At 71.5% G+C, this 55,175-nt stretch carries 57 protein-coding genes (2 of these 57 running past the window's edge); 27 read left to right on the plus strand and 30 right to left on the minus strand.

Translation table 11 applies throughout. The features are described 5' to 3' along the window. Positions 1-1,476, minus strand: partial view of an SDR family NAD(P)-dependent oxidoreductase gene (locus IT072_RS07820; protein WP_223360384.1) — the 5' portion only. Its footprint begins 42 nt before the window's first position; the window shows 1,476 of its 1,518 coding nt (coding positions 1-1,476); its start codon is at positions 1,474-1,476; its stop codon lies beyond the left edge, outside the window. Between the two features lie 82 nt (positions 1,477-1,558). Between IT072_RS07820 and IT072_RS07825 the strand changes: the two genes are divergently transcribed. Beyond that, positions 1,559-1,894 carry a hypothetical protein gene (locus tag IT072_RS07825; protein ID WP_223360385.1) on the plus strand — a complete coding sequence of 112 codons (336 nt, stop codon included), beginning with the start codon at positions 1,559-1,561 and terminating at the stop codon, positions 1,892-1,894. Positions 1,895-1,927: 33 nt separating this feature from the next. On the opposite strand, the gene IT072_RS07830 is transcribed toward IT072_RS07825, so the two are convergent. Genes IT072_RS07830 through IT072_RS07840 form a run of 3 tightly spaced genes read right to left on the minus strand, consistent with a single transcriptional unit; the run spans position 1,928 to position 3,551 of the window. Next, complete coding sequence (locus IT072_RS07830) at positions 1,928-2,209, minus strand: DUF6510 family protein (protein WP_223360386.1); 282 nt, start codon at positions 2,207-2,209, stop codon at positions 1,928-1,930. Further along, positions 2,206-2,961, minus strand: coding sequence for an FAD-binding oxidoreductase (locus tag IT072_RS07835; protein WP_223360387.1), 756 nt, complete (start codon positions 2,959-2,961; stop codon positions 2,206-2,208). Before IT072_RS07835 ends, IT072_RS07830 begins: the two co-directional genes overlap by 4 nt. Further along, a complete protein-coding gene (locus IT072_RS07840; RefSeq protein WP_223360388.1) occupies positions 2,958-3,551 on the minus strand; it encodes a sulfite oxidase-like oxidoreductase in 594 nt (197 codons plus the stop codon). Before IT072_RS07840 ends, IT072_RS07835 begins: the two co-directional genes overlap by 4 nt. Before the next feature lie 62 nt (positions 3,552-3,613). Between IT072_RS07840 and IT072_RS07845 the strand changes: the two genes are divergently transcribed. The 3 genes from IT072_RS07845 to IT072_RS07855 are packed head-to-tail and all read left to right on the plus strand — an operon-like array spanning position 3,614 to position 6,085. Next, positions 3,614-4,744, plus strand: a complete 1,131-nt coding sequence (locus IT072_RS07845; RefSeq protein ID WP_223360389.1) for a ThiF family adenylyltransferase — start codon at positions 3,614-3,616, stop codon at positions 4,742-4,744. 20 nt (positions 4,745-4,764) lie between these two features. Continuing rightward, on the plus strand, positions 4,765-5,847 hold the full coding sequence (gene moaA, locus IT072_RS07850) for a GTP 3',8-cyclase MoaA (protein ID WP_223360390.1): 1,083 nt from the start codon (positions 4,765-4,767) through the stop codon (positions 5,845-5,847). Next, on the plus strand, positions 5,840-6,085 hold the full coding sequence (locus tag IT072_RS07855; RefSeq protein ID WP_223360391.1) for a MoaD/ThiS family protein: 246 nt from the start codon (positions 5,840-5,842) through the stop codon (positions 6,083-6,085). Before moaA ends, IT072_RS07855 begins: the two co-directional genes overlap by 8 nt. A gap of 15 nt (positions 6,086-6,100) precedes the next feature. On the opposite strand, the gene IT072_RS07860 is transcribed toward IT072_RS07855, so the two are convergent. The 8 genes from IT072_RS07860 to IT072_RS07895 are packed head-to-tail and all read right to left on the minus strand — an operon-like array spanning position 6,101 to position 13,367. Further along, complete coding sequence (locus IT072_RS07860) at positions 6,101-7,126, minus strand: sulfate/molybdate ABC transporter ATP-binding protein (protein WP_223360392.1); 1,026 nt, start codon at positions 7,124-7,126, stop codon at positions 6,101-6,103. After that, positions 7,123-7,911 (minus strand): ABC transporter permease, encoded by a 789-nt coding sequence (locus tag IT072_RS07865; RefSeq protein ID WP_223360393.1) that lies wholly within the window; start codon positions 7,909-7,911, stop codon positions 7,123-7,125. The genes IT072_RS07860 and IT072_RS07865 overlap by 4 nt, the downstream gene beginning before the upstream one ends. Next, positions 7,908-8,714, minus strand: coding sequence for a molybdate ABC transporter substrate-binding protein (modA, locus tag IT072_RS07870; RefSeq protein ID WP_223360394.1), 807 nt, complete (start codon positions 8,712-8,714; stop codon positions 7,908-7,910). Before modA ends, IT072_RS07865 begins: the two co-directional genes overlap by 4 nt. After that, positions 8,711-9,115: a TOBE domain-containing protein gene (locus IT072_RS07875; protein WP_223360395.1), complete on the minus strand. Its 405-nt coding sequence runs from the start codon at positions 9,113-9,115 to the stop codon at positions 8,711-8,713. Before IT072_RS07875 ends, modA begins: the two co-directional genes overlap by 4 nt. A 40-nt stretch (positions 9,116-9,155) precedes the next feature. Beyond that, positions 9,156-9,578 (minus strand): molybdenum cofactor biosynthesis protein MoaE, encoded by a 423-nt coding sequence (locus tag IT072_RS07880; protein ID WP_223360396.1) that lies wholly within the window; start codon positions 9,576-9,578, stop codon positions 9,156-9,158. Continuing rightward, positions 9,575-10,600 carry a bifunctional molybdenum cofactor biosynthesis protein MoaC/MoaB gene (gene moaCB / locus IT072_RS07885; protein ID WP_223360397.1) on the minus strand — a complete coding sequence of 342 codons (1,026 nt, stop codon included), beginning with the start codon at positions 10,598-10,600 and terminating at the stop codon, positions 9,575-9,577. The genes IT072_RS07880 and moaCB overlap by 4 nt, the downstream gene beginning before the upstream one ends. Beyond that, positions 10,597-11,802, minus strand: coding sequence for a molybdopterin molybdotransferase MoeA (locus IT072_RS07890; RefSeq protein WP_223360398.1), 1,206 nt, complete (start codon positions 11,800-11,802; stop codon positions 10,597-10,599). The genes moaCB and IT072_RS07890 overlap by 4 nt, the downstream gene beginning before the upstream one ends. Positions 11,803-11,837: 35 nt before the next feature. Beyond that, positions 11,838-13,367: a molybdopterin-dependent oxidoreductase gene (locus IT072_RS07895; RefSeq protein ID WP_442786790.1), complete on the minus strand. Its 1,530-nt coding sequence runs from the start codon at positions 13,365-13,367 to the stop codon at positions 11,838-11,840. 73 nt (positions 13,368-13,440) lie between these two features. On the opposite strand from IT072_RS07895, the gene IT072_RS07900 reads away from it, so the two are divergent. The 3 genes from IT072_RS07900 to IT072_RS07910 all read left to right on the plus strand — a co-directional run bounded on the left by IT072_RS07900 (position 13,441) and on the right by IT072_RS07910 (position 17,693). Next, the gene (locus IT072_RS07900) at positions 13,441-16,011 is read left to right on the plus strand and encodes a DEAD/DEAH box helicase (RefSeq protein WP_223360399.1); all 2,571 of its coding nucleotides are present in this window, start codon (positions 13,441-13,443) and stop codon (positions 16,009-16,011) included. A 132-nt stretch (positions 16,012-16,143) separates the two neighbouring features. Further along, positions 16,144-17,358, plus strand: a complete 1,215-nt coding sequence (locus tag IT072_RS07905; RefSeq protein WP_223360400.1) for an inorganic phosphate transporter — start codon at positions 16,144-16,146, stop codon at positions 17,356-17,358. Then, on the plus strand, positions 17,355-17,693 hold the full coding sequence (locus IT072_RS07910) for a peptidase (protein WP_223360401.1): 339 nt from the start codon (positions 17,355-17,357) through the stop codon (positions 17,691-17,693). The genes IT072_RS07905 and IT072_RS07910 overlap by 4 nt, the downstream gene beginning before the upstream one ends. Before the next feature lie 76 nt (positions 17,694-17,769). On the opposite strand, the gene IT072_RS07915 is transcribed toward IT072_RS07910, so the two are convergent. Together IT072_RS07915 and IT072_RS07920 are read right to left on the minus strand one after the other, a co-directional pair. Beyond that, entirely contained in the window at positions 17,770-19,047 is a 1,278-nt protein-coding gene (locus tag IT072_RS07915) for a uracil-xanthine permease family protein (RefSeq protein WP_223360402.1), read from the minus strand. Between the two features lie 78 nt (positions 19,048-19,125). Beyond that, positions 19,126-19,314: a hypothetical protein gene (locus IT072_RS07920; RefSeq protein WP_223361038.1), complete on the minus strand. Its 189-nt coding sequence runs from the start codon at positions 19,312-19,314 to the stop codon at positions 19,126-19,128. Between IT072_RS07920 and IT072_RS07925 the strand changes: the two genes are divergently transcribed. The 5 genes from IT072_RS07925 to IT072_RS07945 all read left to right on the plus strand — a co-directional run bounded on the left by IT072_RS07925 (position 19,274) and on the right by IT072_RS07945 (position 24,870). Then, positions 19,274-20,629: an NCS2 family permease gene (locus IT072_RS07925; RefSeq protein WP_442786791.1), complete on the plus strand. Its 1,356-nt coding sequence runs from the start codon at positions 19,274-19,276 to the stop codon at positions 20,627-20,629. The two genes, IT072_RS07920 and IT072_RS07925, sit on opposite strands and share 41 nt — an antisense overlap. An 89-nt stretch (positions 20,630-20,718) precedes the next feature. Continuing rightward, the gene (locus tag IT072_RS07930) at positions 20,719-21,036 is read left to right on the plus strand and encodes a hypothetical protein (RefSeq protein WP_223360403.1); all 318 of its coding nucleotides are present in this window, start codon (positions 20,719-20,721) and stop codon (positions 21,034-21,036) included. Positions 21,037-21,071: 35 nt separating this feature from the next. Further along, positions 21,072-21,752, plus strand: coding sequence for a tRNA (guanosine(46)-N7)-methyltransferase TrmB (gene trmB / locus IT072_RS07935; protein ID WP_223360404.1), 681 nt, complete (start codon positions 21,072-21,074; stop codon positions 21,750-21,752). Between the two features lie 9 nt (positions 21,753-21,761). Beyond that, positions 21,762-23,162 (plus strand): aldehyde dehydrogenase family protein, encoded by a 1,401-nt coding sequence (locus IT072_RS07940; RefSeq protein WP_223360405.1) that lies wholly within the window; start codon positions 21,762-21,764, stop codon positions 23,160-23,162. A gap of 169 nt (positions 23,163-23,331) precedes the next feature. After that, positions 23,332-24,870, plus strand: a complete 1,539-nt coding sequence (locus IT072_RS07945; protein ID WP_223360922.1) for an aspartate ammonia-lyase — start codon at positions 23,332-23,334, stop codon at positions 24,868-24,870. A gap of 33 nt (positions 24,871-24,903) precedes the next feature. Here the strand turns inward: IT072_RS07945 and IT072_RS07950 are convergent, their stop codons facing one another. From IT072_RS07950 to IT072_RS07965, 4 genes are all read right to left on the minus strand, one after another. Continuing rightward, a complete protein-coding gene (locus tag IT072_RS07950; RefSeq protein WP_223360406.1) occupies positions 24,904-25,815 on the minus strand; it encodes an alpha/beta fold hydrolase in 912 nt (303 codons plus the stop codon). 44 nt (positions 25,816-25,859) lie between these two features. Beyond that, a complete protein-coding gene (locus tag IT072_RS07955; protein ID WP_223360407.1) occupies positions 25,860-26,735 on the minus strand; it encodes a fumarylacetoacetate hydrolase family protein in 876 nt (291 codons plus the stop codon). A gap of 96 nt (positions 26,736-26,831) precedes the next feature. Continuing rightward, the gene (locus IT072_RS07960) at positions 26,832-27,608 is read right to left on the minus strand and encodes a glycosyltransferase family 2 protein (RefSeq protein WP_223360408.1); all 777 of its coding nucleotides are present in this window, start codon (positions 27,606-27,608) and stop codon (positions 26,832-26,834) included. A gap of 40 nt (positions 27,609-27,648) precedes the next feature. Next, entirely contained in the window at positions 27,649-29,145 is a 1,497-nt protein-coding gene (locus IT072_RS07965) for an AlkA N-terminal domain-containing protein (protein ID WP_223360409.1), read from the minus strand. Positions 29,146-29,255: 110 nt separating this feature from the next. On the opposite strand from IT072_RS07965, the gene IT072_RS07970 reads away from it, so the two are divergent. Beyond that, positions 29,256-30,647 (plus strand): FAD-binding oxidoreductase, encoded by a 1,392-nt coding sequence (locus tag IT072_RS07970; RefSeq protein ID WP_223360410.1) that lies wholly within the window; start codon positions 29,256-29,258, stop codon positions 30,645-30,647. Here the strand turns inward: IT072_RS07970 and IT072_RS07975 are convergent. Then, positions 30,644-32,125, minus strand: a complete 1,482-nt coding sequence (locus IT072_RS07975; protein ID WP_223360411.1) for a carboxylesterase/lipase family protein — start codon at positions 32,123-32,125, stop codon at positions 30,644-30,646. The two genes, IT072_RS07970 and IT072_RS07975, sit on opposite strands and share 4 nt — an antisense overlap. Positions 32,126-32,393: 268 nt before the next feature. On the opposite strand from IT072_RS07975, the gene IT072_RS07980 reads away from it, so the two are divergent. Beyond that, positions 32,394-32,768, plus strand: a complete 375-nt coding sequence (locus tag IT072_RS07980) for an FKBP-type peptidyl-prolyl cis-trans isomerase (protein ID WP_223360412.1) — start codon at positions 32,394-32,396, stop codon at positions 32,766-32,768. A gap of 64 nt (positions 32,769-32,832) precedes the next feature. Here the strand turns inward: IT072_RS07980 and IT072_RS07985 are convergent, their stop codons facing one another. Further along, complete coding sequence (locus tag IT072_RS07985; protein ID WP_223360413.1) at positions 32,833-33,873, minus strand: NAD(P)-dependent alcohol dehydrogenase; 1,041 nt, start codon at positions 33,871-33,873, stop codon at positions 32,833-32,835. 177 nt (positions 33,874-34,050) lie between these two features. On the opposite strand from IT072_RS07985, the gene rpsO reads away from it, so the two are divergent. After that, the gene (gene rpsO, locus IT072_RS07990; protein ID WP_223360414.1) at positions 34,051-34,320 is read left to right on the plus strand and encodes a 30S ribosomal protein S15; all 270 of its coding nucleotides are present in this window, start codon (positions 34,051-34,053) and stop codon (positions 34,318-34,320) included. Between the two features lie 80 nt (positions 34,321-34,400). Here the strand turns inward: rpsO and IT072_RS07995 are convergent, their stop codons facing one another. Both IT072_RS07995 and IT072_RS08000 read right to left on the minus strand, forming a co-directional pair. After that, on the minus strand, positions 34,401-34,577 hold the full coding sequence (locus tag IT072_RS07995) for a multidrug transporter (RefSeq protein ID WP_223360415.1): 177 nt from the start codon (positions 34,575-34,577) through the stop codon (positions 34,401-34,403). Between the two features lie 79 nt (positions 34,578-34,656). Further along, entirely contained in the window at positions 34,657-35,853 is a 1,197-nt protein-coding gene (locus IT072_RS08000) for a low temperature requirement protein A (RefSeq protein ID WP_223360416.1), read from the minus strand. Positions 35,854-35,871: 18 nt separating this feature from the next. On the opposite strand from IT072_RS08000, the gene IT072_RS08005 reads away from it, so the two are divergent. Continuing rightward, positions 35,872-36,309: a VanZ family protein gene (locus tag IT072_RS08005; protein ID WP_223360417.1), complete on the plus strand. Its 438-nt coding sequence runs from the start codon at positions 35,872-35,874 to the stop codon at positions 36,307-36,309. A 76-nt stretch (positions 36,310-36,385) separates the two neighbouring features. Here the strand turns inward: IT072_RS08005 and IT072_RS08010 are convergent, their stop codons facing one another. Together IT072_RS08010 and exaC are read right to left on the minus strand one after the other, a co-directional pair. Then, positions 36,386-36,721, minus strand: coding sequence for a DUF779 domain-containing protein (locus tag IT072_RS08010; RefSeq protein WP_223360923.1), 336 nt, complete (start codon positions 36,719-36,721; stop codon positions 36,386-36,388). A gap of 59 nt (positions 36,722-36,780) precedes the next feature. Then, complete coding sequence (gene exaC, locus IT072_RS08015) at positions 36,781-38,364, minus strand: acetaldehyde dehydrogenase ExaC (RefSeq protein ID WP_223360418.1); 1,584 nt, start codon at positions 38,362-38,364, stop codon at positions 36,781-36,783. 181 nt (positions 38,365-38,545) lie between these two features. Between exaC and IT072_RS08025 the strand changes: the two genes are divergently transcribed. After that, a complete protein-coding gene (locus tag IT072_RS08025; protein WP_442786773.1) occupies positions 38,546-39,769 on the plus strand; it encodes an IS30 family transposase in 1,224 nt (407 codons plus the stop codon). A gap of 49 nt (positions 39,770-39,818) precedes the next feature. Here IT072_RS08025 and IT072_RS08030 read toward each other — a convergent pair whose 3' ends face one another. Beyond that, positions 39,819-41,033: a helix-turn-helix domain-containing protein gene (locus IT072_RS08030; RefSeq protein ID WP_223360419.1), complete on the minus strand. Its 1,215-nt coding sequence runs from the start codon at positions 41,031-41,033 to the stop codon at positions 39,819-39,821. 41 nt (positions 41,034-41,074) lie between these two features. Between IT072_RS08030 and IT072_RS08035 the strand changes: the two genes are divergently transcribed. Continuing rightward, a complete protein-coding gene (locus tag IT072_RS08035; RefSeq protein WP_223360924.1) occupies positions 41,075-41,833 on the plus strand; it encodes a fructosamine kinase family protein in 759 nt (252 codons plus the stop codon). Between the two features lie 293 nt (positions 41,834-42,126). Continuing rightward, positions 42,127-44,421: a polyribonucleotide nucleotidyltransferase gene (locus IT072_RS08040; protein WP_223360420.1), complete on the plus strand. Its 2,295-nt coding sequence runs from the start codon at positions 42,127-42,129 to the stop codon at positions 44,419-44,421. 153 nt (positions 44,422-44,574) lie between these two features. Here the strand turns inward: IT072_RS08040 and IT072_RS08045 are convergent, their stop codons facing one another. Next, positions 44,575-45,036, minus strand: coding sequence for an Lrp/AsnC family transcriptional regulator (locus IT072_RS08045; protein ID WP_223360421.1), 462 nt, complete (start codon positions 45,034-45,036; stop codon positions 44,575-44,577). 184 nt (positions 45,037-45,220) lie between these two features. Between IT072_RS08045 and pdhA the strand changes: the two genes are divergently transcribed. From pdhA to IT072_RS08060, 3 genes are read left to right on the plus strand one after another with little or no spacing between them, the layout of a single operon-like run. After that, positions 45,221-46,372, plus strand: coding sequence for a pyruvate dehydrogenase (acetyl-transferring) E1 component subunit alpha (gene pdhA / locus IT072_RS08050; protein WP_442786792.1), 1,152 nt, complete (start codon positions 45,221-45,223; stop codon positions 46,370-46,372). Next, positions 46,369-47,379, plus strand: coding sequence for an alpha-ketoacid dehydrogenase subunit beta (locus tag IT072_RS08055; RefSeq protein ID WP_223360422.1), 1,011 nt, complete (start codon positions 46,369-46,371; stop codon positions 47,377-47,379). The genes pdhA and IT072_RS08055 overlap by 4 nt, the downstream gene beginning before the upstream one ends. Beyond that, positions 47,379-48,731, plus strand: coding sequence for a dihydrolipoamide acetyltransferase family protein (locus IT072_RS08060; RefSeq protein WP_223360423.1), 1,353 nt, complete (start codon positions 47,379-47,381; stop codon positions 48,729-48,731). Before IT072_RS08055 ends, IT072_RS08060 begins: the two co-directional genes overlap by 1 nt. Before the next feature lie 11 nt (positions 48,732-48,742). Here the strand turns inward: IT072_RS08060 and dapD are convergent, their stop codons facing one another. Then, positions 48,743-49,732 (minus strand): 2,3,4,5-tetrahydropyridine-2,6-dicarboxylate N-succinyltransferase, encoded by a 990-nt coding sequence (gene dapD, locus IT072_RS08065; RefSeq protein WP_223360424.1) that lies wholly within the window; start codon positions 49,730-49,732, stop codon positions 48,743-48,745. A gap of 17 nt (positions 49,733-49,749) precedes the next feature. Between dapD and dapE the strand changes: the two genes are divergently transcribed. From dapE to IT072_RS08080, 3 genes are all read left to right on the plus strand, one after another. Next, positions 49,750-50,832 carry a succinyl-diaminopimelate desuccinylase gene (dapE, locus tag IT072_RS08070; protein WP_223360425.1) on the plus strand — a complete coding sequence of 361 codons (1,083 nt, stop codon included), beginning with the start codon at positions 49,750-49,752 and terminating at the stop codon, positions 50,830-50,832. Then, positions 50,801-52,048 carry a hypothetical protein gene (locus IT072_RS08075; protein WP_223360426.1) on the plus strand — a complete coding sequence of 416 codons (1,248 nt, stop codon included), beginning with the start codon at positions 50,801-50,803 and terminating at the stop codon, positions 52,046-52,048. The genes dapE and IT072_RS08075 overlap by 32 nt, the downstream gene beginning before the upstream one ends. Before the next feature lie 88 nt (positions 52,049-52,136). After that, complete coding sequence (locus IT072_RS08080; protein ID WP_021764147.1) at positions 52,137-52,310, plus strand: DUF3117 domain-containing protein; 174 nt, start codon at positions 52,137-52,139, stop codon at positions 52,308-52,310. A gap of 89 nt (positions 52,311-52,399) precedes the next feature. On the opposite strand, the gene IT072_RS08085 is transcribed toward IT072_RS08080, so the two are convergent. After that, positions 52,400-53,032: an O-methyltransferase gene (locus IT072_RS08085; RefSeq protein WP_223360427.1), complete on the minus strand. Its 633-nt coding sequence runs from the start codon at positions 53,030-53,032 to the stop codon at positions 52,400-52,402. Between the two features lie 76 nt (positions 53,033-53,108). On the opposite strand from IT072_RS08085, the gene IT072_RS08090 reads away from it, so the two are divergent. Then, complete coding sequence (locus IT072_RS08090) at positions 53,109-53,465, plus strand: twin-arginine translocase TatA/TatE family subunit (RefSeq protein ID WP_223360428.1); 357 nt, start codon at positions 53,109-53,111, stop codon at positions 53,463-53,465. Between the two features lie 5 nt (positions 53,466-53,470). Here IT072_RS08090 and IT072_RS08095 read toward each other — a convergent pair whose 3' ends face one another. Together IT072_RS08095 and IT072_RS08100 are read right to left on the minus strand one after the other, a co-directional pair. Next, positions 53,471-54,037 (minus strand): zeta toxin family protein, encoded by a 567-nt coding sequence (locus IT072_RS08095; protein WP_223360429.1) that lies wholly within the window; start codon positions 54,035-54,037, stop codon positions 53,471-53,473. Positions 54,038-54,040: 3 nt separating this feature from the next. Further along, a complete protein-coding gene (locus IT072_RS08100) occupies positions 54,041-54,403 on the minus strand; it encodes a ParD-like family protein (protein WP_223360430.1) in 363 nt (120 codons plus the stop codon). Between the two features lie 103 nt (positions 54,404-54,506). Here IT072_RS08100 and IT072_RS08105 point away from each other — a divergent pair, with 103 nt between their 5' ends. After that, positions 54,507-55,175, plus strand: the 5' end (the start) of a protein-coding gene (locus IT072_RS08105) for an MFS transporter (RefSeq protein WP_223360431.1). It continues 693 nt past the right edge of the window; only the first 669 of its 1,362 coding nucleotides appear in the window; it begins with the start codon at positions 54,507-54,509; its stop codon lies beyond the right edge, outside the window.

The raw sequence follows: 55,175 nt of genomic DNA on the forward strand, positions 1-55,175 counted from the left end.
GACATCTTCGCCGGCTTCGCCGCGGACGATCGGGTCGTACACGCGCGCGGCGCCGTCGACCAGGTCGAGCGGGGCGTGGAAACCCTCCTCGGCGAGCCGCACCTTCGTGTAGTGCGGGCGCTCGTCGGTGATCCAGCCCGTGTCGACACTGGTCATCAGGATGTTGTCGGTCTCGAACATCTCGCCGGCGCTCGTGCGCGTGAGCATGTTCAGAGCGGCCTTCGCCATATTGGTGTGCGGATGACCGGGACCCTTGTAGCGGCGGCCGAACACGCCCTCCATCGCGGAGACGTTGACGACGTAGGCGCGGCCCGCCTCGACGGCGGCCATGGACGGGCGCAGCCGGTCGATCAGGATGAACGGCGCGGTCGTGTTGCAGAGCTGGACCTCCAGAAGCTCCAGCGGGTCGACGTCGCCGATCGCCTGCGTCCAGCTGTTGACGCGCTTGACGTCGGGCACGAGGCCGCCGGCGTCGATCGCGGTGCCGTCGGCGTGCTTGGCGAGCGACGACGAGCCCGGCGCCATCGCGAGCGCCGCGAGATCGTCCGCCGTGAGCGCGCCCGGGCCGGCGAGCTGCGCGACCGTGCCGGCGATCGTGGCGCTCGACAGCAGCGGATGGGCGGCCACCGACGCCTCCAGCGCCTGCGGGTGCGGGTCCGCCGTGTGGCCGAAGGTCTCCATCTCGGGCAGGGGCCCGTCAGGCAGCGGCTGCGACTCGGCCTCGGCCAGCAGCGAGTAGGAGCCGGGGGAGCGGCGCACCGTCTGCGCCGCGTTGTTGATGAGGATGTCGAGGGGGCCCTGGGCGGCGACCGAGTCAGCCAGCGCGATCACCTGCGACGGGTCCCGCAGGTCGATCCCGACGACGCGGAGGCGGTGCAGCCACTCGGCGGAGTCGGGCAGCTGCGAGAAGCGGCGCACCGCATCGCGGGGGAACCGTGTCGTGATGGTCAGGTGCGCACCGTCGCGCAGCAGGCGCAGGGCGATGTGCATGCCGATCTTCGCGCGGCCGCCGGTCAGGAGGGCGCGCTTGCCCCGCAGGTCGGTGCGGGCGTTGCGCTTGGTATGGCTGAACGCGGCGCAGGAGGGGCAGAGCTGGTGGTAGAACCAGTCCACCTCGGTGTAGTCCTGCTTGCAGATGTAGCAGGCGCGCGGCTTGAGCAGCGTCCCGGCCGAGGTGGTGCCGGTGGAGCTCGACGTCAGCTCGCGCCCGCGTGTCTCGTCGTCGATGCGATCCGGCGCTCCGGTGGCGGTCGCGGCGACCACCGCGCGGTCGGCCTCGGCGACCGCATCCCGCAGCTCCCGCCGACGCGCCTGCTTGACGGCCTTGAACATGTGACCGGTCGCCTGGCGCACGGCGATGAAGTCGGGGTGCTCCCGGTCGAACGCGTGAAGGCTCCCGAGCACGCGGAGGGTGATCGCCAGCTCGGCCGGGTCGATGCCGGCGGGGGAGTCGGAGGAAGGGGTCGTGGATGGCACCGGAGAATTCTACGGTGCCCTGCTGGACGGGCACTGCCTGCGCTGGCGCCCGGATGCTATGGTGCCGAAAAGGGGGTGCACCGTGAGCATGCTGATGGAGGAGCTGGAGCGGGCGCGTCGCCGCCGTACACGGGTCGCGCTCCTGGTCGCCGGGGCGATCGTCAGCGGTGTGAGCGCCTGGCTGGCGGGGCCGTACGGTGTCGTCCTCCTCACGGTCGGCGACCCGGTCGGGTGGGCGCTCGTCGCCGTCGGCGTCGTGCTGGTCGCCGCGTGCGTCGTCGCGATCGTTGCCGCGGCGCGGGCTCGGGTGGTGCCCGCGAGCCTGCCGGGCAAAGCCAACCCGTCGTTCGACGAACCGGTGCCGTCGATGAAGTCGGATGGCGGCTACTCGATGTCGGGGTCGTACCTGGGGTCGTAGGAGCGGCACCGACGGTGGTCGCGGGCGTCCCGGTCAGATCGGCACTCGGAGCCACGCGAGGCCCCGGAGGTCGAGGCACACGGAGTCCTCCAGCTCGGTCGCCTGCGCGAGCACCTCGCCGCAGACCGCGCACCGCAGCACCATCCCCGTGCCGTGCAGATAGAGCCGGCCGGCGGCGACGACGTTCTCGTCGCCGCAGTGCGCGCAGCGGCCGCGGGCCGCTGTGACGTCGACGGCGAAGAGTTCGGAGAGGAGGCCCGCGGCGGCATTGCCGTCGAGGTAGCCGGGCTCGGCCGGATCGTCCTGGTCGGTCATGATGCACCTCCGATGCCGCCGTAGCGCTCGGTCCGGATGCGCTCGGGCGCGTGTCCGGCGTCCACCAGCCACCCCGAGACGGCCTCGACGAACGGTGTCGCCCCGCACACGTAGAAGGTGGGTGATTCGACCGCGGGAACGACGGCCGCGGCCAGCGCTTCGGCCGTCAGACGCCCGGGCGGTGTCGCCGCTCCGGCCGGCGCAGCGCGGGTGTAGACGTAGTCGACAGTGAGCGGTGCTGCCGCGTCGTGGCCGAGCCGTCCGAGCTCGTCACGATAGAAGCCGGACTCGGGCGTGCGGATCGAGTAGAGCAGGCGGAACGGCGCCGTGCTTGCGGCGGCGGCGTGCGCCCGTGCCATCGACATGAGCGGCACGACGCCGGAGCCGCCGGCGATGAGCTGCACCGGGCCGGTATCGGTGGCGCGCCAGACGAACCATCCCCCGACCGGGCCGCGCACCTCCAGCTGCTCTCCGACCATCAGCCCGCGCACGAGGTAGGGGGAGACCTCCCCGTCGGGGAGCTCCTCCACGGTGAGCTCGAGCTCGTCCTCCGCGACGCCGTTCGCGCCGGTCGCCGACGCGATCGAGTAGGAGCGGACGGCCTGGTAGCCGTCGGGGGCCGTCAGCCGCACATCGACGTGCTGTCCGGCGAGATGTCCGTGGAGGCCGGGGATGCGCAGGCGGATGGTGCGGGCCGAGGGCGTCTCGGGCCGCGCATCGACGACGTCGGCCACGCGCCAGACGGTGCTCACCAGTAGCGCTGCTCTTTCCACGGGTCGCCGTACATGTTGTACCCGTTCTGCTCCCAGAATCCCGGCTGGTCCTGCGGCAGCATCTGCAGTCCGCTGACCCACTTGGCGCTCTTCCAGAAGTAGAGGTGGGGCACGAGCAGACGCGCGGGACCCCCGTGCTCGGGAGCGAGGTCCTCCCCGTCGAAGCTGTGCGCGATCCACGCTTTGCTGTCGAGCAGGTCGGCGAGGGGGACGTTCGTGGTGTATCCGCCGTAGGAGTGCGCCATCGTGTACTCGAAGGCGGTGTCCACCTCCGCGAAGAGGGTGTCGAGGGCGACGCCCCGCCATGACGTCCCCAGCTTCGACCAGCTGGTGACGCAGTGGATGTCGGTGCTGACGTCCTCCTGCGGGAGGGCTTGGAACTCGGCCCAGCTCCAGCGGCGGACGTCGCCGGTCTCGGTGGTGATCGTGAACGCCCAGTCCTCTTTCGAGATGCGTGGCGTCGGGCCGGCCGACAGCACCGGGAATCCGTCCGTGGCGTACTGGCCGGGCGGAACGCGCGGGTCGTCGTTTCTGCGACGCCCCAGGAATCCGGAGGAGACGATACCCATGCGCGAAGCATATTGCGCCGGGCCGCGCGACACGAGACCCTGCGACATGGTTGGCTGTGCGTATGGCCTTTCCGCCGCTCGTCGAACCCGCTCCCGAGCTCTCCGCGGAGCGCAGGGCGCGCTACGCGCGCACCATCAGGCTCCCCGGCTTCGGGATGCTCGCGCAGCGCCGGCTGCACGCGGCGCGGGTCCTCGTGGTGGGGGCGGGCGGCCTCGGCTCCGCTGTCCTGCCGCTGCTGGCCTCCACCGGTTTCGGCACCATCGGCATCGTCGACGACGACCGCGTCGAGCCGAGCAACCTGCCCCGCCAGACTGTGCACACGCCCGCGGACATCGGCCGCCTCAAGACCGATTCGGCCGCCGAGACGGTGCGCGCCATCGATCCGGAGAGCGAGGTGCGGCTCTTCGCCGAGCGGCTCACGGCGGCCAACGCCCGGGAGATCATCGCCGGGTTCGACCTCGTGCTCGACGGCAGCGACAACTTCCCGACCCGCTACCTCGTCAATGACGCTGCCATGCTCGCCGGCGTGCCGGTCGTCTGGGGCGCCGTGCACCAGGCCGGTGGTCAGGTGGGACTCAGCTGGGCGGCGCAGGGACCGCACTATCGCGACCTGTTCCCCGTGCCACCCGAGCCCGGCAGCATCCCGAGCTGCGCCGAGGCGGGGGCGCTGCCGAGCGTCTGCGGCACGATCGGATCGCTGATGGTGGGCGAGGCGATCAAGCTCGTCACCGGCACGGGCGAGCCTGTGCTCGGCCGGGTGATCGTGCACGATGCCCTGCACGGGACCTTCCGCGAGGTCGCGTACGAGCGCGACCCGGCGGGCGAGCCGGTCACCGGCCTGATCGACTACGACGCGTTCTGCGGAGTCTCGGACACCGTCTCGGCGGGGGAGCTGCACGCCCGGCTCCTCGCGGGCGAGCCCCACACCCTGCTCGACGTGCGGGAGCCGTGGGAGGCGGACATCGCGGAGATCCCCGGCTCGCTGCTGGTGCCGCTCGGAGTGGTGCAGCGTGACCCGGCCGGTGTCGCGGCGCGGCTCGGCACCGAGCCGCTCGTCCTTGTCTGCCATCACGGCGTGCGCGCCGAGACCGCGCGCCGCCTCCTCGCCGACGTGGGAGCGCCCGGGCTCGTGCTCGCCGGCGGGATCGACGCGTGGGCGCGCGACGTCGACCCGTCCCTGCCGCGCTATTGACCGCGGGCTAGGGTGAGGACATGACTGCCGTCAACCTCGGCTCGCCCGCGCGGATCCCCGTGCGCTCCGGCGGCGCCGACGCGGTGGCGCCGAGCCTCGCCGGTCGTCCCGAGCATCCGGGACTGATCGATCGCTTCGGACGGGTGGCGCGGGATCTGCGTGTCTCCGTCACCGAGAAGTGCTCGCTGCGCTGCACCTACTGCATGCCGGCCGAGGGCCTGCCCGCGATCCCGCGCGAGAGCCTGCTCACGGCCGCGGAGATCGCCCGGCTGGTCGGCATCGGGGTGCGTGACCTGGGTGTCAGGGAGGTGCGGTTCACCGGCGGCGAGCCGCTCATGCGCGCCGACCTCTCCGAGATCGTGGCGCGGTCGGCGCAGGCCGCCCCCGGCGTCGATCTCAGCATCACGACCAACGGCATCGGGCTGGACCACCGTCTGAGCGCGCTCGTCGCCGCCGGTCTGACCCGGGTCAACATCTCGCTCGACACCGTCGACCGTTCGCATTTCGCACGCCTGACCCGTCGTGACCGCCTGCCCGCCGTGCTCGCCGGCATCCGAGCGGCCCGCGATGCGGGACTCACCCCGCTCAAGGTGAACGCCGTCATGATGCGCGACACCCTGGCCGACGCGCCGGAGCTGCTCGCGTGGGCGCTCGACAACGGCTGCCGCCTCCGCTTCATCGAGCAGATGCCGCTCGATGCGGACCGCGCGTGGGCGCGGGACAACATGGTGCCGGCGAGCGAACTGCTGGAGACGCTCAGCACGCGCTTCGCGCTCACGGAGGCGGGGCGGGACGACCCGTCCGCTCCCGCAGAGGAATGGCTGGTCGACGGCGGTCCGGCGACGGTCGGCATCATCGCCTCCGTCTCGCGCTCGTTCTGCGCCGCCTGCGACCGCACGCGCATCACGGCGGAGGGGACCGTGCGATCCTGCCTGTTCGGCGACGAGGAGACCGACCTGCGCGGCCTCCTCCGAGGCGGGGCGGACGACGCCGAGATCGCCCGCTGGTGGCGCGGCGCGATGTGGGGCAAGCAGGCGGGGCACGGGATCGACGCCGCCGGCTTCCTGCCGCCCGCCCGGAGCATGGGGGCGATCGGTGGCTGACGTGCTGGTGCGCTATTTCGCCGCGGCGGAGGAGGCGGCGGGATGCGCGGAGGAGCGCATCGTCCTGGCGGAGCCGACGCTGGGCGCGTTGCGCGAAGAGCTCGCCTCCCGTCACGGCGAACCGATGCGGCGCGTCCTGCGGGGCGGATCCTTCCTCGTGGACGGCGTCGTCGCGCGCGACGCAGGACGGCCGCTCGGTGAGCGGGTGGATGTCCTTCCGCCGTTCGCCGGCGGCTGACGCACCGTCCGGACGTCAGAGGGGAGCGATCGACACGTCGTCGGGAGCGACGCGGAGAGCGACGGGCGTCCCCGGTGACAGCCGCAATTCCGCGACGACCGCGGCCGGGAGCAGGGCCGTGATCCGATCCGTGCGCACCCGCACCAGGTCGTCCCGCGGCTCGAGTGCGGTGACACGGGAGGGGATGCCGTCCGTTCCCACTGGATGGACCGTGACGGACGACGGCCGGATGATCGCCGTGACCGGTGTTCCGGCGCTGATCGGGTCCGTCGTCGTGCCGGCGACCTCCAGCCCGTCGTCCGTGCGGATCCCGCGCGCGGTGCGGCGGCCGGTCAGCAGACCGAGCCCGGCGATCTCCGCCGTGAACGGGTGGCGCGGGTGGCCGAGCACCTGCCGGGTCGGGCCCTGTTCGACCACCCTCCCGTCGTGCAGCACCGCGACTCGATCGGCGAGCAGGTAGGCGTCGAGGACCTCGTGCGTGACCAGGACCGCGGTGCGGCCGGCGAGCACGGCGGCGAGCGTCAGACGCAGCTCGGCGGCGACGCCGACGTCGAGGGAGGCGAGAGGTTCGTCGAGCAGCGTGAGCCGCGGCTCGGCGGCGAGCGCCCGCGCGATCGCGACCCGCTGCGCTTGACCGCCCGACAGGCCGGCCGGGCGCCGGTCGGCGAACGCATCCGCCCCGGTGCGGCCCAGCCATTCCCCGGCGCGGTCGCGGGCGGCAGCGCGTGCGAGGCCGGTCGTGCGCGCGGCGAAGGCGACGTTGTCGCGCGCGGTGAGGTGCGGGAACAGCAGCGCGTCCTGCGCCAGCAGGGCGACGCTCCTGCGGTGCGGGGCGAGCCAGGTCGACGGGAGGTCGAACAGGGTGGCGCCGTCGAGCGTGGCCGCACCCTCGTCGGGGCGGACGAGGCCGGCGAGCATCCCGAGCACCGTGGACTTTCCCGCGCCGTTCGGGCCGAGGAGGGCGAGCGTCTCTCCGGAGCCGAGAGCGACGTCGACCGCGACGCCGCGCTCGGCGAGCGACGCCGTGAGCCGCAGCGTCATGCGGTGCGCCTGCGGAGCGGCTCGCCCGCTCCGTGAGCGACGGCGACGACGGCGATCGCGACCGCGATGAGCACCAACGACAGCGCGACTGCTGCCTCGGGGTCGGTCTCCCGCTGCACGTAGATCTCCAGGGGCAGGGTGCGGGTGACGCCTTGCAAGCTGCCCGCGAAGGTCAGGGTCGCCCCGAACTCCCCGAGGGCCCGGGCGAACGACAGCACCGCACCCGAGACGATGGCGGGCGTCACGAGCGGCAGGGTGACCCGGAACAGCACGGTCGACGGACCGGCGCCGAGTGTCGCGGCCACCGCCTCGTACCGATCGCCGGCTGTCCGCAGCGCTCCCTCCAGGCTCAGGACGAGGAACGGGAGGGCGACGAACGTCTGGGCGATCACGACCGCCGGGGTCGAGAACGCCACGGCGAGCGCGCCGCCGAGCAGACCGCGGCGGCCGTAGAGCGCGAGCAACGCCAGGCCCCCGACGACCGGAGGGAGGACGAGCGGCAGCAGGATGACGGCTCGCACGAGACCTCGGCCGTGGAAGGGCACACGCGCGAGCACCACGGCCATCGGGATGCCGAGCACGAGGCAGGCGGCGGTGGCCGTCAGCGAGGTGCGCAGACTCAGCAGCAGGGCGTCCACCGACGAGGGCGAGCTGATGAGAGCCGGGAACTGCGCCCAGTCGACCTGCAGCACCATCGCCGCGACCGGGAGGAGCACGAACAGGGCGCCGGCCCCGGCGATCACGAGAAGCCAGGCCGGGATGCCGGTCGCGGGCCGGTTGCTCACGGTGCGCCGAAACCGGCGGCCCGCAGCACCCGCTGCCCGGCCGGACCCGTCACGAAGGCCAGGAACGCCTTCCCGCCCGCGGTGTTCGCGCCCTGCCCGACGGCCGCGATCGGATACGTGTTGACCACGCCCTTCGCCTCGGGGAAGGGCACCGAGCCGACCGCGTCGCCCGCACCCCGGACGTCCGTCGCGTAGACGATGCCCGCGTCGGCCTCGCCGGCGATCACTTTGCCGAGGACGTCCGTGACCGAGGACTCCTCGCTGACCGGCGCGAGCGTGGTGCCGGTCGCGGCCTCCACCTTCGCCGTCGCCGCCCCGCACGGCACCTGTGGTGCGCAGACGACCGTGGCGACGCCCGGCTTCGCGAGATCGGCGAAGCCGCCGATGTGTGCGGGGTTGCCTTTCGGCACGGCGATCGCGAGCACGTTCGTGGCGAAGTCGACCGGGTCGCCCGCGGTGACGCCGGCCGACACCGCCTTCTTCATGGTGGCTTCGTCCGCGGAGGCGAACACGTCGGCGGGCGCGCCCGCGGTCAGCTGGGTGACGAGGTCGGATGATCCCGCGAAGCTGAAGGTCACCGCGCTGCCCGGGTTCGCCTTCTCGAACTCGGCGCCGAGTGCGGTGAAGGTGCTCGTGAGCGACGCTGCGGCGAACACGGTGATCGTGCCCGTCGCCCGTCCCGTCGCCGAAGAGGTCGGGGATGCGGTCGCGGAGGACGAGCCGGCGGCCGAGCAGCCCGTCACGGCGAAGAGCAGGACGGCGAGGGAGGCGGTCGCAGCCGCCAGGCGCCTCCCCGCGGTCACGACGATGCCCCCGGGGTCTCGACGATGACGGTGGTGGCCTTGACGACCGCGACGGCGACCGAGCCAGGCTCCAGCCCGAGCTCGCGCACGGCCTCGCTGCTCATGAGCGAGACGACGCGGTGCGGGCCGCACTGCAGCTCCACCTGGGCCATGACGCGATCGGCGACGATGTCCGTGACGATGCCCACGAACCGGTTGCGGGCCGATCGGCCGACTCCGGACGGGTCGTCGGGCAGCACGGCGTTCTGCTTGGCGAGGACCGCGAGTTCCAGGCCGTCGACCACGGTGCGTCCGGCCCCGTCGTGTTCGCTCGACAGCAGGCCGCCCTCGATCCAGCGGCGCACGGTGTCGTCCGAGACTCCGAGGAACCGTGCTGCGTCTTTCACCCGTATCTGCGGCATGACTGTCATCATAGAGTCGCATCCGCGGTTGCGGGAGAGGTCAGAGGCCGACCCACTCCGAGGCTCCGGTGGCGAAGTGCTGCCGCTTCCAGATCGGCACGCCGGCCTTGATGGCCTCGACGAGCTCGGCGCACGCGGCGAACGCCTCCGCCCGGTGCGGCGCCGCGACGGCCGCGACCAGTGCGAGATCGCCGACCCTCAGCGACCCGACCCGGTGTTGCGCGGCGACCCGGAGCCCGGTTCGTGCGGCGACCTCCTCGCAGCAGGCGCGGAGGAAGGACTCGGCGTCGGGATGCGCGCGGTAATCGAGGGAGACCACCGCCTGGCCCCCGTCATGGTCGCGCACGATCCCGTGGAAGCAGACGACGGCTCCGGCTTCCGCGCGCCAGACGAACTCGTCCGCGATCCCGGGATCGAGCGTGGCGGCGCTGATCTCGGCGAGCACCGCCCCCGCCGCCGTCATCGCCGGCCTCCTCGGTGGTCGCCGCCGGCGATCTGGTCGAGCAGGTGCGGCAGCAGCTCGGCCAGCACCGCGAGACCGTCGGCGACCCCTCCAGGAGACCCCGGCAGGTTCACGACGAGGGTCGTGCCCGCGACGCCCGCTCGTCCCCGGCTGAGGGCCGCGAGCGGCGTGCTCGCCGTTCCTCGGGCGCGGAGCGCTTCGGCGACGCCGGGCAGCTCCCGGTCGAGGACGGCGGCCGTCGCCTCGGGGGTGAGGTCGTCGGGAGCGAGGCCCGTGCCTCCGGTCGTGAGCAGCACGCGCGGCCCCTCGCCGACCGCCGCGCGCACCGCGTCCCCGACCGCGCGGTCGGGCACCACTCGCACGTCAGCGGGGAGCCTGCGCTCGGCGAGCCACGCGGCGATCAGCGGACCGGTGGTGTCCTCCGCCGTCCCGGCGGCCGCCCGGGTCGAGGCGACGACGACGATGGCGGACGCCGGGGGAGCGGACGTGGCCGCGTCGTGCGCCACACGGTCCCCGGCGTCCGCGGACGGCGCGGCGCCGGCCTCTCCCGGGCGTCGCCACTCGCCGCGCTTGCCGCCGCTCTTCGCGACGACGCGCACCTCGGTGAGGACGGCAGCGGGATCCACGGCCTTGACCATGTCGTGCAGGGTGAGCCCGGCCACGGCGACGGCCGTGAGCGCCTCCATCTCCACTCCCGTGCGCCCGCGGGTGCGCGCCACGGCCTCGATGGCGACGGACCCGTCCTCGCGGTCGAGGGCGAAGTCGACGCGCACCGAGCTCAGCGGGAGGGGATGGCACAAGGGAATGAGGTCGCTGGTGCGCTTCGCGCCCGCGATCCCGGCGATGCGGGCGGTGGCGAGCACATCGGCCTTGGGGAGGTCGTCGGCGGCGATCGCCGCGACCACCGCCCGCGTGGTGCGGAGCAGGCCGCGTGCGACCGCTTCGCGATCGGTCTCGGCCTTGCCGCCCACGTCGACCATGCGTGCGCGTCCGTCGGCATCCAGGTGACTGAACTCGGTCATAGGGTCCAGACTGTCACGTCGGCTCCGGCCCGCAGCGACTCCACGTCGGCGGGAACGTCGATCAGCACATCGGCGCGGGCCATCGCCGCGACGAGGTGGGAGCCCGGTCCCGAGACGGGCGCCACGACCCCGTCCGCCCACCGCCCGCGAAGGAACTGGCGCTTGCCGGGAACCGAGTGCACGGCGTCGGCCAGGCGGGCGCGCTCCGGACCGATCGGCGGCAATCCGGCCGCCTCGCGCAGCGGCCCGCGCAGGAACACCACGAACGACACCTGCGTGCTCACCGGGTTGCCGGGGAAGCAGAGCACCGGAACGCCGTCCACCACGGCGGTCGCCTGCGGTCCGCCCGGCTGCATCCCCACGGTGGTGACGACCGCGCCACGCGGCTCGAGCACCTCCCTGACGACTTCGTAGGCTCCGCGTGAGATACCACCGGATGTGACGACGAGATCGCTGTCCGCGACGGCACGGTCGAGCAGCCGAGCGAACGTGGCGGGGTCGTCATTGCTCGCCTCCTGCGATGACACCACCGCGCCCGCCTCTTCGACCAGCGCGGCCAGGGCGATACCGTTGGCGTCGAAGATCCGGCCGAACGCGGCCGGGCCGCCGTCGGTCACCAGCTCGGAGCCCGTGGTCAGAATCCCCACCCGCAGCCGCGACCGCACCGGCACACTCCGCACCCCGGCGGCGGCGAGGGCGGCCAGGTGGCGGGGTGCGAGGAGGGTCCCCGCGGGCACCAGCACCTCGCCGCGGCGCAGGTCGCTGCCCCGCTCGCGCACGTACTCACCGGGACGGCGCGGTCGTTGGATCTCCACGACGGCGCCGCGGAGGTCGTCGTCGCGACCGAGCACGAGCTCGGTGTCCTCGACGGGCACGACCGCGTCGGCGCCGTCGGGCATCGGCGCGCCCGTCATGATGCGGATGGCCGTCCCGGAGACGTGGCGCACGGCGACGACATGTCCGGCGGGGATGTCTCCGGCGACCTCGAGGGCCACCGGCGTCCGCTCGACATCGGCCGCCCGAACGGCGAAGCCGTCCATCTGCGCGTTGCGGAACAGAGGAAGATCGACTCCGGAGCGAACGTCGGACGCGGTGATGCGGCCCCGTGCCTCCGCCACCGGCACCGCGTCGATGGCGGGTCCGGCCGCCCGGGCGAGCAGCCTCGCGACGGTCACGGCGTGCTCGTCCACTGTCGGGCTCATGGCTCCCAGTATCGCGCCTCGTCGCCGGAGTCGGGTCAGGCGACCGTGACGGTGATGCTGTGCAGGCCCGTCGCGCCGTCCGGGACGACGTCCTGCCGCTTCGCCGTCTGGACCGTCCCCCGGGCATCGGTGGCGCGCACCGCCAGGGTATGGGTGCCCCGTTCGGCCGCCCACTCGTACTTCCACTGCCGCCAGGTGTCGATGGAGATAGCGTCGGCGAGTTGCGCAGGGGCCCAGTCGCCGTCGTCCACGCGCACCTCGACGGCACTCACGCCGACGTGCTGCGACCAGGCGACGCCGGCCACGGCCACGGTCCCCGCCTTCACCTGGCGTCCCTCCGCAGGGACGTCGATGCGGGACGAAAGCTTGACGGGGCCGCGCTCGGACCATCCCCGATCCGTCCAGTAGGAGGTGACGGCGTCGAATCGGGTGACCTGCAGTTCCACCACCCACTTCGTCGCCGAGACGTAGCCGTAGAGGCCGGGGACGACCATGCGCACCGGGTAGCCGTGCTCGAGCGGGAGCGGCTGGCCGTTCATCCCGACCGCCAGGATGGCCGCTCGATCGTCGGTGAGCGCCTCGATCGGGGTGCTCGCCGTCCAGCCGTCCTGGCTGCGCGAGAGCACCATGTCCGCCCGCGCGGTCGGAGCGGCGCGGGCGAGCAGATGCCGGATCGGGTAGCCCAACCACCGCGCGTTGCCGATGAGGTCGCCCCCGACCTCGTTCGACACGCAGGTGAGGGTGGTCACAGACTCCTCCAGCGGCAGGGCCAGGAGCTCGGCGTACGTCAGCTCCACCTCGTGCTCCACCATCCCCGTGATGCGCAGCCGCCAGTCCTGCGGCTGGATCCCGGGGATCTGGAGTGCGGTGTCGATCCGGTAGAAGTCCGCGGCGGGCGTGACGATGGGGGACAGGCCTGGGACGGCGAACGACGCTCCAGCCGGGATCGGCGGCGCGGCCGTCGCGGGCGCCGGGAGGTGGAACGCCGCCCGGGCCGCCGCGGCCGCTCGATATCCCGTCGCCACGATCTGGCCGGCCAGGACGCCGATCGCTCCCGCCACGGCCGTGCCGGACGCCGTCAGAACGAACCGCCGCCTGGTCACCGTGCCGAGCGGCGCCACCCTGGTCGGTTCGGTGCCGCGCAGCAGCCGGATCAGCCACGCGAGGACCAGGACGCCCACGAGCCCCGCGAGGACCGATGGGACGGCATCCACGATCCCCGCACCGGATCGGGTCAGGGCGGCCAGCACACCGACTCCCGCGCCGACCGCCACGAGGATCCGCCCGAACGGCGGACGACGCAGCTCCAGCCAACCGGCGAGCGCACCACCGACCAGGACCAGCAGGGCGAGCAGTGTGACCAGGAACACCTTGTCGCCCGTGCCGAACAGGCCGATCACGGCCTCCTTGACCCACGCGGGCGCCAGGTCGATCACCAGCGACCCGACAACGAGCACCGGGCTGCCGTCCTGCACCACGAAGGCGCTCACCAGCTCGGCGGCCCCGACGCCGCCCACCACGCTCGCGAGACCGGCCAGGGAGGCACGCGCGCGCATCGACATCATGATCGAAGCGTAGGGGCGCCGGCTGTGCGCCGGAAGAGAAGCCGGCGCGCGGCATGAGAGCCTTGGAGTCATCATGACGTCTCCTGCACCCGTCCGGCTCCGCGTCGACGACATCCCCGGGCACACCGGGCCCGGCACCGCCGACGAGGACGCCGTCTACGACACGTTCGTCTCCTGGGCGGAAGCCGGCGGCATCTCCCTCTACCCGGCACAGGACGAGTCCGTCATCGAGATCGTCGCCGGCGCGAACCTGATCCTCAGCACGCCGACGGGCACCGGCAAGTCCCTCGTCGCCGTCGCCGCCCACTTCGCCGCACTCGCCCGGGGGGAGCGCAGCTACTACACCGCGCCGATCAAGGCGCTCGTCTCGGAGAAGTTCTTCGCCCTGGTCGACATCTTCGGCGCCGAGAACGTCGGGATGATGACGGGCGACTCCGCCGTCAACGCCGACGCCCCGATCATCTGCTGCACCGCCGAGATCCTCGCCAACCTCGCCCTCCGGCACGGGGACGAGACACCCGCCGGCCAGGTCGTGATGGACGAGTTCCACTTCTACGCGGATCCCGACCGCGGGTGGGCGTGGCAGGTGCCCCTCCTCACGCTCCCGCACACCCAGTTCGTGCTCATGTCGGCGACCCTGGGCGACGTCACGGCGCTCGCCGCGGACCTGACGCGCCGCACCGGCCGCGACACGGCGACGGTCACCGGCGTCGAGCGGCCCGTACCGTTGCACTACTTCTACGAGCTCTCGCCCATCCACGAGACCATCGACGACCTCCTGCACACCGGGCAGGCGCCGATCTACGTCGTCCACTTCTCGCAGCTCGCGGCGCTCGAACGCGCGCAGTCGCTCTCGAGCGCCAAGATCGCCGACCGCGAGCAGCGCGACCGCATCGCGGAGCTCATCGGAGACTTCCGCTTCACGACCGCCTTCGGCAAGACCCTCTCCCGGCTCCTGCGCCAGGGCATCGGCGTGCACCACGCGGGTATGCTCCCCAAGTACCGTCGGCTGGTCGAGCAGCTCGCGCAGCGCGGGCTCCTGCGCGTGATCTGCGGCACCGACACCCTCGGCGTCGGGATCAATGTGCCGATCCGCACAGTGCTGCTCACCGCGCTGACGAAGTTCGACGGAACCCGGATGCGGCAGCTCAACGCCCGCGAGTTCCACCAGATCGCGGGCCGCGCCGGTCGCGCGGGCTTCGACACGGCCGGCACCGTCGTCGCGCAGGCGCCCGAGCACGAGAGCGAGAACCTCAAGGCGATCGAGAAAGCGGGCGACGACCCGAAGAAGCGGCGCAAGATCGTCCGGAAGAAGGCCCCGGACGGCTTCGTGTCGTGGGGCGAGCCGTCGTTCCGCAAGCTGATCGAGGCGGAGCCCGAGACGCTCGCCTCGTCGATGCAGATCACCAGCGCCATGCTGATCAACGTCATCGGCCGCGGCGGGGACGTCTACGGGCATGTGCGCGCACTCGTGTTCGACAACCACGAACCCTGGAAGCGGCAGCTCGCCCTGGCCCGGCGGGCGATCGAGCTGTACCGCTCCCTCCTGACCGCCGGAGTGATCGAGAACGTGGCAGGCGAGATCCGGCTCACAGTCGACCTGCAGCCCAACTTCGCCCTCAACCAGCCGCTCTCTCCGTTCGCGCTCGCCGCTTTCGAGCTCTTCGACGCCGCGTCGCCGCAGTTCGCTCTCGACATCGTCTCGGTCGTGGAGGCGACGCTGGACGATCCGCGTCCGGTGCTCTCGGCGCAGCAGTTCCAGGCGCGCGGGGAGGCGGTCGCCGCGATGAAGGCCGAGGGAATCGAGTACGACGAGCGCATGGAGGCGCTCGAGCAGGTCACGCATCCGAAGCCGCACGCGGAGCTGCTCGAGGACGCCTTCGCGACCTACGCGTCCAGCCAGCCCTGGGTGGCCGACTTCGAGCTGAGCCCCAAGTCCGTCGCGCGGGACCTCTACGAGCGCGCCATGACTTTCGGCGAGTTCATCGCGTTCTACAAGCTCGCACGCTCGGAGGGCGTCGTGCTCCGCTACCTCTCCGATGCGTACCGGGCGCTCGGACAGACGGTGCCGCTCGACTTGCGCACGGAGGAGCTGCGCGACATCATCGAGTGGCTCGGCGAGCTGGTGCGGCAGGTCGACTCCAGTCTGCTGGACGAGTGGGAGGAGCTCGTCCACCCCGACGCCGCCCGCCATGCCGCCGAGGCCGGCGCACTCGCACCGCCCGCACCGCGCACCGTCACCACCAACCGGCGCGCCTTCTTCGTCCTCGTGCGCAACGAGCTGTTCCGGCGCGTGCAGCTCGCCGCCCTCGACCGGGTGCCGGAACTCGGGGTGCTGGAGGCCGAGGCCGCCGCACTGGCGGAGTCCGCCGCCCCCTCGTTCACGGAACAGGAGTGGGATGCCGCGCTCGAGGACTACTACGCGGAGCACGACGAGATCCTGACGGACGCGGCCGCACGATCCGCCGCGATGATCGTGGTGGACGAGTCGACCGCCGCCGCAGAGGGTGTCTGGCGGGTGCGTCAGATCCTGTCCGACCCGGCCGGGGACCACGACTGGGGGATCAGCGCCGACGTGCTGCTGGAGGCGTCCGCGCGGGCCGGGGTGGCCGTCCTCCGTGTCACCGCGGTGGGGCGTCTCTGACGATTTTGACGCCGGACCGCAGGCGTGTGAGTATCTACACGGTCGCTTGATGGCGCGCCAGGTCACTTGCATGACATCCCGGTGAACGGTTGGATCGGGGTGGACCGCATCCCCCACACGAGAAAGTATCCGGTGGACCTCACCCTCATCATCGTGCTGGTCATCGCGCTGGCCTTGTTCTTCGACTTCACGAACGGTTTCCACGACACCGCGAACGCGATGGCGACCCCCATCGCGACCGGCGCCATGAAGCCGAAGGTGGCCGTCGCCCTGGCCGCCGTCCTCAACCTGATCGGCGCGTTCCTGTCCACGGAGGTGGCGAAGACCATCTCCGGCGGCATCATCCGGGAGGGCTCCGGCGGGGTGCAGATCACGCCGGAGCTGATCTTCGCCGGCCTGGTCGGCGCGATCGTCTGGAACATGGTCACCTGGCTGTTCGGGCTGCCCTCGTCGTCCAGCCACGCGCTGTTCGGCGGACTGATCGGCGCCGCCATCGTCGGGGCGGGTATCGGGGCGGTGGACTTCGTCGTCGTGCTCGACAAGGTCATCCTCCCCGCCCTCATCGCACCGGTCACCGCCGGTGTCGTGGCGTACTCGGCCACGAAGCTCGCCTACTGGATCACGCGACGCTACGACGGCCGTCCCGACGGGCGCGGCGGGTTCCGGTACGGCCAGATCTTCTCCTCGTCGCTCGTCGCACTCGCGCACGGCACCAACGATGCCCAGAAGACGATGGGCGTCATCACGCTCACCCTGATCGCCGCCGGACTCCAGACGGCGGGCACCGGCCCCGAGCTGTGGGTGGTCGTCTCCTGCGCCCTCGCCATCGCGATCGGCACGTACTCGGGCGGGTGGCGCATCATCCGCACCCTCGGTCGCGGCCTCACCGAGGTCAAGCCCGCACAGGGCTTCGCGGCCGAGACGAGCACCGCAGCGACGATCCTCGCCTCCAGCCACCTCGGCTTCGCCCTCTCGACCACTCAGGTCGCCTCCGGTTCGGTCATCGGATCGGGCCTCGGCCGTCGCGGTTCGTCGGTGCGCTGGGGGACGGCAGGGCGCATCGCGATCGGCTGGCTGCTCACCCTTCCCGCGGCGGCCATCGTCGGCGCCGTCGCCGCGCTGATCGCGGGACTCGGCCCCGTGGGCATCCTCGTCGACACCGTGCTCGGCGTGGTCGTCGTGGCCCTCATCTTCTGGCTGTCGCGGCGCAACCAGGTGCACAGCGCCAACGCGGTCGAGCCCGCCCCCGTGCAGGGTCAGAGCGAGGTCGCCGCCTCGGGCCGCGCCGTCAAGATCAAGAAGGTCAAGCCGCTCAAGAAGGAGCGCGCTCGCAAGGAGTCCGCATGAACGGCATCGACTGGGTCGCCTTCCTCATCGTCTTCGCCGCCGCCATCGTGGGGGCGTGCGTCGTCGTGACCCTCTATGCACTCGGCACGCGCCTGCTCGCCGTCGCCGGGCGCGCGCTCTTCGTCGAGCCGGTGGAGTTCACGGACGCGATCACGGTGATCACGCCGGAGGAGGCCGCGAAGGCCCAGCGCAAGGCCGCCAAGGCCCGCAAGAAGAACCCGCTGACGGACGGCCAGAAACGATTGGCCCTCACCGGCGCCTACGCATGTTTCGTGCTCACCGGCTGCGCCGTCCTTTACGGCCTCTACCTCATCATCCCGTTCTTCCACGCCTGAGGTGCCGCGAGGTTCACGTCCTTGCGCTCAAATCGCGGATTTAGCGGCAATGACGTGAACTTCGGCGGCGGTCGGGTCAGTCGGTTCCGCGGAGGCGGGCGACGGTGCGCATGAGGTGGTACACGACGATCGCCGCGATGGTGCCGAGGGCGATGCCGTTGAAGGTGAGCTGACCGAGATTGAGCGTGAAGTCAGCGATGCCGACGACCAGCGCGGTCGCCGCGGTGAACTGGTTGACGGGCTTCGAGAAGTCGACCTTGTTGTCGAGCCAGATCTTGACGCCGATGATTCCGATCAGACCGTACAGGGCCGTCGTCACGCCGCCCAGCACACCGGCCGGGATGGTGTTGATGACCGCGCCGACCTTGGGGGAGAGGCCGAGGAGCACGGCGACGATGCCGGCGACCCAGTAGGCGGCCGTCGAGTAGACCTTGGTCGCCGCCATGACGCCGATGTTCTCGCCGTACGTCGTCGTGCCGGAGCCGCCGAAGAAGCCGGCGACGGTGGTCGCGAGGCCGTCCGCGAAGAGGGCGCGGCCGGTGAGCTTGTTGACAGACGGGTCGGTCAGCTGTGCGACGCCGCGGATGTGCCCCACGTTCTCGGCGACGAGCACGAGCACGACCGGCAGGAACGCCGGCAGGATGCCGAAGGTCGCCCCCGGATTCTCGAACGGGTTGGCCGGCAGGGCGAAGGTCGGGAGCCCGATCCAGTCGGCCTTGGCGACCGCCGAGAAGTCGACCTCGCCCATGACGACGGCGAACACGTAGCCGACGGCGACGCCGACGAAGATCGACAGCCTCCCGAGCAGGCCCTTGAAGAGCACCGTGCAGAGGATGACCGCGAGCAGGGTGACGAGGGCCGTCCACGGCGCCTGGACGAAGTTGTTCTTGGCCGCGGGAGCCAGGTTGAAGCCGATCAGCGCCACGATCGCACCGGCCACGACGGGCGGCATGAGCGCGTCGATCCAGCCCGTGCCGGTGAGGATGACGATCCCGCCGACGAGGGCGAGCAGGATGCCGACCGCGACGATGCCGAAGAGCGCGCTGCCCATCCCGTTGCTCGCCGTCGCCGCCGTGATCGGCGCGATGAAGGCGAACGACGAGCCCAGGTAGCTCGGGAGGCGGTTGCCGGTGATGAGCAGGAACAGGATGGTGCCGACACCGGAGAAGAGCAGTGTCGTGCTGGGCGGGAAGTGCGTGAGTACCGGGACCAGGAAGGTCGCGCCGAACATGGCGACGACGTGCTGGGCGCCGAGCCCGATGGTGCGGGGCCAGCTGAGACGCTCGCCGGGGAGCACGATCTCGTGGGCGCCGACGTTCTTTCCGTCGCCGTGCAGGGTCCAGGGCAGGGCCATTCAGGGTGTCCTTCGCTCGTGGAAATGGGAATTAGGCTTGAGTGCGGCGCGTCGCGCCCGCGAATCCGCTCCGAATGTTCAGAGCACGTTCATCGACACATCCGCTTTCGAGATAGTACGGGAGATCACCATTTCCGAATCGACCACCGCACCAGCGCCGACCGGCACGGGGCGCCTCGACCGGTTCTTCGAGATCACCAAGCGCGGCACCACCTGGGCGACCGAGGTGCGCGGAGGTGTGCTCACGTTCGTGACGATGGCGTACATCGTCATCCTCAACCCGCTCATCCTCGGCGGGACCCCGGACGTCTCCGGCCATTCGCTGCAGGGCGCGCAGGTCGCGGCCGTCACCGCGCTGAGCGCCGGAGTCATGACCGTGCTGTTCGGCCTCGTGGCGCGCCTGCCGTTCGCGTTCGCCGCGGGCCTCGGCATCAACTCGTTCCTCGCGGTGAACGTGGTGCAGGTGCTGACGTGGCAGGAGGCGATGGGCCTCGTCGTCATCAACGGTCTGATCATCGTGCTGCTCTCGGCGACCGGCCTGCGCAAGCTGATCTTCAACGCGGTCCCCGCACAGCTCAAGACGGCGATCACGGTCGGCATCGGCCTCTTCATCGCCTTCATCGGCTTCGTCGACAGCGGCTTCGTCCGCAGCACGAACATGTCGTCGCCGCCCGTGCAGCTCGGCGAGGCGGGATCGATCGCGACCGTCCCGACCCTGATCTTCCTGCTCGCCCTGGTGATCATGGGCGTGCTCATGGCGCGCAAGGTGAAGGGCGCCCTGCTCATCGGCATCGTCGCGGCCACCGTCGTCGCGATCATCGTCGAGGCGATCTGGCCGGTCGGCCCGTCGCTGGGCGGCAAGAACGCGGGAGGCTGGAACCTCACCGTCCCGCAGCTCCCGAGCTCGCTGGTCTCGCTCCCGAACCTCGGCCTCGTCGGGCAGGTGGACGTGTTCGGCTCGTTCGGCCGGATCGGCGCACTGGCCGCGATCATGCTCGTCTTCACGCTCGTCTTCACGAACTTCTTCGACGCCATGGGCTCGATGACGGGTCTCGCGCGCAGCGCCGGCCTGGCGAAGGAGGACGGCACGTTCCCGCGCCTGCAGCCCGCGCTCATCGTTGAGGGCGTCGGCGCCGTGGTCGGCGGTGCGACCTCCTCGTCGTCCAACACGGTCTTCGTCGAGTCCGCGTCGGGAATCGGCGAGGGCGCCCGCACCGGGTTCGCGTCCGTCATCACCGGAGTGCTGTTCCTGCTGGCGATGTTCTTCACACCGCTGACCCAGGTGGTGCCGCTCGAGGTCGCCGCCGCCGCCCTCGTGATCGTCGGTGCGCTGATGGTCGTGCAGATCCGGCACATCGACTTCGGCGAGTTCTCGAGCGTACTGCCGGTGTTCCTGACGATCATCGTCATGCCGCTGACCTACTCGATCGCGAACGGAATCGGGGTCGGCTTCATCAGCTGGGTGCTCGTGCGCTCGCTGTCGGGCAAGGCCCGCGAGATCAGCCCGCTGCTCTGGATCGTGGCCGCCGGCTTCCTGATCTACTTCGCGCGCGGTCCGATCGAGGCGTTCCTGCCGCACTGAACGCGGTGATCCGGCTCGGGGTAACCCCCGAGCCGGATCCGGGGGTTTCCCCGATGCCGCGGGCGCGGGCGCTCCGCTTCACTGGAGTCATGACCAGCACCAGCACCAGCACCAGTACCCCTCCCTCGACCGCCCCCGCCGCCGTCCCCGCTGCCGCCCGCACGCTCAGCGTGACGAGCTTCGTGCTCGGCCTCGCGTCGATCGTGTTCGGCTGGACCTTCGTCGCCCCGATCGCGGGCCTCGTCGTCGGCATCCTGGCTCTCGGCCGTGAGCCGCTCGGCCGCACCTTCGCCATCTGGGGCATCGTCCTCAACGCGCTCATGCTCTTCGGCGTCCTCATCGGCCTCGTGCTGGCCCTCGCGGGCATCGGTCTGGGCCTGACGTTCCTGCCGTTCGCGTTCCTCTGACCGGCCGGGGTCGTCCCTCCTGAGAGAATGGAGGGATGGAACAGTCCCCCCTCGGCCCCCGCAGCTACGTCGTCCGCGGCCGCAAGACCGAAGCGCAGCAGCGCGCGATCGATGAGCTCTGGCCCGTCTACGGCGTCGAGTTCGACGGCTCTCCGCTCGACCTCGACACGCTGTTCGGCCGTGTCGCCGAGCGGACGGTCGAGATCGGATTCGGCAACGGGGAGAACCTCCTGACGCTCGCGGAGCGGCATCCCGAGCGGGACTTCCTCGGTGTGGAGGTGCACGGGGCCGGCGTCGGGCGGGTCCTGGCGGGGGCGCGCGACCGCGAGCTCACCAACATCCGCATCGTGCGCCACGACGCCGTCGAGGTCTTCCACACCGGGCTCGCCGCGGGCGGCATCGCCGAAGTGCTGATCTTCTTCCCCGACCCCTGGCCGAAGGCGCGGCACCACCGGCGCCGCCTGGTGCAGCCCGAGTTCGCGAAGCTGATCGTGCGTGCCCTCGCCTCCGACGGCGTCCTGCGGCTCGCGACCGACTGGGAGCCGTACGCCGAGCACATGGTGGAGGTGCTCGACGCCGAGCCCGCCCTCGTCAACGTGGCGGGCGCAGCGCACTTCATCCCGCGGCCGGAGGACCGCCCCGTCACGAAGTTCGAGCGACGCGGCGAGAGGCTGGGCCACGCGATCTTCGACCTGGAGTACCGTCCCCGTCCGTAGGATGGGCGCATGACCACTGGGCTCACCGCCATCGGGCAGACCGTCGACGCTCTGCGCACCGTCTTCGACAGCGGGGCGACGAAGCCCCTCGGCTGGAGAGTGGCGCAATTGCGCGCCCTGCGCCGCCTGCTCACGGAGCGGGCGCCGGAGCTCGAGGACGCGCTGCTGGCCGACCTCGCGAAGAACCCGACCGAATCCCAGATCGCCGAGATCGGCTTCGTCGTGGGCGAGATCGACCACATGCTGCGCAACCTGCGCCGCTGGCTGCGCCCGAAGCGCGTGAGCGTGCCGGGGGCCCTCCTGCCCGCGAAGGCGTCGACGATGCTGGAGCCGGTGGGGGTCGTGCTGATCATCGCGCCGTGGAACTACCCGGTACAGCTCCTGCTCGCGCCGCTGGTCGGTGCGCTGGCGGCCGGGAACGCCGTGCTCCTGAAGCCGTCCGAGCTCGCGCCCGCCACGTCCGCGGCGATGGCTCGGCTGATCCCGCAAAACCTGGACACCCGGGCGGTCGCGGTCGTCGAGGGCGCCGTCGACGAGACCACCGAGCTGCTGACGCACCGGTGGGACCACATCTTCTTCACCGGCAACGGGCGCGTCGGCCGCATCGTCGCGACCGCGGCCGCCCAGCACCTGACGCCCGTCACCCTGGAGCTCGGCGGCAAGTCGCCGGTCTACGTGGACGATTCGGTCGACCTGGGCGCGGCCGCCCGCCGGATCGCGTGGGGCAAGTTCATGAACGCGGGCCAGACCTGCGTCGCACCCGACTACGTGCTCGCGACCGCCTCGGTCTCGGCCCGGCTCGCGGACGCGCTCCGCGTCGCCGTGCACGAGCTCTACGGCGACGACCCCGCGCAGAGCCCCGACTACGGCAGGATCGTCGACGACCGGCAGTTCCGCCGCCTCGCCGGGCTGCTCGACGGCTCGGGGACGACGGCCCTGGGCGGTGCTCGGGAGGCGTCGAGCCGCTACCTCGCCCCGACCGTGCTCACCGATGTCCCGCGTGGGGCGGCGGTGATGCGCGAAGAGATCTTCGGTCCCATCCTGCCGATCGTCCCCGTCGCCGACCTCGACGACGCCATCCGGTTCATCCGGGCGGGGGACAAGCCGCTCGCGCTCTACGTGTTCACCGAGCGCGCCTCCGTCCGCCGTCGTCTCCTCACCGAGACGAGCTCCGGCGCGGTCGGCTTCGGCGTCCCGGCCGCGCACCTCGCGGTCGGCGGCCTGCCTTTCGGCGGTGTGGGGGAGAGCGGCGTCGGCGCCTATCACGGCGAGCGGTCGCTCCGCGCTTTCAGCCACGAGAAGGCGGTGCTGAGCAAGTCCCTCGCGCCCGACACGATGAAGCTGATCTACCCGCCGTACACGGAGGGCAAGGACCGCTTCGCCCGGGGACTGCTGCGCAAGCTGGGCTGACCTGCGACGTCTCGGATTCGAGACGGATCGTCCACCGCGCGGGCAGGGGCGGGAGGTAGGTTGGATGCTGTCGGCGGCCACGAACGGCCGACACCCCGCGCCGGGAGACTCCGGCGAGCCAACCGCACAACGAGAGGCAACGGTGCTGACCGTGAACCCCACAGCCCAGATGGACGAATCCCCGACGAAACCGATCCCGGTGCCCCCGACCGCCGTGGTCGACGCGTCCGAGAATGTCTCAGACGTCCCCGATCCGAGCGCGTCCGGCGGACCGACCCGCACGGAGACCGACTCGCTCGGCAGCCGTGAGATCCCGGCGGACGCCTACTGGGGCGTCCACACCTCCCGTGCGCTCGAGAACTTCTCGATCGCCAAGCGTCCCATCTCGGTCTACCCCGACCTCATCGTCGCCCTGGCCAGCGTCAAGCAGGCCGCCGCGCGCGCCAACCTCGAGATCGGCGTGCTCGAGCCGCACAAGGCCGACCTGATCGACCGCGCCTGCCAGCTCATCATCGACGGCCGCTTCCACGACCAGTTCGTCGTCGGCGTCATGCAGGGCGGTGCGGGCACCTCCACCAACATGAACGCGAACGAAGTCATCGCCAACGTGGCGCTGGAGCTCGACGGCCGCCCGAAAGGCGACTACGCCGCGCTCAGCCCGATCGACGACGTCAACCGCAGCCAGAGCACCAACGACACCTACCCGACGGCCATCAAGATCGCGTTGACGTTCGCCCTCGACGATCTGCTGCGTGAGCTGGGCGAGCTGCGCGACTCCTTCTCGCGCAAGGGACGGGAGTTCCGCCACATCCTCAAGGTCGGCCGCACGCAGCTGCAGGACGCGGTCCCGATGACCCTCGGGCAGGAGTTCCACGGCTTCGCGACGACTCTCACCGAGGACCACGCACGCCTCACCGAGACCAAGTGGCTGCTGGCGGAGATCAACCTCGGCGCCACGGCGATCGGCACGGGCATCACGGCCGACCCCGGCTATGCGGCGGCGGCGGTGGCGCACCTCAACGCCATCACGGGTCTGAGCTTGGAGACCGCGCCCGACCTGATCGAGTCGACCAGTGATGCGGGTGCGTTCATGTCGTTCTCCGGTTCGCTCAAGCGCAGCGCCATCAAGCTCTCGAAGATCTGCAACGACCTGCGGCTGCTCTCGTCGGGCCCGCAGGCCGGTCTCGGCGAGATCAACCTCCCACCGCGGCAGGCCGGGTCGAGCATCATGCCCGGCAAGGTCAATCCGGTGATCCCGGAGGTCGTCAACCAGGTGGCGTTCTCGGTCGCCGGCGCCGACGTCACGGTGACCATGGCGGCGGAGGGCGGCCAGCTCCAGCTCAACGCCTTCGAGCCGGTGATCGCGCACTCGCTGCTGCAGAGCATCACCTGGATGACCCAGGCGTTCCACACGCTCCGGGTCAACTGCGTGGACGGCATCACCGCCAACGAGGAGCGCCTCGGCGCGATGGTCGGGTCGTCCGTCGGCGTGATCACGGCGCTCACGCCGCACATCGGCTACGCCGCTGCCGCCGCGCTCGCCAAGTCGGCGCTGCTCACCGGCCACAACGTCGCCGACCTGGTGGTGGACGCCAAGCTGATGAGCCGCGACGAGGTCACCCGGCTGCTGTCGCCGGCGCGTCTGAGCGGTCTGGAGGCGATCACGACGGCGATCCCGGTGATCGCGCCGGAGGAGTCGGCGGAGTAGCGCTCCGGCGCTCGGCCGCGGGGCGGCGCGCGGTCAACCGCGCGCTTCGGCCTCGCGGAACAGCGCCAGCATGTCGCGCCCGAGCTGGTGCGGCGCCGTCTCGCACGGGCTGTGGCCGGTGCGGTAGACCGCGAGGTGCGCGCCGAGCGCGTCGGCGTTCTCAGCGTGGAGGCGAGTCGGCCACAGGTCGTGGTCGCCGGTGGCCACGAGCACGGGGATGCCGCTGGCGGCGACGCGGGCACGCACATCCGGCACACGCTTCATGAGGCCGACCATGTCGTCGACGCTGGACCGGCGGGTGAGGTCGAACCGCGAGCGGACGAAGGCGAGGCGACTCGGCGGCACCTTGTTCTTGTTGGTCACGATGCCCCAGATCATGAGCCCGGCGCCCTGGTGGCCGTTCAGCAGCCAGCTCAGCCAGCCGATCACGCGGACCCCTCGGAAGGCCTGCCCCGGCTCGGGCGGCGTGGTCAGCAGCGTGAGGGAGCGGAAGAGACCGGGCTGGTCGACGAGCGCCAGCTGCGCCACGATCCCGGCGAAGGAGTAGCCGAGCACGTGTGCGGGGCCGCCGTCGCGCAGAAAAGCGACGAAGTCCGCGACCAGCAGCTCGTACGTGTAGTGGCCGCCCGGCGGAGGTCCTGCGTCGGCGGACTCGTACTGGCCGGCGAGGTCATAGCTCTGCACGTAGTAGCCGGCGGCCGCGATGATCGGTGCGAGCAGGAAGAAGTCCTCCTTGGAGCCGGTCGCACCCGGGACCATCACGACGCGCGGGTGCGCAGGGTCGCCGAGGGAGGCGACGGCGAGCCGGCCGCTCGGGGCGTCGAACCGGGAGAACACCGTGCCCACCGGCGCGACGGACCAGTCGATGTCGGGCAGGGCCGCGTCGAGCCGGGCGCACTCGTCGCCGCCGCCCGTGATTCCGGGGCGTCTCTCACCGATGGACATGCCCTCACGCTAGCCGACGGCGTGCGCGAATGCAGGCAATGCCGTCAGGTGACGCGGCAGTAGGTCGTCAGATAGCCGATGCCGCCGATCGAGACGGTGACGGTCGACTTGTCGCGCAGGAACACCGGGGGAGTGCGCGAGTAGCCGGCTCCGCCCGGGCTCCCGGTCGAGATCAGCGTGCCCGGCTGGATGGTCGCCGAGTGCGAGAGGAACTCGATGATCTGGGCGACCGAGCGCACCATGTCCGCGGTGGAGGCGTCCTGCAGGATCGTCCCGTCGACGTTCGTCGTGAGCCACAGGTCCTGCGGGTCGGCGATCTCGTCGGCGGTCACGACGACCGGGCCGTTCGGGGTGAAGCCGTCGAACGACTTGCAGCGCGACCACTGCGCCTCGGAGAACTGGAGGTCGCGGGCCGTGATGTCGTTGACCACCGTGTACCCGAAGACGTAGTCGAGCGCGTCGCGAGCGGAGACGTTGCGCGCCGGTCGCCCGATGATCACGCCCAGCTCGGCCTCGTAGTCCACCTGCGTGGTGAGGTCCTCCGGCCAGGACGTGGTGCCGCCGTGACCGGCGAGCGAGTTCGGCCAGAGCGAGAAGACCGTCGCGGCCTTCTCGCTGCGCAGCTTGAGCTCGGAGGCGTGGGCAGCGTAGTTGGCGCCGATGGCGATGACCTGCGGCGGACGCAGCACGGCAGAGGCGTGGCGCAGCTCATGGACCGGGCTGAGCGGCCGGCCGGTGGCGACCGCCGCATCGACGAGCGCGCGCACGTCGGCCAGCGCGCCCTCACCGCGTTCGATCAGATCCTGCAGGTCGCGTGGCGCGTCCGGCATGATCTCGTCGAGGAAGAGGGCGCCGTCGGCGACGACGGCGGCCAGACGCGGCGACGCATCGGGGGTGGCGCTGAGGTGCGAGAATCTCACACCTTCCAACCTAACGGGGACGCGGGGTCAGTGGTACTCGACAGTCCGTCGGTCGGCGACCGTACCGGTCGACGCGGTGTCGAAGGGTGGGGTGCGTCAGGCGACGGCGCCGGGAGCCTGTTCCGCGTGCTCCTCACGCCAGCGCCGGCGCGCGGCCCGGCGGCGCCACGGCGACTCCTCCGGCAGGTGCAGCCAGAGCGTCCCGAACGCCCAGGAGAGCCGTCGTCCGAAGCCGCGCCACGTCGAGAAGGGCCGCGCCGAGATGCCGACGGTGAGCCGTTCGTCGTAGCGGACGATCACGCCGGGGTCGAGATGGAAGGCGAGGTCGAGATCGTCGTGCACCTCGCGCATCCCGCTGTGCACGGCGTCGCGCGCGCCGGCCCACACCTCCCGGCGCATGGCGAAGTTGGAGCCGAAGATCGGCGGATGGCCCAGCCAGATCTCCATCGACCAGAAGTAGCCGCCGATGTAGAGCACTTGCCCGAGCCCGGCGATCAGCGGGTTGCCGTCGTAGAAGACGCCCGGCCCCGTGAGCACTCCGATCTCGGGGGAGTCGACGAACTCGGCCTCGATGTGGAGCAGCCAGTCGACGGGAGGACGGGAGTCGGCGTCGATGCGCGCGATGATGTCGCCCGTGGCGGCGTCGTACCCCGTCGCCGCAGCAGGCCAGATGCCGCGGACCGGCTGCTCGATCACCCGTGCGCCGGCGGCGCGGGCGACCTCCGCCGTGTCGTCGGTGCTGCCGTTGTCCACGACGATGATCTCGTCGGCCGGACGGAGCTGTGCGGCGAGGTCCGCGAGGCTGGTGCGCAGCATCTCCCCGTCGTCCAGCGCGGGGATGACGACGGTGATCGAGAGCACTGCTCGCCTCACCCCTCCCCTGCGTACTACCGGTTGTAGTGCGATCCTACGCTCAGGCGGCCCGCCAGAGGTGCATTCCGGCGTAGCTGCGCCAGGGGGCCCAGCGCGCTCCGTGGGCGGCCAGCCCCCGGAGGTCGGAGGGGAGCCCGAGGTTCGCGGCGCCGTGGCGCAGGGCGAGGTCGCCGGTGAGGAGGATGTCGGGGCTGCCCAGGACGCGGAGCGCGATGTAGCCGGCGGTCCAGGGGCCGATCCCGGGCATCGCGAGGAGGCGGGACTCGAGCTCGTCGCGCGATTCGCCGACGTCGACGCGAAGCGAGCCGTCCGCGAGGGCCGCAGCGACGCCGACGATCGATGCGACGCGGCGGGCGGGGCCGCGGAGGACATCGTGTCCGCGCTCGGCGATGGCGGCGGCGGTCGGGAAGAGGCGGGTGAAACCGTCGAGGTCGATGCGCTCGCCGAGCACCTCGGTGAGCCGCGAGAGCGCGGTGCGCGCGGCGGATACGGAGATCTGCTGGCCGATGAGCGCACGGAAGACGATCTCCTCGGCGTCGACCGCGCCGGGCACACGACGCCCGGGGGCGGCGAGCACACTGGGCGCGAGTGCCGGGTCTGAGGCGAGGGCGGTGTCGATCGCAGCGGCGTCCGCGTCCAGGTCGAGAAGTCGGCGCACCCGGGAGACGAGCGGGGCCAGGTCGGCGACGTCGGCGAGGGTGGCGTCGCACTGCACGGCGGGGGCCTCGGCCGTGCCGGTGAGGCTCAGACGCACGACGGCGGGACCGTGCGGGAGCCGGAGGGCGCGGGCGTACGAGCTGTCGCCTCCCGCCTCCAGGCCGGCCACGGAGCGCGCGGAGAGGAAGGCGAGCAGCGCGCGGCCGTCGAACGGCGCGCGGGCGGGCAGGCGAAGGCTCAGAGTGGCGGCGCCGCCCTCTGACGGCGCGGAGGGAGTCGGGCGGCGTGCCGCTGCGCGGATGCCTCCCGGGGTCGTCCGGTAGATCTCGGAGATCGTCTCGTTGAACTGACGCACGCTGCTGAAGCCGGCCGCGAAGGCGACGTCGGTGATCGGGAGGTCGGTGCCGGTCAGCAGCAGGCGCGCGGTCTGGGCACGGTGCGCGCGGGCGAGGGCGAGCGGGCCGGCGCCGAGCTCGGCGGTGAGCACACGTCCGAGGTGACGAGGGGTGTAGCCGAGACGCTGAGCCAGACCGGGCACGCCCTCCCGCTCGACCGTGCCGTCCGAGATCAGGCGCATCGCGCGGGCGGCGAGGTCGTCGCGCATGTTCCACTCGGGCGAACCGGGGACGGCATCGGGCAGGCAGCGCTTGCACGCGCGGAGCCCTGCCTCGTGCGCGGCCGCCGCGGTGAGGTAGAAACTCACGTTCCCGGGCTTCGGGGTGACGGCCGGGCAGCTCGGGCGGCAGTAGATGCCGGTGGAGTGGACGCCGGTGATGAACTGCCCGTCGAACCGGGAGTCGCGGGCGTTCATCGCGCGGTAGCGCTCGGCGAAGACGGGGTCGTCGAGCGGGTCGGGGCGGGGGCCGGTGGTGCGTGCCATTGCCTCAGCCTGACACGCTCCACCGACTTCGGATAGCGGAAATCGGACACGAGCGCGGTCGTCGCTCACCGGTCCCGGCCACAGCCGCGCAGCCTCGCTAGCCTGGGGGAATGGATGTTCTCGACTGGCTGGCGGCGGCCCTCGGCGACGAGGCGATCGCGGCGGGCGTGCTCACCACGGACCCGGCCCTCCTCGACGTGGTCCGCACCGACCGGTCGGGCTGGTGGGCCGACGGCTCCCCGCTCGCCCTGGTCAGCGCCACGACGATCGAGCACGTGCAAGCCACCCTTCGCGCGGCGAGCGAGTTCCGCGTGCCGGTCGTCCCGCGTGGCGCGGGAACGGGTCTGGCCGGCGGCGCCAACGGAACGCAGGGGGCCATCGTCCTCTCGGTCGCCGGAATGAACCGGATCCTCGAGGTGTCAGCGGAGGACCAGCTCGCCGTGGTCGAACCCGGCGTCGTGAACTCCGATCTCAATGACGCCCTGGAGCCTTCCGGGCTCTTCTTCGCCCCCGACCCCGCCAGCCGCGCGATCTCGACCGTCGGCGGCAACATCGCCACGAACGCGGGCGGCCTGCTCTGCGCCAAGTACGGCGTGACGCGGGAGGCCGTGCTCGCCCTCGATGTCGTCCTCTCCGACGGCCGCCTCATCCGCACCGGCCACCGCACGGTGAAGGGCGTGACCGGCTACGACCTCACGGCGCTCTTCGTCGGCTCGGAGGGGACGCTGGGCGTGATCGTCGGCGCGACGGTGCGACTCGTCCCGATCCCCGCCGGGGAGCCCACGACCCTGGGCGCGATCTTCTCGGACGTGCGCTCCGCCGCGGACGCCGCGGCCCGGGTCACCGCCGCCCGGCTGCGTCCGGCGATCATGGAGCTCGTCGACGGCCCGGCCCTCGAACGTATCTCGGCCCATCTCGGCGAGCAGACGCTTGCCGCGGCGTTCGGCACGACCGGGGGAGGCGCGTTCCTCCTGGTGCAGTTCGACGGCCCGTCGGCGGCCGCGGATGCCGCGACGGCGGGCGGGCTGATCTCCGCCGCGGGCGGGGCGGTGCGGGTCGCGGCCGATCCGGCGGAGGGGGAGCATCTGCTGGCGATCCGCCGCGCCTTCCACCCGGCCCTCGCCGCGAGCGGCGAGGTGCTCATCGAGGATGTCGCCGTCCCGCGCTCCCGGATGCCGGAGATGTTCGAGGCGATCGAGCGGATCTCGCAGCGCCACGGCATCCCCATCCCGACGGTCGCTCACGCCGGCGACGGCAACCTCCACCCGAACTTCGTCTACGCGGGGGAGGAGCCGCCGCCCGCGGTGTGGGAGGCGGCGGGCGAGCTCTTCCGCACGGCGGTCGAGCTCGGCGGCACCCTGACGGGCGAGCACGGTGTGGGCGTGCTCAAGCGGCGGTGGCTGGCCGACGAGCTGGGCCCGGACTCCTACGAGCTGCAGGTGAAGCTGAAGTCGGTCTTCGACCCGCTCGGCATCCTCAACCCGGGCAAGGTGTTCGGCTAGACCCCCTGCGCCAGCACCGGCTCCGCATCCGCGAAGGCGCCGGCTTCGTCGTGGGAGGGCGTGTCGAAGACGTGGGCCGTGCGCACGGCCGACGTGACAGGGGCCCAACCGGGCTCGCCGGTGCGGACGAAGGAGACCGCGGCGCCGTGCACGTCGTCGGCGAGCGACTGAGGCGGATTCGCGCCGGCGAGATCCTCCACCCGCTCGAGGTCGAGTCCGTCGAACCAGAACGGCACGTCGAGGCAGTGGGAGGCCGTGCCGTTCGCCCCGGAGCGCCAGGCGAACCGGTAGAGCCAGGTCGGTGCGTCCGCCTGCCCCCTGGCCAGGGCGACGGCCAGCGCCGGTGCGCGGAAGAGGGTGTCGGTCACGAACTGGCCCACGAGGTCGGCCGTGTCGGCGTCCGGGTGCGCGGCGCTGTACGCCCCGATCGTCGACTCCGGGACGCCGAACGAGGACAGGAGGGCGGCGGCGGGAACCGTCGCCAGCTGCTCGCGGAACGGCGCCAGAGCGCCCGTGAACTCCTGGTCGGTGGCACCGAGCAGGAGTGGCTTGTCCGCGCCGGCTCCGTCGCGGAGCGCGTCGACGACCGGCTGCGGGAGGAGGTCGCCGTCGATGACGGGGCTCCACGTCAGCCCGCCGGAGATCAGCTGTCCGATTCCGGCGAGCGGATCCCCGTCTGCGCCGTCGGGAACTGTCGCACGCGCCTGCAGTCCGAGGATGGTCTGCTCGTCGAGGGTGGAGAGCCCGGCCCTCGTCGGCTCCACTCCGCCCAGTTCCGCGACGCGGCGTCCGAGCGTCTCGGCCTCGTCGACGGCCAGGCCGCCCGCCGCCCCTGAGATGCTGATCGCCCGGTGGAAGAGCCCGGCGGCCCGCGGGACGCCGAGCAGCGTCAGCACCGCGCCGCCGCCCGCGGACTGCCCGGCGATGGTCACGGCGTCCGGGTCTCCGCCGAAGCGGGCGACGTTGTCGCGCACCCACTCCAGGGCGAGCAGCCAGTCGAGGACGGCTCGGTTGGCCGGGGCGTCCTCGATCCAGCCGAAGCCGTCGAACCCGAGCCGGTAGGAGACGGAGACGGTGACGACGCCGTCCCGGTTGAACGCCCGGCCGTCGTACCAGGGGCTCGCGGGGGAGCCGGCGACGAACCCGCCCCCGTGGATGTACACGAGCACGGGCAGCTTCGCGGCGGTGTCGCCGGGCGCGGGGGTGAACACGTTCACGTTCAGTGTCGAGTCGCCGGGGATGCTCGGCTCCGGGATCGCGGTCACCTCGGCCAGTGCCACCCGCTGGGGCGTCGGTCCGTACGCCGAGGCGTCGCGCACTCCGTCCCACGGCGCGTGCGGAGCGGGCGCGGCGAAGCGGAGGTCGCCGACCGGGGCCTCCGCGAACGGGATGCCGAGGAAGGCGGCGGACCCGTCGCGCCAGACGCCGGCGACGCGGCCGGACGCGGTGGGGACGACGGGAGGGGTGGGGTTCGACACGGGCGGGCTCCTTCGATCGCTTCAGGGTCGAGGCCAGCCTGCCACAGAAAACCGAGCAATGGTTGGGAAGTTCGCCGGTGGGGGTGAACCCGTTAAAAGACTCGACGCCCGGTGGTGCGGCGATGCCTGCAACGCTCCCGGGACGTCGAGTTATACCTCTAGCGTGCTCCTCCTCGACGCGATCCGCAAGACCCTTCTGCGTCGGCTCCGGCTGCGCGCACAGCGAACGGCTTTGACGCGGTGCCCGCGCACGGGTTGGATGGTGCACATGGCAGAGAACACCAACCAGAAGCCCGAAGTCGACGCGCCCGAGGGCCCGGCTCCGGCGACGCTCGAGATCGTCGACATCGTGGAGGGGGCCGGCGCCGAGGCGACGCCGGGCGCCAAGGTCGACGTGCACTACCTCGGCGTGGAGTACGAGACCGGCGAGGAGTTCGACTCCTCGTGGAGCCGCGGGCAGTCCATCAACTTCCCGCTCAACAACCTCATCAAGGGCTGGCAGGAGGGCATCCCCGGCATGAAGGTCGGCGGCCGTCGCAAGCTCACGGTGCCGCCGGCGCTCGCCTACGGCCCGGCCGGCGGCGGTCACCCGCTGTCGGGCAAGACCCTCATCTTCGTCATCGACCTGCTCGGCGTCAGCTGAGCCGACCGCACGACGCGACGCGCCCCCTCCGGCTGCCGGAGGGGGCGCGTCGTCGTCCGGGGCTCTAGCCGTTCGGGAGGATCACCGCGCGGCCGCGGATCCTCCCCTCGTGCAGTCGTTCGTATGCCTTCGGTGCCTCGTCGAGCGAGTAGGTCTCGATCTCGACCTCCACCTGGCCGGTGCGCGCCAGATCGAGCACCTCGATCAGCTCGGCGCGGGAGCCCCAATACGGCGTGCGGACGGCGGCGTCGTAGGCGATGCGGCCGAAACCGACCGCGAGCGCGCCGCCGCCGATGCCGACGATGGTGACATCGCCCTCCGCCGCGACCATCCCGCCCGCGAGGTCGACGGTCGGCTGCACGCCCACGAAATCGAACACGGCGTCGGCGCCGCGCCCCCCGGTGAGATCGCGCACGGCCGCCACCGCGTCGGGGTTCGACAGCAGGGTGTGCCGTGCGCCGACCGCCGTGGCCAGGTCGAGCTTCTCCTGGTTGACGTCGAGGGCGACCACCGTCGCCCCGCTGATCGCACGCAGGATCTGGATGCCCACGTGACCGAGTCCGCCGGTGCCGATGACCACGGCGGTCGTCCCGGCGCCGAGCTTCGGCAGCGAGTTCTTGATCGCGTGATAGGGGGTGAGCCCGGCGTCGGTGAGGGAGACGTTGCGCACGGGGTCGAGGCCGTCCAGTGGGACGAGGTGGCGCTCGCTGTCGACGATCATGTACTCGGCCATCGAGCCGGGAGCGCCCAGCCCCGGCGGGCGGATCTGCTCCGCCTCGGCGTTCAGGCAGTAGTTCTCCTTGCCCTGTGCGCACATCCGGCACCGGCCGCAGCCCCACGGTCCGTAGACCGCGACCGCGTCTCCGGCGCGCACGCCGGTGACTCCCGCTCCGACCGCCTCGACGATGCCGGCGCCCTCGTGGCCGAGGGTGAGCGGCAGGCCGTACACGTACTGCTCGGCCGGGAGGCTCATGATGAACTCGTCGGAGTGGCACGCGCCGGCGGCGGTGACCTTCAGGAGGACTTGCCCGGGTCCGACCTCGGGATCGGGGACCTCGACGACCTCGGGGCGGGAGCCGATCTCGCGATACTGCAATGCCTTCATACCTCGGACGCTACCCGGTGCCCGCGCGGCTCTCTAGAGCCGATCGGCCCTCCGCCGGCGTGGGTCCCTCACCGCCGTCTGGTAGACTCGTCAGGTTGCCGTCTAACGGCCGCGGAGAAAGAGAGCCCAGGCATCAGGCCCCGGGCACCGCGCAACGAGAGGAAGGGGATCCCGTCTATGGCACTGGATGCTGATATCAAGAAGGCGATCATCGAAGAGTACGCTACCCACCCCGGTGACACCGGATCCCCCGAGGTCCAGGTCGCGATCCTGACCAAGCGGATCAAGGACCTCACCGAGCACCTCAAGGAGCACAAGCACGACCACCACTCGCGTCGTGGCCTGCTCCTCCTGGTCGGTCAGCGCCGCCGCCTGCTGGGCTACCTGTCGGACATCGACATCAGCCGCTACCGTTCGCTCATCGAGCGCCTCGGTCTGCGTCGCTAGTCCTCGCAGAGGCAGCTCTTCGCTGACACCGCGAACTTCTTACGGACGGGCCGTCACCTTCGGGTGGCGGCCCGTTCGTGTCATCGGTGACGCGGATCCGCGCCGGGCCTCACCGCGGCGTCGTCGCGGATGTCGATCCGTGTGCGGCCGTCTTCGCCCGGGCCGATCTCGACACGTGGCTCGGCGTCCTCCTCCGTCGCCTTCGGGGCGGTGGTCAACTGGTCGGTGCGGGCGTCGTCGTGGGGCTTCTCCGTCATGGTCCCTCCTCGTTCGATCCCACCGTCCCGCGACGAGCGCCGCGGGGCAACCCCCTCGGCATCCTGTTCGGCTCCCTCGTCACTCGTCGCGCAGGGCCGTGGCCTTCCGGGCCGCGAACGCGCGGTCGACCAGCGTCGCCGCGACGAGTGCCGCCGCGACGAGCGCGATCCCGATCGTCACACCCACGAGCCCCAGCACCGGCGACGCGAGGGGGAGGAGCAGCACGAGCAGGATCGCCGCGGCGGTCTTGAGCGGGCGGATCACGACCTCGGAGACCAGCGGTGCGTGCAGCACGTAGAGCATCAGCAGGAACACTGCGACCGGGACGGCGACGGCGTACTCCACCGCCGTGTCCGACCCGCCGTGGTGCTCGGCGCCGGCCTGCACCGCGACTTCGAGGCCCGCACCGAGCGCCGCCAGCGAGGCGAACACGACGTAGTGTCCGTAGCCCCAGAAGAACGACAGATTGCGGCGGTTCGCCAGCCCTTCTGCCGCGGGCTCGAGGAAGTACAGCCACCAGAGCGCGAACAGCAGCACCAGGCCGGCGGCGGCGATCCAGACGAGGGCGGCGGAGAACCCGTGCGCTGCCAGGGCGTTCTGCACACCGATCGCGCTGGCCGACACGGACTCGCCCAGCACGATGATGGTGAACAGTCCGTAGCGCTCAGCGATGTGGTGGGGATGCCAGGACGTCATCCCCGGCCGCTCCGCCCACAGCGGCACCGACAGTTCGAGAGCCGCCCCGACGAGGAACAGCCACGGGCGGGCGTCGACGGGGAGGAAGCCGAAGGCGACCCAGAACACCTGCACCACGGCGATACCGGAGGCGTACCGGATCGCCGTCGACCGCCCGTCCGGATGCTCGACGGCCGCGCGGATCCACTGACCGACGAGCGCCAGCCGCATGATCAGGTACCCGATGATGATCGCCGTGAAGTCGGAGCTCTCGAACGCCGCGGGGACGCCCGCCGCGAGCACGAGCACGCCGCCCATCTGGACCAGCGTCATCACCCGGTAGGGCACGTCGTCCGTGTCGTACGCCGAGGCGAACCAGGTGAAGTTCATCCACGCCCACCAGATGGCGAAGAACACCATGAGGTACGGGCCGAGTCGTGCGAGCGCCTCGCCCGCCTCCTCGGCGTGGGCGAGCTGGGAGGCGACCTGGGCGATGGCGACGACGAAGGTGAGGTCGAAGAGCAGCTCGAGCGGGCTGGAGACGCGATGCCGCTCGTCGGAGGAGCGACCGGACATCGGGATGCGGAACGCGATGCTCATGTGCGCAAGCATAGGAGGATGGCCCGCCGCGTCCTCACCCTCCTCGCCGCCGTGTACCTGCTCGCGGTCGCGTGGATCACGCTGAACCCCTTCCCGCCGGACCCCCACCGCAACGGGATGCTGACCTCGCTGCTCGCCCTGTTCGCGGAGACGCCCCTGCTGACCTGGGTCGACTACGACGTCGTCGAGTTCTCGGCGAACATCCTCCTGTTCGTGCCGATGGGCGCCCTGCTGACACTGCTGCTCGGCCGGGAGCGCTGGTGGCTGGCCCTCGCCCTGGGCGTGATGGCGACGCTGACGATCGAGTTCGTGCAGCTCTTCCTCCCTGCACGTTTCAGCGACGCCCGCGACCTCCTGGCGAACACGCTCGGGACGCTCGTCGGCATCGCGATCGTCTTCGCGGTCACGGCCGCGGCGGCGGCCCGGGGGCGACGCACCGCCGCGACCGGATCGTAGCGGGAGGGCGCCGCCGTCGCGCCGGGATGCGCGCGCCCTCCCGCGGTCCAGGTGGTCTCGCAGGTCCTCTCCGTCGTCAGACCAGCCCGAAAGCCGACAGCTCTGCGTCGGTGAGCATCCGGGAGCGGATGAGGAACCGTTTCCCTTCCGGAGCCTCCGCCGAGAAGCCACTGCCGCGGCCGTCGACCAGATCGATCGTGAGGTGGGTGTACTTCCAGTACGCGTACTGCGACGCCGACATGTAGACGCGCACCGGATCGATGCCGTCCACGTCGAGCGCGCCGAGCAGGACGTCCGCGGAGCCGACGCGGAACATCCCGACCGGGTAGCACATCGGCGAGGAGCCGTCGCAGCAGCCGCCCGACTGATGGAACATGAGCGGGCCGTGCGTCTCCGCCAGCCGCCGCAGCATGTCTGCGGCGGCCGGGGTGACGTCCACCCGCGTCTCGGCAGCGTCGGACACCGCGACTCCTAGAAGAAGCCCATCGGGCCGTCGGCGTACGAGACGAGGAGGTTCTTCGTCTGCTGGTAGTGGTCGAGCATCATGCGGTGGTTCTCCCGACCGATGCCGGACTGCTTGTAGCCGCCGAACGCCGCGTGCGCCGGGTACTGGTGGTAGGTGTTCGACCAGACGCGTCCGGCCTCGATGGCGCGGCCTGCCCGGTACAGCTGGGAGCCGTTGCGGCTCCATACGCCCGCGCCGAGGCCATAGAGCGTGTCGTTGGCCATCGCGATGGCGTCGTCGAAGTCGGAGAAGCTGGTGAGCGCGAGCACCGGCCCGAAGATCTCCTCCTGGAAGATGCGCATCGAGTTCTGGCCCTCGAACACCGTGGGCTGCACGTAGTAGCCGCCCGCGAGGTCGCCGCCCAGATCGGCGCGCTCGCCGCCGGTCAGCAGTTTCGCCCCTTCCTTCTTGCCGATGTCCATGTACGACAAGATCTTCTCCAGCTGGTCGTTGGACGCCTGCGCGCCGATCATCGTCGAGACGTCGAGCGGGTTGCCCTGCGTGATGCGCTTGACCCGTTCGAGGCCGTCGGCGACGAATCCGTCGTAGATCGATCGCTGCACGAGGGCGCGCGACGGGCAGGTGCAGACCTCGCCCTGGTTGAGCGCGAAGAACGAGAAGCCCTCGAGCGCCTTGTCGTAGAACGAGTCGCGCTCGGCCGCGACGTCGTCGAAGAAGATGTTCGGGCTCTTGCCGCCGAGCTCGAGCGTGACCGGGATCAGGTTCTCGCTCGCGTACTGCATGATGAGCCGGCCCGTGGTGGTCTCGCCGGTAAAGGCGACCTTGCGGACGCGCGGGTGCGACGCCAGCGGGGCGCCGGCCTCGAACCCGAATCCGTTGACGATGTTGAGCACGCCGTCCGGAAGGAGGTCGCGCACGAGATCGAGCCAGACATGGATGGACGCCGGAGTCTGCTCCGCCGGCTTCAGGACCACGCAGTTGCCCGCGGCGAGGGCCGGCGCGAGCTTCCAGGTCGCCATGAGGAGGGGGAAGTTCCACGGGATGATCTGCGCGACCACGCCGAGCGGCTCGTGGAAGTGGTACGCGACGGTGTCGTGGTCGATCTCGCTGATGCCGCCCTCCTGAGCGCGCAGGGCCCCGGCGAAGTAGCGGAAGTGGTCGATCGCCAGCGGGATGTCGGCGGCGAGCGTCTCGCGCACCGGCTTGCCGTTGTCCCAGGTCTCGGCGACCGCGAGCAGCTCGAGGTTGGCCTCCATGCGGTCGGCGATACGGGTGAGGAGCAGGGCGCGTTCGGCGACGGAGGTCTTGCCCCAGGCCGGGAAGGCAGCCCAGGCCGCGTCCACGGCGCGATCGACGTCGGCGGCGGTGCCGCGGGCGATCTCGGTGAAGGGGCGGCCGGTCACCGGGGTGACGTCCTCGAAGTACTGGCCGCTCGCCGGGGCGACGTACCGGCCGCCGATGTAGTGGTCGTACCGGGTGGCGTAGTTGACGACGGCGCCCTCCGTGCCGGGCTGGGCGTACACGCTCGGCGCCTCCGCCGCGGGTGCGGGCGCCTCCTGGGCGCCGGTCTGCTCGGGGGTCAAGGTCATGGCAGTCTCCTTCGACTCGCGCGGCCCGCACCGTCGCGCGCCGTCGACCTCGACGCTACGCAGCCCCACGTTGCATCCCGTTGCGTGGACACGCGCCTCCACATTCGGACCGAATGTGCACTCTGAGTGCGGTGGTTTCTGGTGGTGAGTGCAACACCCTTTGTTGATGTGGAGGGTTGGGATGGGGTTGCATTCGTCGTTGGAGACGCGGGTTGAGGCGTTGGGGTTGTTGTTGGCTGGTGCTTCGGCTGTGAGTGTGGCGGTGGTGGTGGGGGTGCCGCGTGGTCGGGTGCAGCGGTGGGCCAGGCTTGCGGGCATGAGGTTTGAGCCGGGGAGTCGTGCTGGTTTGTTGCGTGTCGGGCTGTCGGGTGCGGGTGGCGCGGCGGGGGGTCATGGGCGCAGGTTGTCGTTGGCGGATCGGGCGTTGATCCAGGCAGGGTTGGCGCAGGGGTTCTCGTTGCGCCGGATCGCGGGTCTGGTCGGGGTGGCACCGTCGACGGTGTCGCGGGAGGTTGCCCGTTCCAGGTGGTCGTATCGGGGGCGGTGGCAATATGAGGCGGGGGTGGCGCATCAGGTCGCCGGTCAGCGGCGGGCCCGGCCCAAGCCGCGCAAACTCGATCAGGATCCGTGGTTGCGGGCCGCGGTGGTCGAACAGTTGAACGCCCGGTTCTCCCCGCAGCAGGTCGCGGGTCGGCTGCCGCTGCTGTTCCCGGGGCGAGAGGATATGCGGGTGACGGCTGAGACGATCTACCAGGCCCTCTATGTTCAGGGCAAAGGCGGGTTGCGGCACGAGCTGACCGTGGTCAAAGCGTTGCGGACCGGTCGGGCGGGACGCATCCCGCAGTCGAAACTGCCGCGGCGCAGCAACCGGCCCTGGCTGGACGGTGCCCGGCTCAGCGACCGGCCAGCCCAGGTCACCGACCGCGCCGTCCCGGGACATTGGGAAGGCGACCTCGTCGTCGGACCCGCAGGCTCCGGGATCATCACCCTGGTCGAACGCTCCACCCGGTTCGCCCTCCTGGGCCGGCTGCCCGGAACCCGGGACTCCGCCACGGTCATCGACCGGCTCACCGAGATGATCGGCCACCTGCCGTCCGCACTGTTCTCGACCCTGACCTGGGATCAGGGCACCGAGATGGCAGAACACGCCCGCTTCACTATCGCAACCGGTTGCCCGGTGTTCTTCGCCGACCCTCACTCACCCTGGCAGCGCGGCAGCAACGAGAACCTCAACGGGCTGATCCGAGACTTCTACCCCAAGGGCACCAACTTCAACACCATCCCCGACGCCGACCTCGCCGAAACCCAACGCCTCCTCAACATCCGCCCCCGACAAACCTTGAACTTCCACACCCCAGCCGAGAAACTCGACCAATACCTACAAGGTGTTGCACTCACCAGCTGAAACCGCCTGCGCGAATCGCGACATTTGGTCCAAATGGTGGGGGGTGCTCTCAGCGCTCGAGGGCGAGGAGCCGCGCGACGACCTGGGCGCGGCGCGGTGAGTGCGGCGGCAGCGCCTGCAGCGCAGCGCGCCAGATCTCGTCGTCGGCCGACCCGCGCTCGGTCTCGCCCCAGGCGATCAGCAGATCGGCGGACCCCGACTCCAGCAGCGCCTCCCGCAGCCGGGCGACCACATCCTCCCGCAGCTCCTCGAGCCCCGGGGCGTCGGAGCCGGGGAGCGGGCCGCCGCCGTACGCGGCGACCGCCGCCCGGTGCGCGCCGCGCCGTTGCAGGTCGACCACCCCGCCAAGATCCGTCTCCAGCGGAGCGGCGAGCCGGTACGGCCGCGCGAGCGGCCCGAGCTCGGGAGCGACGCCCGCGAGCGCTCGCCGCAGGCGCACCATCTCGGCACGCAGGGTCACGATGCTGCGCGGGTCGCCGTACACGAGCTCGGCGAGGCGCTCGGCCGAGAGCCCGTCCCGGTGCCAGGCCAGAAGGGTGAGCAGCTCGCTGTGCCGGCTGCTCAAGGTCCCCGAGCGTCCGCTCGTGCCCGTGAGCTCCCCGGTGTCTCGGCCCAGCACCCGCAGCGACGGGATCGCCGGGCGCGGCCGTTCGCGCCGGCCGCGGCCTCCCGCGCTCGCCTCCCGCAGCCGGGCGATCAGCAGTTCGCGCTCCACCGCGGCCACCGTCGCCTCCAGCATCGGCAGGACGTGCGGCGCCGCGACCTGGTCGCCTCCGGTCACGTCCAGCACCCCGATGATCTCGCCCGTCTCGGGGTCGTGGACGGGCACGGCCGTGCAACTCCACGGCTTCACCTCGAACGAGAAGTGCTCCGACCCGCGGATCTGCACGCCGCCGCCGATGGCCAACGCCGTTCCCGGCGCCGAGGTGCCCACGTCGCCTTCGGCCCAGGCCGCCCCGGGGACGAACAGCATCCCCTCCGCCTGCCGGCGCAGCACGGGGTCGCCCTCCACCCAAAGCAGGCGCCCGCGCGCGTCGCCCACAGCGACCACCACGCGGCTGTCCGGCTCGGCGTCGCGCACCAGCAGCTGACGGATGACGGGGAGCGCCGCCGCGATGGGATGCGCACGACGCGCGTCCTCGAGCCCGGGCCCGTCGAGCACCAGCGGAGCGCTCACCCGCTCGGGGTCGAGGCGGGCCCGTTCGGCGCGCCGCCACGACGCGCCCACGAGCGGGCGCACACTGCGCGAGACTCCCTCGTCCATGCGCAGATCGTACGCCGCGTAGCCTGGAACGCGTGCAGACCATCGTGAAGGAGCGCCGTGACGCGCCCGACCGGTTCTTCGAGGCGGAGGCCGCGGGACTCGCCTGGCTCGCCGCCGCCGAGAGCGAGGGTGGAGCGCGCGTCGTGCGGGTCGCGAGCGTCGCCCCCGGACGGATCGAGCTCGAGCGCATCGCCGAGGCGCACCCCTCGGCCGGGGCCGCGCGCGACCTCGGCGCCGGGCTCGCCGCGACCCACGCCGCCGGCGCCGACGCGTTCGGCGCGCCTCCGGACGGGTGGGGCGGTCCGCTCTACATCGGACGCCGTACGCTCCCGATCGCCCATGAGACGTCCTGGGGCCGGTTCTACGCCCGTGATCGCATCCGGCCGTACCTCGACGTCGCCGTGGAGGCCGGCACCGTGACGGCATCGCAGCTCCCCGTCATCCGGGCGGCCGTCGAGCGCGTCGAGTCCGGCGAGCTCGACGACGACGAGGCGCCCGCCCGCCTCCACGGCGACCTGTGGAACGGCAACGTGCTCTGGTCGCCGCATGGCGCCGTGCTCATCGACCCGGCCGCGCACGGCGGACACCGCGAGACCGATCTCGCGATGCTGGCGCTCTTCGGTGCCCCTTTCCTCGACGACATCGTGGCGGGGTACGACGCCGCGCGCCCGCTGCGTGCGGGCTGGCGCGCGCGTCTCCCGCTGCACCAGCTGCACCCGCTCGCGGTGCATGCGGCCGGCCACGGCCCGGCCTACGGCGCCGCGCTCGCCGACGCGTCGCGGGCGACCCTGGCGCTCTGATCCGCCCCATCCGCCGCCGAAGCGGCCTCGACTGATAGGATGCTGGGTGGTCGGCCGTGCGCCGGCCGACCGGAGCAGGCCGGCAGGAGCTGGTCCTCGGTGGTGGTATCCGGATGCCCGCGACGACAGCGTCGACGGAGCAGCCGTGTATTTCTACTGATGGCCAGACGGGCTCAGCCCACGCATTCGCCTGGGATGCCGCGTACACGCACAACTGTGTCGAACTGCCTGCTCGCTCCTTGGAGAGTCGCGCCCACACGGGGCCGCGACGTTAAACAAAGGAGAAAGACCTCTTGGAAGGTCCCGAAATCAAGTTCGCCGAAGCCGTGCTCGACAACGGCCGCTTCGGCACCCGCACCGTCCGGTTCGAGACCGGACGCCTCGCCCAGCAGGCGCAGGGCGCCGTCGCCGCGTACCTCGACGAGGAGACGATGCTGCTGAGCGCGACGAGCGCCAGCAAGCACCCGAAGGACAACTTCGACTTCTTCCCGCTGACCGTCGACGTGGAAGAGCGCTCGTACGCTGCCGGCAAGATCCCCGGCTCGTTCTTCCGCCGTGAGGGCCGCCCCTCGACCGAGGCGATCCTCGTCTGCCGTCTGATCGACCGCCCGCTGCGCCCGTCGTTCGTCGACGGCCTCCGCAACGAGGTGCAGATCGTCATCACCGTCCTGAGCATCGCTCCCGACGAGTTCTACGACGCGCTCGCCATCAACGCGGCCAGCGCCTCGACGCAGATCTCCGGCCTGCCGTTCTCCGGCCCGATCGCGGGTGTGCGCCTGGCCCTCATCCCCGGCAACGGACAGCACGAGGACCAGTGGATCGCCTTCCCGAAGGCGTCGCAGCTCGAGGAGGCCGTGTTCGACCTCGTCGTCGCGGGCCGCGTGCTCACCAACGAGGACGGCTCCGAGGGCGACGTCGCGATCATGATGGTCGAGGCCGAAGCCACCGAGAACAGCTGGAACCTCATCCAGGGCGGCGCCGTCAAGCCCAGCGAAGAGGTCGTGGCGCAGGGCCTGGAGGCGGCGAAGCCGTTCATCCGCCAGCTCGTCGGCGCCCAGACCGTGCTCGCCTCGCAGTCCGCGAAGGCGATCGCCGACTACCCGGTGTTCCTGCCCTACTCGCAGAACACCTACGACAACGTCGCCGGTCTCGCCTACGACGAGCTCGTGAACGTCTACCAGATCGCCGACAAGATCGAGCGCCAGAACGCCGACGACGCCCTCAAGGAGCGCGTCAAGGTCGCCCTCACCGAGAAGGTGGAGGCCGGCGTGCTCGACGCGGAGGTCCTCACCCAGTTCTCCGCGGCGTACAAGTCGGTCTCGAAGGTGGTCATGCGCGGTCGTGTGCTGCGCGAGGGCATCCGCATCGACGGCCGCGGCCTGACCGACATCCGTCCGCTCGACGCCGAGGTGCAGGTCATCCCGCGCGTCCACGGCTCGGCGATCTTCCAGCGCGGCGAGACCCAGATCCTGGGCGTCACCACGCTGAACATGCTCAAGATGGAGCAGCAGATCGACTCGCTCTCGCCGGTCACCAAGAAGCGCTACCTGCACCACTACAACTTCCCGCCCTACTCGACCGGTGAGACCGGTCGTGTTGGCTCGCCGAAGCGTCGCGAGATCGGGCACGGCTTCCTCGCCGAGCGCGCCCTCGTGCCGGTGCTGCCGAGCCGCGAGGAGTTCCCGTACGCGATCCGTCAGGTGTCCGAGGCCCTCGGCTCCAACGGCTCGACCTCGATGGGCTCCGTCTGTGCCTCCACCCTCTCGCTGCTGAACGCCGGCGTGCCGCTGCGCGCCCCGGTCGCAGGCATCGCGATGGGCCTGATCTCGGACGTCGTCGACGGTGAGACCCGCTACGCGGCGCTCACCGACATCCTGGGCGCGGAGGACGCGCTCGGTGACATGGACTTCAAGGTCGCGGGCACCAGCGAGTTCGTCACCGCCATCCAGCTCGACACCAAGCTCGACGGCATCCCGTCGTCGGTCCTGGCAGGCGCGCTGACCCAGGCGAAGGACGCCCGCACCACGATCCTCAGCGTCCTGAACGCGGCGATCGACACGCCCGACGAGATGGCCCCGACCGCGCCCCGCGTGATCTCGGTCCAGATCCCGGTCGACAAGATCGGCGAGCTGATCGGCCCGAAGGGCAAGACGATCAACGCCATCCAGGACGAGACCGGCGCCGACATCTCCATCGAGGAGGACGGCACCGTCTACATCGGCGCCGTCGACGGACCGTCGGCCGAGGCCGCCCGCGCGCAGGTCAACGCGATCGCGAACCCGACCAACCCGGAGATCGGCGAGCAGTTCCTCGGAACCGTCGTCAAGATCGCCGCGTTCGGCGCGTTCGTCTCGCTCCTGCCGGGCAAGGACGGCCTGCTGCACATCTCCGAGGTGCGCAAGCTCGCCGGTGGCAAGCGCGTCGAGAACGTCGAGGACGTGCTCGGGGTCGGCCAGAAGATCCTCGTGGAGATCACCAAGATCGACGACCGCGGCAAGCTCTCGCTCGCCCCGGTGATCGCGGACGAGGCCGATACGCACGGCCGCGACGCCGCGTCCGAGGGCCCCTCGGAGCCCGCGGAGGGCTGAGCCCCGCTCTGATCGCAGCCGAAGGCCGCGTCGACGACTGGTCGGCGCGGCCTTCGTGCATCCCTCCTGACCTGGCGCGCCGCCGAGACGGCCAGAAATGGGGCCGAATCCGCCGAGACGGCTGACTCTGGGCCGCCTCGGCGACCGTCCGGGTCAGTCGCGGGTGAGCAGGGGGCGCAGGCGGTAGGGGATGAGCTCGCCCATGTCGAGCGAGGTCTCTGCGCGGACCACTCCCTCCGTCGACTGGATGGCGCCCGTGATCCGGAAGAGGTCCTCCGCGTCGCGGCTCACAACCCGCAGCAGCAGGTCCGACGCGCCGGACAGGCCGTGCGCCTCCACGATCTCGGGAATCGCCGAGAGGCGGTCCACGATCGCGGCGAGCTTCTGCTGCTGCACGTGCACCGTGACGTACGCGGCCAGCGGGTAGCCGGCCGCGCGCACGTCGATGCGCCGCTCGAACGACAGGAAGGCGCCGCTGCGCTCCAGCTCGGCGACGCGCGCCTGCACGGTGTTGCGGCTGAGGCCGAGCCGGTCGGCGAGGGAGACGTTGGTCGAGCGCGGGTCGTCGGCGAGGGCGACGAGGATGCGGCGGTCGGTGCTGTCGAACGTGCGCATAGTGTGAAAGGTAGCACCGCCGCCCGCGCCCGGACAGTGCAGAGTGCACGGTCGACACGCCGTTGGTTGTGCGCCCTGATCGCGCAGCGTAGCCTTCCGAGTGATTCCGGCAATGAGGCCGGATGCCGGAGCCGGCCGCCACAAGCGCGTCGCTCCGGGCGTGAGAGTGAAGGTTGCGTGAACCGTGACGATCGACAATCAGCCTGGTGTGCACCTCGGCCGCGACGGCGGCCTCGATGACGTCCGCCTCCCCGCGGGCGCCGACACCGTCCAGCTCCTGACCCCGGCAGGGGAGCGGTTGAGCGACGTGCGGTACGACGCCTGGATCTCGGACATCGGCCCCGACCAACTGCTCGACCTCTACGAAGACATGGTCGTGATCCGCCGCATCGACGCCGAGGCGACCGCTCTGCAGCGGCAGGGCGAGCTGGGGCTGTGGCCGCCCCTCCTGGGCCAGGAGGCCTCCCAGATCGGGTCGGGGCGCGCCCTGCGCTCGGACGACTTCGTCTTCTCCAGCTACCGCGAGCACGGCGTCGCCTACTGCCGCGGTGCGGGACTCGTCGACCTGCTGCGCGTCTGGCGCGGATCGGCGCAGAGCGGCTGGAACCCCTACGACATCAACATGGCGACGCCGCAGGTGATCATCGGCGCGCAGACGCTGCACGCGACGGGATACGCGCTGGGCATCCAGGCCGACGGGACGGACGCGGTCGCGGTCGCCTACTTCGGCGACGGCGCGACGAGCGAGGGAGACGTCAGCGAGGCGCTCATCTTCGCCGCGACGTATTCCGCGCCTGTCGTGTTCTTCTGCCAGAACAACCAGTACGCGATCTCGGAGCCGGTCGGCCTGCAGGCTCAGAGGCCGATCGCCGAACGCGCACCCGGGTTCGGAGTGCCGAGCATCCGGGTCGACGGCAATGACGTCCTCGCCGTCCTCGCCGCGTCGCGTGCGGCGCTCGACCGGGCCCGCTCCGGAGGCGGCCCGACCTTCATCGAGGCGGTCACCTACCGCATGGGGCCGCACACGACCGCCGACGATCCCACGCGCTACCGCGACCCTGCGGAGCTCGACGAGTGGCGCGGGCGCGACCCGATCGCGCGTGTCGAGGCGCACCTGGACGGTCTGGGACGGCTCGACGAGGCCCGTCTGACGGCCATCCAGGAGAAGGCCGACCGGGTCGCCGCGGAGATGCGGGCCGGCTGCCTGGCGCTGCAGGACCCGGACCCGCTCACCGTCTTCGACAACGTGTACGCCGAACCCCACTCCGGCCTGGCCCGGCAGCGCGATCACTATTCGCGCTACTTGCGCACCTTCGTCGGGGGCGACGGACGGTGACCGCTCTCACGATGGCGAAGGCCATCAACGCGGGCCTGCGCAAGGCCCTCGCCGACGACCCGCATGTCGTGCTGATGGGGGAGGACATCGGGACGCTGGGGGGCGTCTTCCGCGTGACGGATGGGCTGCAGACGGAGTTCGGCCCCCGCCGGGTGATGGATTCGCCTCTGGCCGAGTCGGGCATCCTGGGCACCGCCGTGGGGATGGCCTACCGCGGCTACCGGCCGGTGGTCGAGATCCAGTTCGACGGCTTCGTGTACCCCGCGTTCGACCAGATCGTCAGCCAGGTCGCGCGCATGCACTACCGGACCGCCGGCGCCGTGCGGATGCCGATCACGATCCGCGTGCCGTTCGCCGGGGGGATCGGCGCTGCCGAGCACCACTCCGACTCTCCCGAAGCGTACTTCGCGCACGCGGCGGGGCTGCGGGTGGTGAGCCCCTCTGACCCGCAGGACGCGTACACGCTCATTCAGCAGGCCATCGCGTCGGACGATCCCGTGCTCTACTTCGAGCCCAAGCGCCGCTACCACGCCAAGGGGGAGGTGGACGAGGAGGCCGCGCTCGCGGACGCCCGCCCGATGGGGACCGCGCGCGTCGTCGCCGAGGGCGGCGACGTCACGCTGGTCACCTACGGCGGTCTCGTGCAGCTGGCGCGGGATGCGGCCGTGGCGGCGGGCGACGAGGGCGTCTCGGTCGAGGTCGTCGACCTCCGCTCGCTCTCACCGCTGGACCTGGACACGGTGGTCGCGTCGGTGCGCAAGACCGGCAGACTGGTCGTCACGCACGAGGCCGCGCTGTCGGGCGGACTCGGCGCGGAGATCTCCGCCTCGATCACGGAACGCTGCTTCTACCACCTCGAGCACGCGCCGGTGCGGGTGACCGGCCATGACATCCCCTACCCGGCGGCCCGGCTGGAGCACGCACACCTGCCCGACCTGGACCGCATCCTCGACGGCATCGATCGCGCGATGGACCGGCCGAACTCGCTCACGGGGGTGGAGGACTGATGGCGGTCAAGGATTTCGCCCTGCCGGATCTCGGGGAGGGCCTCACCGAGTCGGAGCTGGTGAGCTGGAAGGTCGCCGTCGGCGACAGTGTGCGGCTCAACCAGATCATCGCCGAGGTCGAGACGGCCAAGGCATTGGTGGAGCTGCCCGCGCCCTACGACGGGCGGGTGTCGCGGCTCTACGTCGAGCCGGGCGTGACGGTCGCGGTGGGGGAGCCGCTCGTCGCCTTCGAGGTGGCGGGCGCGGAGCCGGAGACCGCTCCCGCTGCCGCCTCCGGTGGCCAGGCCGAGGTGCCGGAGCCGACCCTGGTCGGCTACGGTGCCCGGCCCGACGCGACGTCGCGACCCGTGCGCCGGGCGCGGCCGGGCCTGACCGGGGCGCCCGCCGCGGCGACGCACGGGCAGACCGCGTCCCCGATCGCTTCGACCGGCATTGCAGCCGCCACGCCCGCCGCCGAGCGCCCGCGGGCCACACCGCCGGTGCGCAGACTCGCGCGGGAGCGCGGCATCGACCTCGCCACCGTCACCGGGACGGGCGAGCGCGGCCTCGTCACCCGCCAGGATCTCGACGCCGAGACCGCCTCGCCTCGCGTGTCCGAGACCTTCGGAGCGAACCGCCTCCCGGTGGCCGCGGCCACGACGGCGCCCGCCCGGGGCGACACCCGCATCCCGATCCGCGGCGTGCGCAAGGCGACCGCCGAGGCCATGGTCCGCAGCGCGTTCTCCGCCCCGCAGGCGACGGTGTTCGTCACGGTCGATGTGACCGCCACCTCGCAGCTCGTCGAGCGGTTGCGGGCGCGCACGGAGACCGCCGAGGCCCGGCCGGGGCTCCTCGCCGTCGTCGCCAAGGCGCTCTGCCTCGCGATCCGTCGCACGCCCGACGTCAACGCGCGCTGGGACGACACCGCCCAGGAGATCGTCCAGTCGGGTGCGGTGCACCTGGGCATCGCCGCCGCCACGCCGCGCGGCCTGCTCGTCCCGGTCGTCCGCGACGCCGACCTGCTGCCGCTGCCGGAGCTCGCCGCCGCGATCCGCTCCCTGGCGGAGACGGCCCGGGCGGGACGCACCGCGCCGGCCGATCTGACGGGCGGCACGATCACGATCACCAACGTCGGCGTGTTCGGGGTGGACGCGGGCACGCCCATCCTGACGCCGGGGGAGGCCGCCATCCTGGCCCTCGGCGCTGTGCGCCGTCAGCCGTGGGAGTACGACGGGGGCATCGCGCTGCGCGACGTGGTCACGCTGGCCCTGTCGTTCGATCACCGGATCGTGGACGGCCAGCAGGCCTCCCGATTGCTCTCCGATGTCGGCCGCATCCTGCACGACCCGGGATCTGTGCTCGCCCTGGTGTGAGGGCGCGACCGTCAGGCGTGCAGCGCCGCGTTGAGCTCGACGCCCGAGCCGGCGCGGCGCAGCACCTCGACGGCTCCGCTGACGGAGTTGCGGCGGAAGAGCAGGCCCGGAACGCCTGACAGCTCGACGGCCTTGACCGTCTGGGGGCGGCCGTCGGCGGTGGGGGCCGCGTCGACGACGATGACCTTCGTGCCGGCCGTGACGTAGAGGCCCGCCTCCACGACGCTGTCGTCGCCGATGGAGATGCCGATGCCGGAGTTGGCGCCGAGCAGGGCGCGTTCGCCGATCGCGACGCGCTGGGTGCCCCCGCCGGAGAGTGTGCCCATGATGGAGGCCCCGCCGCCGATGTCGGACCCGTCGCCCACGACGACGCCCTGCGAGATGCGGCCTTCGACCATGGAGGAGCCGAGCGTGCCGGCGTTGAAGTTGACGAAGCCTTCGTGCATCACGGTCGTACCCGGTGCGAGGTGGGCGCCGAGGCGCACGCGCGAGGCGTCGGCGATGCGGACCCGGTCGGGTGTGACGTAGTCGAGCAGGCGCGGGAACTTGTCGATGCCCGTGGCGTGGATGCCGGCTCGCTGCAGGGCCGGGCGCAGGCGGTCGAAGTCGGCCGGGAGGACCGGGCCGGCGTTCGTCCAGGTGACGATCGGGAGGTGGGCGAAGACGCCGTCGAGGTTGACCGTGTTCGGCGCGACGAGGAGGTGCGAGAGCAGGTGGAGGCGCAGGTAGGCGTCCGGCGTGGTGGCGGGGGGAGCATCGAGGTCGATCTCGACGGTCACGATGTCGATGCGGACGTTCCGGCGGGCGTCTTCGCCTGCCAGGGCCTCGAGCTCGGCCGGGGCGATCCACGGCTCGCGACCGGCCGGGATGCCGCCGAGGCGCGGTGACGGGTACCAGGTGTCGAGCACGGTGCCGTCGCCGGCGACCGTCGCGAGTCCGTATCCCCACGCGGTGCGGGAGGCGGCGGGCGCGGGGGACTCGTCAGCAATCTCGGAAGGCATGGCTCTAGATTAGTAGGGTGCCTCTCGACCTCAGCGCCACCTCCACCGACCTCACCCGCCAGATCTGCGACATCGAGTCCGTGTCCGGGAACGAGAAGGAACTGGCCGACGCCATCGAGGAGGCCCTCGCCGGCCTCGACCACCTCGAGGTGATCCGGGACGGCGACACGATCGTCGCCCGCACGAACCTCGGACGGGAGCGCCGTGCGTTGATCGCCGGCCACATCGACACCGTTCCCCTCAACGGCAACCTGCCGACGCGCTTCGAGACCGAGGGCGGTATCACCTATCTGTGGGGCCGCGGGACCGTCGACATGAAGGCCGGCACCGCCGTGCAGCTGAAGCTCGCCGCCGAGCTCACCGATCCCGCGATCGACGTGACGTGGATGTGGTACGACCACGAGGAGGTCAACGCCGAGCTCAACGGCCTCAACCGGCTCTCGCGCAACCGCCCCGATCTGTTCGCCGGAGACTTCGCGATCCTCGGGGAGCCGAGCAACGGCGTCGTCGAGGGCGGCTGCAACGGCAACCTCCGCGTCGAGGTGCGCGCCTTCGGCCTGCGCGCGCACTCCGCCCGCGGCTGGGTGGGCGAGAACGCCATCCACAAGGTCGCGCCCATCCTCGACATCCTCGCCGCCTACCAGGCGCGCGAAGTTGAGGTCGACGGGCTCGTCTACAAGGAGGGGCTGAACGCGGTCGGGATCTCCGGCGGCATCGCGGGCAACATCATCCCCGACGAGGCGATGGTGCACATCAACTACCGGTTCGCACCCTCCCGCAGCTCGCAGGAGGCCATCGACCACATGCACGAGCTGTTCGGCGACTACGAGATCACTGTCGTCGACCGGGCGGACGGCGCCCGCCCCGGCCTCGACGCACCGCTCGCACAGGAGTTCGTCGCCGCGGTCGGCGGCGTGGCCAAGCCGAAGTACGGCTGGACCGATGTCGCGCGGTTCAGCGCACTCGGCATCCCCTCCGTCAACTACGGCCCGGGCGACCCGCTGAAGGCGCACGCCGACGACGAGCGTGTCGACGTGGAGCAGATCGTCGCGGTGGAGGCGGGGCTCCGTGCCTGGCTCACCGGCGCAGGCTCCCGCTGAGCCGTCCGCCGCCGTGCGCTCCGCGGCGGCGGCGGCGTGGTGGACCCGCTGGTGGGTCCGCGTGCTTGCGATCTTCGTCGCGAGCCGCGTCGTCACCACCGTCATTCTGCTGATCTTCGCGGCGAACCAGGGTCAGAATCCCTGGACCGGGCCGAAGCCGGACTACTTCTCGTTCGCGACCATCTGGGACGGCCTCTGGTACAACATCATCGCCGTCTCGGGGTATCCCTCGACGCTGCCGACCGACGGCGGGCACGTGACCGAGAACGCGTGGGCGTTCATGCCGGTGTACCCGGGCGTCGTGAACGCCGTCATGTTCGTCACGCGGTTGTCGTGGGCGCCCGCTTCCGTGCTGGTCTCCGTCGCCTGCGGTGCGGGCGCTGCGTTGGTGTTCCACCGCCTGCTGCGGCGCGTCGGGCTCTCGGAGTCCACCGCGCTGTTCGCGATCGTGCTGTTCTGCGTCGCACCGGTCTCGCCGCTGTTCCAGGTCTCGTACGCCGAGTCGCTGGGCATCCTGCTGCTGGCGGTCGCGCTGCTGCTGCTCGTCGAGCGCCGGTACGGCTGGCTGTTCCCCGTCACGCTCGTGATGGCGTTCACCCGCCCGAGCGGCCTCGCCTTCGCCCTCGCCCTCGGCCTTCACGTGATCTACCGCTGGGTGCGCCGCGGCACCGACCCCTTCCCGGTGCGCGAGCGCGTGCTGAGCGTGTCCCTGACGGTGTTCAGCGGCCTCGCGGGCCTCGCGTGGCCCGCGATCGCCGGGCTCGTGACGGGGTCGTGGACGGCGTACACCGACACGGAACTCGCCTGGCGCGCCGCGTACATCGGCTACGTGCACCTCGTGCCGTTCGCGCCCTGGTTCCAGGGGGCGCAGTGGTGGTCCACCGTGATGCTCGGCATCCCGGGCTGGGTCGGCATCGTCGCCCTGGTGGTGATCGTCGCGCTCTACGCCGTGCTGCTCTTCTCGCCCCCGGTGCGCCGGCTCGGACCCGATCTGCTGTTCTGGGTGATCGCGTACTCCGTGTACCTCTTCGCGGTCTTCTTTCCGCAGTCGAGCACGTTCCGGCTCCTCCTGCCCCTGTTCCCGCTCCTCGGTGTGCTGGCGCTGCCGCGCAGCCGCGTCTACCGGGTCCTGATGGTCGTGCTGTTCCTCGCGATGCAGGTCGGCTGGATCGCCATCTGCTGGGGCGTCGCGGGAGCCGACTGGTCGCCGCCGTGATCTCTGCGACCTTCGGCGTACGTCCTCGATTTCCACAGGTCGGCGCCGATGTCGGATAATAGGGGGACATCCACGAAAGGGGAGCTGCATGGCGGCCATGAAGCCGAGGACCGGGGACGGGCCAATGGAGGCTGTGAAGGAGGGACGGCTCATCATCGTGCGTGTGCCGCTCGAAGGCGGCGGACGACTGGTGGTCTCCGTCAACGACGCGGAAGCCAAAGAACTCCACGATGCTCTGGCGAGCGTCGTGAGCGCCTCCTAGACACGAACACCTCGAACGGACCCTGAGCGATCAGGGTCCGTTCGTCGTTTCCCGAGTGCGTGGCCCCGCCGGCGTGGCAGGGGCGCGGCTCACGGGGTCAGTTTGGTGAGCTGCAGGAGGCCGTCGCCCGCGGGCGAGAGGGCGCTGATGACAGCGCCGGAACCGGCCGTCTCGGTGATGAGGGTGCGGAATCCGGTCGCGATGTCGTCGCGGGCGGCCGGGTCGGCGACGCGGCCGCGCCAGAGCGCGCGGGCCACGAGCACCGTGCCGCCCGGGCGAACGAGCCGCAGACCGTGCTCGACGTATTCGATGACCGACTGCGGGTCCGCGTCGATGAAGACGATGTCGTAGGAGTTCTCGTTCATCCGGGGCAGGACGTCGAGCGCGCGGCCCGTGATGAGGCGCACCCGGTTGGAGGCGATGCCCGCCTCGGTGAACGCGGTGCGCGCGTGCTGCTGGTGGTCGACCTCCTGATCGATGGAGGTCAGCTGAGCGTTCGTCCCGCCGGTGAGCAGCCAGAGGCCGGAGACGCCGACACCGGTGCCGATCTCGACGATGTTCTCGGCGGCGGTGGCGGCGACGACGACGGCCGCCTGAGCCCCGGTGCTGGGCGAGATCGGGTCGACTCCCAGTTCCAGCGACTGCTGGCGGGCCCGCGCGATCACCTCGCTCTCGACGATGACGTCGTCGGCGAATCTCCAGTTCGAGTCCTTGTCTGACACAGCGCTCCTTGCCTCCGGTCCAGGATACGGCCCGGGAACCCAGCATCCGCGCAAGCCGGCACGATACTCTGAACGTGTGTTCGGTCTGACCTTCGACAAGCTGCTCATCGTCGCGGTGATCGCTGCCTTCGTCATCGGTCCCGAGCGGCTCCCCACCTACGCCGGCAAACTCGGCCAGTTCGTGCGGTCGCTGCGCGACTTCGCCAACGGAGCCAAGAGCCGCATGCGCGACGAGATGGGCCCCGAATTCGACGAGGTCGACTGGAAGAAGCTCGACCCCCGCCAGTACGACCCGCGCCGCATCATCCGCGAGGCGCTCCTCGACGACGCCCCCGCGCCCGCCAGCGCCATCAAGCCAGCGAGCCCCGCGGCCGCGGCACGGCGCGCCCTGCCGGCGGGCGCCGTGCCGCCGTTCGACGCCGAGGCGACGTAGCCGGGCTACTCGATGAGCGCGGGCGGCGACCAGGACGGCCACCGCGGATCGCCGAGCGCGAGACCGTGCTCGTAAGTCGCGATGCGACGAAACGGTGATGCGGCCGCGGAGTTGTCGAAGAGTTCCGTCCGGTCCGCGGTGGAGCGGGCGCGGGCGACGAGGTCCCACAGGCGCGCGTAGCGTTCCCGGATCTTCCGCTCGGGTACCGCATGGCCGCCGTCGCGCACGCGCTCCGCGACGCGGCGGATGCTCAGTTCGACGGGCACGAGCATCACGTGCAGATGCACCAGGTACCCACGACGGACCGCCGATTCGACGAGCTGAAGCTTGCTGGGGTGGCTGAAGACCGTCTCGCTGATGAAGGACGCGCCGGACGCCAGGAGTCGAGCGCGCTCGTCGGATGCGGCGCGCGAGGCGTCGTACGCATGCTCGGACTGTGCATGCGGCCACCGTTCGGCCGCGATGAGGTCGGCGTTCACGAACGGGAGGTGCGTCACCGGCCGCAGGACCCGGGTGACGTAGGTGGTCTTGCCGGAACCGTTCGGTCCGGCGAGGAGGTGCAGGACGGGCACGCGTCAGTCGTCCGCGCCGCCGCCTCGGGCGACGATGGCACCGTTCTCATCCGCTTCCGTCCACGAACGACCGCTCGCGGTGAACTCCCGAGCGAGATCGAGCGTGCCCAGGCGTGCGGCGATCTCCTCGTCCCAGATCGCTCGTACGACGGCCTGCCCGCGCTCGCCGAGGTCGTCGTAGGCGCCTTCGCCCGCGAGGACGCGCTGGATGTCCCGCTGGCTCGTGCCGGGAGAGGCCTCCAGCTCGCGTCCGATGCGCGCCCAATGGCTGATCTGCTGGGCGGCGCTGCGACTCGCGACGGCTCCGACCGCTTTCGCCGCCTCGAAGAGTTCGCCGTCCATCCGCATCGGCATCGTCTGACCCATGCGTCGAGTGTAGCGGATTGCTACGCCGATCGGTCGAGGGAGCGGGCCCCGGATCGGCCGCGCTGCGCCGGGCATCCGACCCCGCATCCAATACGATGCGGACATGATCGCATCGGAGCAGACGCTCACCCGGCCGACGGTCGCCCGGTACGCCATCGGTTCGCTGGGCACGGGTGGCTTCGCCACGCTCCCCGGACTCGTGCTGGTCTACTACCTGACGGACAGCCTCGGGGTGGCCGCACTGGTGGCCGGAGTCGTCGTCACCGTCGCGAAGGTGTGGGACGTGATCATCGATCCGGTCATCGGGGCGCGGAGCGATCGGATGCTCGCGGCGCGGGGGTCGCGGCGGCCGATGATGGTGCTGGGGGCGATCGCCCTGCCCGTGTTCTTCCTGCTCACGTTCGCCGTGCCGCCGGGCACGCCGGAGGCGGTGGCGGCGACGTGGGTGCTGGTCGCGTTCGTGCTCACGGCCACGGCGTTCAGCCTGTTCCAGGTGCCGTACATCGCGCTCCCGGCCGAGCTCGCGAGCGGGTACGACGAGCGGACCCGGCTCCTGACCTGGCGGGTGGTCGTGCTGACGTTCGCCATCCTGCTGTTCGGAGCGGGAGGGCCGGCGCTGCGGTCGCTCGGCGGCTACGCGGCCATGGCGCTGATCGCCGGTGTCGCCATCGGCGGCGGGATGCTCATCTCGGCGTTCGTCGCTCCGCGGCAGGCTCCCGCAGCGGTCGCGCCGCCCCGCGAGTCGGTGCTGGTCACGCTGCGCACCAACTAC

It is taken from the genome of Leifsonia sp. ZF2019, assembly GCF_019924635.1.
GTDB lineage: Bacteria > Actinomycetota > Actinomycetes > Actinomycetales > Microbacteriaceae > Leifsonia.

What these genes read in the sequence shown, in the direction of transcription:
- IT072_RS07830 (WP_223360386.1), bottom strand. Translation starts at nt 2,209, where the DNA reads ATGACCGACCAGGACGATCCGGCCGAGCCCGGCTACCTCGACGGCAAT.
- IT072_RS07840 (WP_223360388.1), bottom strand. Translation starts at nt 3,551, where the DNA reads ATGGGTATCGTCTCCTCCGGATTCCTGGGGCGTCGCAGAAACGACGAC.
- IT072_RS07845 (WP_223360389.1), top strand. Translation starts at nt 3,614, where the DNA reads ATGGCCTTTCCGCCGCTCGTCGAACCCGCTCCCGAGCTCTCCGCGGAG.
- moaA (WP_223360390.1), top strand. Translation starts at nt 4,765, where the DNA reads ATGACTGCCGTCAACCTCGGCTCGCCCGCGCGGATCCCCGTGCGCTCC.
- IT072_RS07860 (WP_223360392.1), bottom strand. Translation starts at nt 7,126, where the DNA reads ATGACGCTGCGGCTCACGGCGTCGCTCGCCGAGCGCGGCGTCGCGGTC.
- IT072_RS07875 (WP_223360395.1), bottom strand. Translation starts at nt 9,115, where the DNA reads ATGCCGCAGATACGGGTGAAAGACGCAGCACGGTTCCTCGGAGTCTCG.
- IT072_RS07880 (WP_223360396.1), bottom strand. Translation starts at nt 9,578, where the DNA reads ATGACGGCGGCGGGGGCGGTGCTCGCCGAGATCAGCGCCGCCACGCTC.
- moaCB (WP_223360397.1), bottom strand. Translation starts at nt 10,600, where the DNA reads ATGACCGAGTTCAGTCACCTGGATGCCGACGGACGCGCACGCATGGTC.
- IT072_RS07890 (WP_223360398.1), bottom strand. Translation starts at nt 11,802, where the DNA reads ATGAGCCCGACAGTGGACGAGCACGCCGTGACCGTCGCGAGGCTGCTC.
- IT072_RS07895 (WP_442786790.1), bottom strand. Translation starts at nt 13,367, where the DNA reads ATGATGTCGATGCGCGCGCGTGCCTCCCTGGCCGGTCTCGCGAGCGTG.
- IT072_RS07900 (WP_223360399.1), top strand. Translation starts at nt 13,441, where the DNA reads ATGACGTCTCCTGCACCCGTCCGGCTCCGCGTCGACGACATCCCCGGG.
- IT072_RS07910 (WP_223360401.1), top strand. Translation starts at nt 17,355, where the DNA reads ATGAACGGCATCGACTGGGTCGCCTTCCTCATCGTCTTCGCCGCCGCC.
- IT072_RS07915 (WP_223360402.1), bottom strand. Translation starts at nt 19,047, where the DNA reads ATGGCCCTGCCCTGGACCCTGCACGGCGACGGAAAGAACGTCGGCGCC.
- IT072_RS07920 (WP_223361038.1), bottom strand. Translation starts at nt 19,314, where the DNA reads ATGTACGCCATCGTCACGAACGTGAGCACACCTCCGCGCACCTCGGTC.
- IT072_RS07930 (WP_223360403.1), top strand. Translation starts at nt 20,719, where the DNA reads ATGACCAGCACCAGCACCAGCACCAGTACCCCTCCCTCGACCGCCCCC.
- trmB (WP_223360404.1), top strand. Translation starts at nt 21,072, where the DNA reads ATGGAACAGTCCCCCCTCGGCCCCCGCAGCTACGTCGTCCGCGGCCGC.
- IT072_RS07940 (WP_223360405.1), top strand. Translation starts at nt 21,762, where the DNA reads ATGACCACTGGGCTCACCGCCATCGGGCAGACCGTCGACGCTCTGCGC.
- IT072_RS07945 (WP_223360922.1), top strand. Translation starts at nt 23,332, where the DNA reads ATGGACGAATCCCCGACGAAACCGATCCCGGTGCCCCCGACCGCCGTG.
- IT072_RS07950 (WP_223360406.1), bottom strand. Translation starts at nt 25,815, where the DNA reads ATGTCCATCGGTGAGAGACGCCCCGGAATCACGGGCGGCGGCGACGAG.
- IT072_RS07965 (WP_223360409.1), bottom strand. Translation starts at nt 29,145, where the DNA reads ATGGCACGCACCACCGGCCCCCGCCCCGACCCGCTCGACGACCCCGTC.
- IT072_RS07970 (WP_223360410.1), top strand. Translation starts at nt 29,256, where the DNA reads ATGGATGTTCTCGACTGGCTGGCGGCGGCCCTCGGCGACGAGGCGATC.
- IT072_RS07980 (WP_223360412.1), top strand. Translation starts at nt 32,394, where the DNA reads ATGGCAGAGAACACCAACCAGAAGCCCGAAGTCGACGCGCCCGAGGGC.
- IT072_RS07985 (WP_223360413.1), bottom strand. Translation starts at nt 33,873, where the DNA reads ATGAAGGCATTGCAGTATCGCGAGATCGGCTCCCGCCCCGAGGTCGTC.
- rpsO (WP_223360414.1), top strand. Translation starts at nt 34,051, where the DNA reads ATGGCACTGGATGCTGATATCAAGAAGGCGATCATCGAAGAGTACGCT.
- IT072_RS07995 (WP_223360415.1), bottom strand. Translation starts at nt 34,577, where the DNA reads ATGACGGAGAAGCCCCACGACGACGCCCGCACCGACCAGTTGACCACC.
- IT072_RS08000 (WP_223360416.1), bottom strand. Translation starts at nt 35,853, where the DNA reads ATGAGCATCGCGTTCCGCATCCCGATGTCCGGTCGCTCCTCCGACGAG.
- IT072_RS08005 (WP_223360417.1), top strand. Translation starts at nt 35,872, where the DNA reads ATGGCCCGCCGCGTCCTCACCCTCCTCGCCGCCGTGTACCTGCTCGCG.
- IT072_RS08010 (WP_223360923.1), bottom strand. Translation starts at nt 36,721, where the DNA reads ATGCTGCGGCGGCTGGCGGAGACGCACGGCCCGCTCATGTTCCATCAG.
- exaC (WP_223360418.1), bottom strand. Translation starts at nt 38,364, where the DNA reads ATGACCTTGACCCCCGAGCAGACCGGCGCCCAGGAGGCGCCCGCACCC.
- IT072_RS08025 (WP_442786773.1), top strand. Translation starts at nt 38,546, where the DNA reads ATGGGGTTGCATTCGTCGTTGGAGACGCGGGTTGAGGCGTTGGGGTTG.
- IT072_RS08030 (WP_223360419.1), bottom strand. Translation starts at nt 41,033, where the DNA reads ATGGACGAGGGAGTCTCGCGCAGTGTGCGCCCGCTCGTGGGCGCGTCG.
- IT072_RS08045 (WP_223360421.1), bottom strand. Translation starts at nt 45,036, where the DNA reads ATGCGCACGTTCGACAGCACCGACCGCCGCATCCTCGTCGCCCTCGCC.
- IT072_RS08060 (WP_223360423.1), top strand. Translation starts at nt 47,379, where the DNA reads ATGGCGGTCAAGGATTTCGCCCTGCCGGATCTCGGGGAGGGCCTCACC.
- dapD (WP_223360424.1), bottom strand. Translation starts at nt 49,732, where the DNA reads ATGCCTTCCGAGATTGCTGACGAGTCCCCCGCGCCCGCCGCCTCCCGC.
- IT072_RS08080 (WP_021764147.1), top strand. Translation starts at nt 52,137, where the DNA reads ATGGCGGCCATGAAGCCGAGGACCGGGGACGGGCCAATGGAGGCTGTG.
- IT072_RS08100 (WP_223360430.1), bottom strand. Translation starts at nt 54,403, where the DNA reads ATGGGTCAGACGATGCCGATGCGGATGGACGGCGAACTCTTCGAGGCG.